This is a genomic window from Nonomuraea pusilla, from assembly GCF_900109355.1.
Classification (GTDB): domain Bacteria; phylum Actinomycetota; class Actinomycetes; order Streptosporangiales; family Streptosporangiaceae; genus Nonomuraea; species Nonomuraea pusilla.
Map to the genome: position 1 here is coordinate 1 of NZ_FOBF01000012.1, position 56,103 is coordinate 56,103.

The following is a 56,103-nucleotide window of genomic DNA, read 5'->3' on the forward strand; positions in this document are numbered from 1 at the left end:
GCGCCCGGCCCGCTGGTCGCCATGCACACCCCGACCTTGCCCGTGGCCTGCGCGTACCCCTCGGCGGCGTGGCCCGCGCCCTGCTCGTGCCGTACGAGCACGTGCCGGACCTCGGCCGAGTCGTGGAGAGGATCGTAGGCGGGCAGGACGGCGCCGCCAGGGATCCCGAACACGGTGTCGACTCCCACGTGCTCCAGCGCTCTCACGAGAGCCTGGGCGCCTGTCATCTTCTCGGTCATCGCTCGTTCCTGGTGATGGGACTCCAGGGGCAGCGCTCGACGCGGCCCCCTCCAGGGTCGCTCACCGGGCTTGTGATCGGGTTGGAATCGCTTGCGAAGGGCGGTCAGCGGCGGCCCTCGCGCTGGCCGAGCGCGACCAGGCCGGCGACCGCCGCGCCCGCGGCGAACGTCAGCGGGTCGAGCGCGTCGGCGAAGAACAGCGCCGACCAGCAGACGGTCAGGATCGGCTGGATCTGCTGCACCTGGCCCACCCGGGCGATGCCGCCCCGCGCGAGCCCCGCGTACCAGGCGAAGTAGCCGAGCAGCGTCGAGGCGACGGCCAGGTAGAGCATCCCGGTGACGCTGCGCGCGCTCCACGCGGGCTCCTGGACGAACACGGTCACGATCCCCGCCGGGATGCTCAGGGGCAGCAGGGCGACCAGCGTCCAGCACATGCTCTGCGGCGCGCCGAGCACCTTGGCCCGGTCGGCGCCGAGGACGTACGCCATGGCCGAGCAGCAGGTCGCCCCGAACATCGCCACGTCCCCGCCGCCGAGCGTCAGGCCGCCCGCCCCGCCGCGGGTCGTCAGGTAGGCGAGCAGCACGAGAAGGCCCGCCCCGCTGATCATCCAGAACCGCGCGGAGGGCCGTTCCCGGCCGAACGCCGCCGCGAACGCGGCGGTGAGCGCGGGCAGCAGGCCGAGGATGACCGCCGCCCTGGCCGGGTGGATCGTGGTGAGCGCGATCGAGGACAGCAGCGGGAACCCGACGGCCACGCACAGTCCCGCCGTGACGAGGTGCGGCCAGGACCCCCGGCCGGGCACCGGCGCCCGCATCCGCCACAGGATCGGGACCGCCAGCAGCCCCGGGATCAGGGCGCGCCAGACGGTCACCGCCAGCGGGTGGAAGCCCTCGACCGCCCAGGCGTTGGCGGGGAGCGCGAAGCTGAAGATCAGGACGCCCAGCGTGCCGAGCAGCCACCCGCCGGGAGCCGGTCCGCCGTTATCCGTGACCGCCTTGGCATCGATAACGCTATTCTCATTCGACATGCACGACGATAACAGCAGGGCGCTGCTAGCGTCTGCCCTGGGCGAGCTCATCAGCGCATCCCCGGTGGGCACCCGCCTGCCGTCCGTCCGGGAGCTGCAGCAGCGTTATCAGGTATCGCCGCTGACCGTTCAGCACGTCGTCCGTGACCTGGCCGCCAAGGGGCTCGTGACCGTACGTCCCGGCAGCGGCACGTTCGTCGCCGCCGCGCCGCCGCGCGGCCCAAGGCCCGCCGACCTGGCCTGGCAGCACGCCGCGCTGGGCGGGCGCACGCCTCAGGACATGACCCGCCACCTGGCGCTCCTGGAGGCCCCGCACCCCGACACGATCCGCATGTCCGGCGGCTACCTCGACGACAGCCTCATCCCGGAGAAGGCGCTCGTCGCGTCCATGACGCGGGCCATGCGCCGGACCGGCGTGTGGGGCCGCGCGCCCGTCGAGGGCACCGCCGCCGCCCGGCAGTGGTTCGCCCGGCAGAGCGGCGGGTTCGACCCGGCCGAGGTGCTGATCACGTCAGGAGGGCAGATCGCGCTGTCGATCGCCATCAGGGCGCTGACCAGGCCCGGCGACGCGATCGTCCTGGAGACGCCGACCTACCCCGGGTACACCGCGATCGCGCGCGGGCACGGCCTCGACATCCACCCCGTCCCCACCGACCGCGACGGCCTGCGCACCGACCTCCTGGAGGACGTCCTGCGCGCCCGCGTCGCCCGGCTCGTCGTCGTCCAGCCGCTGTACGCCAACCCCACCGGCGGCGTCCTCGCCCCCGACCGGCGCCGCGAACTGCTCGACCTGGCCCGCAGGCACGGCGTCTTCGTGCTGGAGGACGACTACGCGCGCGACCTGTCCATCGGCGGCGCCCAGCCGCCCACCCTCGCCTCCCAGGACCAGCACGGGCACGTCGTGTACGTCCGCTCGATCACCAAGCCGGTCGCGCCCGCCGTGCGCCTGGCCGCCCTCGCCGCCCGCGGCCCCGCCCTGGCCAGGCTGAGGGCCGCCAAGACCCTGGAGGACTTCTACGTCTCGGGCCCGCTCCAGGAGGCGGCCGTCGACTTCCTGTCCTCGCCCGCCTGGCAGCGGCACCGCCGCACCGTCTCCCGCGAGCTCGGCCTGCGCAGGGACGGCCTGCTCGCGGCGCTGCGCTCCCGCCTGCCCGGCGTGGAGGTGGCGCACGTGCCGGCGGGCGGCATGCACCTGTGGGCGCGGCTCCCCGAGGGGTACGACGACGCCGACGTCGCCGCCCGCGCGCTCGCGGCCGGCGTGATGGTGTCGGCGGGATCGACCTGGTTCACGGCCGAGCCGGAGGGCGCGTACCTGCGGCTCACGTACGGCGAGACGCCGGTGGCCCAGCTCGTCGAGGGCGCCCGCCGCCTCGCCTCCGTCCTCTGATGCGTCGTGACGAGATCCCCGTTCATCCTTCTGATGACGACCTTACGGAAATGATCGTGAATGCCGGGGTGAAACCCTAGGATCCCGGTTCGTGATGATCAGACTTCTGTCCGGCGTGGCGGCGGCGATGGTGGCGTTCTCCGGGACGGCCGCCGCGTACCCCGTCGAGGGCGCGCCCGAGCTCACCGACAACGACCTGTACAAGGCGGCCGAGCTCGCCGGCACGGCGTGCCCGGCCAAGAAGGGCACCAGCAGGGCCTCCACCGAGAAGTACCTGCGCGCGCTGGCCGCCTGCCTCGGCAAGGCGTGGCGGCAGGAGCCGGTCCAGGTCGAGATCCACTACGACCCCGGCACCAGGAAGAAGGTGCACAAGTCATGGCCCTTCCCCGTGCCAGGAGGGCTCTACGTCGCGCTCGCCGACGACTGGGTCAAGGCCAAGAGCGACGCGGCCGTCTTCTACGGCATGGCCGCCGCGTACGGCGAGTACATGCAGATCCAGGCCGGCATCACCAAGGCCGCCAGGTCGCTCGACCACCACGGCGACGACAAGGAGCTCGACGAGCAGGAGCGCCGCTACTCCTACCAGCGCGCCTGCCTGGCCGGGGCCGCCGCCAAGGCGCTCGGCCGCACGCCGAGAACCGGCGCGCCGTCGCTGAAGGGCAACGCGCTGCACTGGTTCACGCAGGGCTTCAAGGCAGGCGGCCCCGGCGGCTGCAACACCTGGAAGGCGCCCTCCTCGAAGGTGTCCTGACCCCGTCGCCCGTGCGGGCCCGCGCGGGCGACGGGACGTCAGCCCTGGGCCTGAAGCCGTTGAACGCAGTCGAGCAGGGCCGCGTGGACCTGCTCCCGGCGGTAGCCGCGGAGGACGACGTCGAACGTGGCGGCGCGGACGAAGTCCGGGGAGACCCGTTCCAGCTCGTCGGCGGTGCCGTTCAGGGTCTTCTCGACACGGTCGAACAGGTCGCGGACCGGGCGCCGGGCATAGCCGCGCATGACGACCTCGAACTCGTAGCGGTGCGGTGGTTCTTGGAGGAATCCATCCAGGGAGTCGTTCACAAGGGTGACGATGGCCTACCTCTCCCGGCTGGGCAACCCCCTCGCGATCGTCCTCCGCCGGGACCAGGGCGCCGGTGTCAGTAGCCGCGGGCCGGGTCGATGCGGCCGAGCAGCGGTTCGCCGCGCACGTAGCGGGCGACGTTCTCGCGTACCCGCTCGGCCAGGCCGCGGGTGAACAGCGCCTCCGGGTTGGCGTCGTGCGGCGTGATGAGGACGTTCGGCTCGTCCCACAGGCCGTGGCCGTCGGGCAGCGGTTCCGGGTCGGTGACGTCGAGCGCGGCGCCGCCGATCTCGCCCGCGCGCAGGGCGTCGAGCAGGGCGCCGGTGTCGACGAGCTCGCCGCGGGCCACGTTGACGAGCCAGGCGTGCCGCGGCATGGCCCGCAGCTGCTCGCGCCCGACCATCCGGTACGTCTCCGGCGTCGCGGGCGCGGCCAGGACGACGTGGTCGGCCCTCGGCCACACGCCGGCCAGCCCGTCGAAGCGCACGGTCTCCGACGCCCCCTCGACCGGCGTGCCGGAGCGGTTGACGGCGACGACGTCCGCGCCGAGCGCGCGCAGCGCGGGGATGAGGGCCCTGCCGATGCCGCCCGCCCCGACCACGGCCACCGTGGCGCCCCGCAGCCCGCCCCGCACCCCGCCCTGCCGGTCGCCCTGCCGCTCACCGCGCTGCTCGCCGTGCCGGTCGCGCTGCCAGGTGCGCCGCCTGGCGGCCCGGTGCAGGCCGTGCACGCCCGCCAGCAGCAGCGCCAGCGCGTGCTCGGCGACCTGCGGGCCGTAGGCGCCGGCCGCGGAGGTCCACAGGCGGGAGGAGTCGACGAGGCCCTCGCGCGTCCAGCGTTCGATCCCGGCCGACGGCAGCTGCACCCACCGCACGCTCGGCGTCAGGTACTCCCGCACGCCGTCGGGGCGGGAGTCGGTCCAGACGAGCGCCTCGGCCCCGTGCGGGTCGCCGACGACCTGGCCGCCGCCCGCGCGCACCGCCTCCTCGATCAGCGGCTTGCCCCCGGGGGCCACGCAGACGGTGAGCACGGGCCTGTCCCTTCGTCGCGGCGGTCGCGGGCGTCGTTCGTCCGGCGCCCGCCTGCCTTTCTCACCCTAGAACCCGGGGCTGTTCGACGGGGGAGGCCCACCCCGTGCGTCAGCCGGACGCCAGGCCGGGCAGGGCCGTGAGACCGGCGGTGGCGCCCGGGTAGGCGGTCACGCGCCGGGCCCGCCCGGTGGTGACGTCCACCGCGTAGCCGCTCATCCCGTCACGGTCCTCGACCAGCAGGGTCAGCTCCGTGCCGCTCCGCCACAGGCCGGTGCCGCCGATGGCGCCCTCCCGCGGCAGGCCGGTGACGGCGACCTCGCGCAGCTTCCTCCCTGTCCTGGTGTCGAGCAGGGTGATCCTCCGCTTCGCCAGTTCGGCGTGCTCGACCGCGGCGACCGTGCGGCCGTCGGGGGCGAGCTCGCTGAAGAAGATGAACGCGCCGCCGAAGCGCACCGTGCGGCCGGGCCGGCCGGTGACCGGCATCAGCCGCAGGTCGGTCCTGACGTACCTGACCAGCTCGGCGACGCCGTCCTTGACGGTGACGACCTCGTACCTGCCCGGCACCGGCACGGTCCTGCCGGTGCGGACGTCGATGAGCGTGCCCGGGTCCTTGGTCCCCTCGCGCGGGTCGAACACGAGGTGACGGCCGTCGTCGGACACCGCGAGCATCGACCCGATGCCGATCCGCCGCTCCTCGATCTTCACAGGGGAGACGGTCTCGGCGCCGGTGGCCAGGTCGCGCACGACATGCGCCCCGGCCTGGCGGCTGTAGTAGGCGAGCCTGCGCCCGTCCCGGCTGATCGCCAGGGGGATCCGCCGGTTCCCGGCCAGGGCGAGCGCCTGCGGCACCCGGTACCTCTTCCCGTCCTGGGTGACGACCTGCCACTCGACCGCGCTGCAGTCCAGGGTCTGTTCAGGGTTCTTCTCCACCGTGCACTGCGTCAGGTACGCGTACCTGAGCGGCCCGACCGCGCCCGCCGGCAGGTCAGGGAGGGGCCCCGTCGCCGACGCGGCCGGCCGCGCGCCGGGCGCAGGCGGCAGGACCAGGGTCACCGTCCCCGCGGCGGCCCCCACGACGAGCGCGACCCCGGCCGCGGCCAGCGCCGGCAGCCAGCGCCGGGGGCGCGGACGTCGGGTGACGATGCGGTCCGCCAGGTCCGACAGGTCCACCGGCGGGGCCTCGTCGGCGATGCCGTCGAGCGCCCTGCGCAATCTCGTGGTCATCGCAGCACCTCCTGCATCTCGGACTCCTCCATGAGCTCGGGGGCGAGGGCGCGCAGCCGCGCCAGCGCGTGATGGGTCTGGCTCTTCACGGTGCCGACCGAGCAGCCGAGCGCGGCGGCGGTCTGCGCCTCGGTGAGGTCCTCCCAGAAACGCAGCACGATCACCGCCCGCTGCTTGCGCGTGAGCCTGTCCAGCGCCCGGCGCAGCACGATCCGGTCGAGCGCCGCCTCGTCGTAGGAGACGGACCGCTCGGGCGGGTCAGCGCTGGGCAGCTCGTGGCGCGGCCGGCGCCGCCACGAGACGTACTGGTTGACCAGGGCCTTACGGGTGTAGGCCTCGGGGTTGCCGTCGCGGGCCAGCTTGGGCCAGTGCCGCGCGACGTTGACGAGGACGCTCTGCAGCAGGTCCTCGGCCAGGTGGGCGTCGCCCGTGAGCAAGTACGCGGTTCGCATCAGCGCCTGCTGGCGCGCGAGGACGAACTCGCGGAAACCATCGTGACCGGTCAATCTGATCTCCTCTCGCCCGTTGCCAACGCCGCCCGGCGGGCGGAAGGTTGCAGGCCGTCCGCGGCCGGCCCCGTCACGTCCGGGCCGCTGCCCGGGTCTACCCTGCTGGAACGCGCGTACGGAAGGGGTTCTGGGCGGGGTGGACGATCGGGAGTGGCTGGCGGAGCGCTTCGAGGAGCACCGGGGGCGGCTGCGGGCGGTGGCGTACCGGATGCTCGGGTCGGTGAGCGAGGCCGACGACGCCGTGCAGGAGGCGTGGCTGCGGCTCAGCCGGGCAGGCGCCGACGGCGTCGGCAACCTGGGCGCGTGGCTGACCACGGTGGTGGCCCGGGCGTGCCTGAACGTGCTGCGCTCGCGGGAGCACCGGCGCGAGGAGCCGTACGCGGCGCACGTTCCCGACCCCGTGGTCGGCCCAGAGTCGGGGCTCGACCCCGAGCACGAGGCGGTGCTGGCCGACGCGGTGGGTCTGGCGCTGCTGGTGGTGCTGGAGACGCTGTCGCCCGCGGAACGGCTCGCGTTCGTGCTGCACGACATGTTCGCGGTGCCGTTCGAGGAGATCGGGTCCATGATCGAGCGGTCGCCGGAGGCGGCGCGGCAGCTCGCGAGCAGGGCCCGCCGCCGGGTGCGCGGCCGGGCGCCGGTGCCCGACCCGGATCCGGCGCGGCAGCGCGACGTGGTGAACGCGTTCTTCGCGGCGGCGCGCGGCGGCGACTTCGAGGGGCTCGTCGCCGTGCTCGACCCCGAGGTGGTGCTACGGTCGGACGCCGGCGCCGGCTCCCGCCTCTCGACGGTGCTGAGCGGGGCGCGGACGGTGGCCGCGCAGGCCGTCACGTTCGGGCGGCTGTCGCCGTTCGCGCGTCCCGTGCTGGTCAACGGGGCCGCGGGGGTGGTCGTCGTGGCGAACGGGCGGCCGCTTTCGGTCATGGCCTTCACGGTGGCGGGCGGCAGGATCGCCGCCATCGACGTGCTCGCCGACCAGGACCGCCTTTCCGCGCTCGACCTGGGGGTCCTGGAGGCGGGACCGGAGTGGGGTAAGCACTACCTACGTACGTAGAAATAGGTATCCATATGGGGATTTATCACGTCCCACTTGCCAGGGCCCCGGAGGGACTGTGGAGTCGAACCACTGGAAGTGAGGACGGAAGGTAAAGCACATGTCTCAGACCCTCGCCGTTCCCGCCGGGTGAGATCGATGACCATCGGGCGGATCTGGGACCGGCTGGCGGCGCTGATGAGCGTCGGCTCGGCCGAGCCCGAGCAGGTGTCGTGGAAGCTGAGGGCCAGGCCCACCTCCGTGGCCAAGGCGCGGCGGCTCACCCGCGACCGGCTCGCCTTCTGGGGACACGACGGGGAGATCGCGATCGTCGAGCTCCTCGTCAGCGAGCTGGTCACCAACGCGCTGCGGCGCGAGTGCGGGCCGGTGCGCCTCAGCCTCTCGGTCGAGGACGGCCTGCTGCGCTGCGAGGTCGAGGACGCCGACCCGGAGCTCCCGTGCATGCGCGCCGTCTGGCCCGACGACGAGAGCGGGCGCGGCCTGCACCTGGTGGACATGCTCGCCTGCTGCTGGGGCAGCGTCCGCACGCTGAAGGGGAAGGTCGTCTGGTTCGAGTTCCCGGTCGTCGGCCAGTGCGCGGAGCAGCCGCTGGAGGCACAGCCCGCCCTGGCCGCCTGACCCCACGAGCTTGCGGGGCCGCCGCCGCGCCGCGGCCCCGCACCGAGGCCCCCGGGGGCGCCGGAGCCGACAGGTCACCCGTCTCGGGTCGGCTCCGGCGCAGCCCCCGGCCCCACCTCGACGGCCCGCCGCCTCAAGGGCGCGTGCCGCCGCCCACCTCGCCCGTGCCGCCGCTTCAGGCGGCGGCTTCCTCCATCGCGGACGCGAGCGCCCGCTCCAGGCCCAGCCCCGCCCCCGCGCGGAACGCCGCCGCGTACCCGCGCTCGCCCAGCGCCTCCCGCGCGGCCGCCACGCACCGCTCGTGCCCCTGGACGTGCGGCCACAGCCGGTCCGGCGAGGCCCCCATCGCCCGCCACAGCGGCTCCACCGCGCCGAGCCCCCGCGCGGCGCGCCCGTGATCGCCGCGCGCCCCAGCGATCCAGGCCAGGACCTCCAGGCACTGGGCGAGCCCCCACCGGTCGCCGATCGCGCCCCTGAACGCGGCCGACTCGCGCATCAGCGCCTCGGCCCTGCGCCAGTCGCCGCGGTTCCAGGCGGCCAGCCCCACCGCGAACAGCGCGTACGCCCGTGACACCTCGGCATGGTGCGCCTCGGCCAGCGCGAGGAACCGCTCGCCCTGCTCGGCGACCCGCTCGGGGTGGGCGGCGGCGCCGTACGCGGCGGTGTAGAAGAGGTTCAGCGCGAGCGCGTCGCGCTCGCCGCACGTCTCGTGCCGGGCGTGCGCCTCCTCCAGCAGCGCCAGCCCCCGCGCGGCGTCGCCAGCGGCGAACGCGGCCAGCCCGGCGGTCTGCACGGCGCACGCCAGCCCGGCGTCGTCCCCCAGCCGCCGCGCCAGGGAGGCGCACTCGCCGAGCGGCGGCTCCGCCGCGGCGAGGTCGCCCTGGTGGAGGGCGAGCAGCGCGCTCACCCACAGGCCCTCCACCCTGGAAAGGGACGGCTCGGGCGACAGGGACAGCGCGCGTCCCAGCCAGTGCCTGCCCTCGGTGAGCGACCCGGCGAGCAGCCAGTAACCCCACAGCCGGGCGGCCATCTCCAGCCCGGCGCGCGGCTGCCCCAGCAGGCCGAGGGACAGCTCGATCGCCACGCGGACGTTGGCCAGGTCGGCCTGGAGCCGCCGGTAGCGTTCGCGCTGGTCGGGGGCGAGCCGGTCGAGCCGGTTGGCCTCGACGAGGCGGCGGTGGTGGTCGAGGTAGCGGGGGCGCAGCGCCTCGGCGTCGTCGCGGGTGAGGCGTTCCAGCCCGTACGCGCGCACGCTCTCCATCATCCCGTACCGGGGGACGGCCTCCCGCGTCTCCGGCACGAGCACCGACTTGTCCACGAGCCCGGCGAGCAGGTCCACCACGTCCTCGCGGCCGATCTCTCCTCCGCCGCAGACCGCCTCGACGGCCTCCAGTTCGGCGCCGCCCGCGAACATCGACAGCCTGCTCCACAGCCGCTGCTCGGCGGGGGAGCACAGCTCGTAGCTCCAGTCCAGGGTGCCGCGCAGCGACCGCCGGCGCGGCGGCCCCGGAAGGGTGCTCTCCTCCAGCACCTCGACGTGCCGGTCCAGCTCGCTGACCAGCTGGTCGAGGGGGACCGTGCGCAGGCGCGCCGCGGCCAGCTCGATCGCCAGCGGTATCCCTTCGAGCCGGCGGGACAGCCTGGCCACCGCCGGGGCGTTCGCGGCGTCCACGGCGAACCCGGGCCGTGCCCGCGCGGCCCGCTGCTCGAAGAGCCGGACGGCGTCGTGGCGCGCGACGTCGCGTGCCGGGCCCTCGCGGGGCGGCACCGGCAGGGGCGGCACCCACAGCACCCGCTCGCCGGTCACGGTGAGCGCCTGGCGGCTGGTCACCAGGATCCGCAGGCGCGGGGCGCCCCGCAGCAGGCCGTGGACGAGGCGCGCGCACGGGTCCAGCAGGTGCTCGCAGTTGTCCAGCACCAGCAGCGTCCGGTGGCCGGCCAGGTAGTCGGCGAGCGTGTCGAGGGTGCTGGGGCCCGCCTCGCGCAGGCCGAGCGCCGCCGCGACCGCCGACTCCAGCAGGCCGCCGTCCTCCAGGCAGCCCAGGTCGACCGTCTCGACGCCGTCGGGGAACGTCCCGCGCAGGGCCTCGGCCGCCCACCTGGCCAGCCGGGACTTGCCGACCCCGCCGGTGCCGGTGAGGGTCAGCAGGCGGGTGCTCGACAGCGCCCGCCTGATGGCGGCCATCTCGTGCCTGCGGCCGACGATCGCGGGGGCCTCCAGGGTGGACGGCCCGCCCGGCCGTGGGCGGGACATGCGGCGCACCGCTCCTTCCGTCGTGCTGTCTCCGCCTTCCACGGTAGGAGCGCCACCTTCAGGTCCAGGGGGGCGTAACCCCATGCCGGGTCAAACCGGGGTCACGTCCTCGTCAGGACGGGCGGCGGGGGAGAGGGCCTGATCCCGGGCCAGACGCCGCGCCAGGTTCGGGAAGCCGTGCCGACGGGACGTCACCGTCACCAGGAAGGCCGCCGCGACGAGGACGAGGGCCCACCACGGCAACGATCCGCTGCCCGCCGTGCCGAGGAGGACGCCGCCCGCGGCGGCTCCGCCGGCGATGCCGATGTTCCAGCAGGTGACGATCAGGGACTGGGCGACGTCGCCCGCCGCTCCGGCCGCTTCGGCGGAGGCGGTCTGCAGGACGGTGGCGGCCCCGCCGAAACCCGCGCCCCAGATCGCGGCGCTGACGTACACGAGCGCGGGAACGTCCCCGAGCAGGCCCAGCAGCAGCGCGGCGGCGGCGAACAGGGAGCAGCCGGCGATCATGAGCCGGCGCAGGTGCCGGTCGACGAGGGCCCCGGTGGCGAGGATGCTCCCCAGGGAGGCGACGCCGAAGGTGAGCAGCACCACGTCGACGCGGTCGGCCAGGCCGACCGGGCCGAGGAAGGGCGCGATGTAGGTGTACAGGAGGTTGTGCGCGAGCACGAACGTCAGCGTCACCGTCAGCACCGGCGCCACGCCGGGGATCGCCGGCACCTTGCGGAGGGGGAGCCTGCTCTCCCGGACGGCGCCCGGGAAGGAGGGGACCGCGAGGATCACCCAGACGACGAGGGCCAGGCTCAGCAGGGTCATGATCCCGAACGTGGACCGCCAGCCGACGAGCCCGGCCAGGGACGTCCCGGCGGGCACGCCGATCGACAGCGCCACCGGCGTGCCCGCCATCGCGACCGCCGTGGCCCTGCCGCGCCGCTCGGCCGGCACCATGCGGCGCGCGTATCCGGCGACCAGGGCCCACAGCAGACCGGCCACGACCCCGGCGAGGAAGCGCGCGGTCATCGTGAGCGGGTAGCTGCTCGAGACGGCTGTGACCGTGTTGGCCAGTGCGAATCCGCTGATCGCGGTCAGCAGCAGCCGCCTGCGTGGCCACGTCGCCGTCGCCGCCGTCAGGGGAACCGCCGCCAGCAGCGAGCCGACGGCGTAGACCATCACGGACTGCCCGGCGGCGGACTCGCTCACACCGAGATCGGCGCTCATCGCCGGCAGGATGCCCGCGGGAAGCGCCTCGGTCATGATCGTGACGAACCCGGCGGTCGCGAGCGCGAGGAGGCCCGCCAGCGGGAGGCGATCATCGCGTGGTGACGGGCGCCTGAAGCGCGTGGCATGAGTCATGAGCCGTATCGTTGATGCTTCACATCAATGTGAAGGTCAACGCGCCGGCCCCTGGAGTCGAGAGTGAGGGTGGTCACATGCGCATCGGCGAACTCGCGAAGCTGACGGACACGCCGACCCGGTTGCTGCGGTACTACGAGGAGCAGGGCCTGATAGAGCCGCACCGGCGGGAGAACGGGTACCGCGACTACGACGACTACCTGGTCGACCGCGTCATCCAGATCCGCGGCCTGCTCGACGCCGGACTCCCCACCCGCATCATCAAGCAGATCCTGCCCTGCCTGGACAAGCCCCGCACCATCCACTTCGCCGACGCCACCCCGGAGATGCTGGCCACGCTGGAACGCGAGCGCGACCGCATGACCCGCCGCATCACCTGCCTCAGCCGCAATCGCGACGCCATCGACGACTACCTGAGAACCGTCAGGGCTCTGGCGTGACGAGCCGTCGGCCGCCTGGCCCTCGTGGCGGCGAGCAGGAGTGGCCGGGCCCCGTCTTGACCCTCACACTTGTGTGAAGGTTCTACCGTCCAGGCATGACGACGCACCACATCTGGCACACCACGCGTGGCGAGGGCATCCCCCTGGTCATGATCCACGGCTACACCATCGACCATCGGCTGCTCCTGCCGCTCGAACCCGTCTTCGACCGGCGCCCCGGGTGGCGGCGCCTCTACCTCGACCTCCCCGGGCACGGCAGGAGCCCTCGGCTGCCCGGCACGACGTCCGCGGCGGCCCTCGCGGAAGCCGTCGCCGACTGGGTGGCCGACACCGTGGGCGACGAGCCGTTCGCCGTGCTCGGCCAGTCGTTCGGCGGGCAGATCGCCCGTGCGGTCACCGCGCGGTTCGGCCGGCAGGTGCTCGGCTCCGCCCTGCTCGCCCCCGTCGTACGGTGGGGCGCCGAACGGACCCTGCCGGACGTGACCACCCTTGAGCGCGACGAGGCGCTCCTGGCAGGACTGCCCGCCGAGGACCGCGACCTGTTCGGTCTCGTCATGGCGCGCCTCACCCGGTCCGACCACGAACTGTTCACCCGTCACCTCCTCCCCGGCTGGCGGGCCCACGATCGCGGGGCCGCGGCCGAACTGGAGGCGGACTTCCTGCTCCCCGAGTGGCCGGAGAGGCACGCGCCCGCCCATCAGGGGGCGCACCTGCTGGTGACCGCTCGGCAGGACGCGCTCGTGGGGTGGGAGGACCAGATGGAGCTGCTCGGCCACTATCCGCACATGTCCGCTGCGATCCTCGACGGGGCCGGCCACAACCCGCAGGTCGAGGTCGCCGGGAGAGTCCACGACCTCGTCGCCCACTGGCTGGATGCCCTGCGTCAGGGGGCGTAGCCGTTCCATCCGGCCCGCCTGGGAACTCGGAGGGGAACCCGGAAACGGGCGGCGCATAAACTCGAAAGCGACGGTCCGATTCCGGGAACCGGTGACCTGCCCGGACGAGCCGTCCCGAGGCGGTGATGACAGAAGTGACACGCGCCTCCCGGCGCCGCCCCACGGGCAGGCTGCCGGCCGAGGTGACGAGTTTCGTGGGCCGACGGCACGAGGTGTCCGAGGTCAAGCGACTGCTGTCGAGTTCGCGCGCCGTGACGCTCGCCGGGATGGGCGGCGTGGGCAAGACCAGGCTCGCGCAGCGCGTCGGGCAGGAGGTGTGCCGGGCCTTCCGCGACGGCGTGTGGCTGGTCGAGCTGGCCGCCCTGGAGAACCCCGGCATGCTGCCGAGGGTGGTGCTGGAGGGCCTGGAGGTCCGCGACCGCACCGCCAGCCCGCCCATGCAGGTGCTCGTCGACCACCTGCGCGGGAAGCAGGCGCTGGTGATCCTCGACAACTGCGAGCACCTGGTCGAGGCGTGCGCGACCCTGGTGGGGACCCTCCTGCGCGCCGCCCCCGAGCTGCGCGTCCTCGCCACCAGCCGGCAGGCGCTCGGCATCGCGGGCGAGAGCACCATGCCGGTGTCGACGCTCCCGCTGCCCGAGCCGGGCGGGCCCAGGCCGTCCGTCGAGTCGCTCATGCAGTGGGACGCGGTGCGGCTGTTCACCGAACGCGCCCAGGCCGTGCTGCCGACGTTCACCGTCACCCCCGGCAACCAGGACCAGGTCACCGAGATCTGCCGCCTCCTCGACGGCCTCCCGCTCGGGATCGAGCTGGCCGCCGTCCGCCTGCGGGCGCTGTCCGTCCAGCAGCTGCTCGACCGGCTCGACGACCGGTTCCGCCTGCTCACCTCGGGCTCGCGCGCCACCCTGCCCCGTCACCAGACGCTGCGCGCCCTCATCGACTGGAGCTACGGGCTGTGCTCCGAGAAGGAGCGGCTGCTGTGGGACCGCGTGTCGGTGTTCGCCGGCGACCTCGACCTGGACGCCGCGGAGGCCGTCTGCTCCGGCGACGGACTGGCCCGCGAGGAGATCATGGACCTGGTGATCGGCCTGGTGGAGAAGTCCGTCCTGATCAGGGAGGAGCACCGGCCGGGCGTGCGGTACCGGCTGCTCGACACCGTCCGCCAGTACGGCCGCGAGCGGCTCGCCGAGTCGGGCCAGGAGGGCGCGCTGCGGAGGCGCCACCGCGACTACTACCGCGACCTGGCCGCCCGCGCCAGGCGGGAGCTGTTCGGCCCCGCCCAGGTGGACTGGTTCACCCGCCTCCACCTCGAACACGCCAACCTGCGCACCGCGCTCGAACACAGCGTGACGGAACAGGACGAGGCCAGGACCGGCCTCGCCATGGCCTCCGACCTGCTCTACCACTGGATCACCAGTTACTACCTGGGCGAAGGCAGGAACTGGCTGGAGCGGCTGCTCGCCGCCCACACCGAGAAGGACGACGTCCGCGGCCGCGGCCTGTGGGCCGCCGCCTGGCTGGCCGTCCTCGAGGCCGACACCGACTCCGCCGCCCGCCTGCTCGACGAGAGCCGCCGCATCGGCGACCTGCTCGGGGACGAGTCCGTCCGCGCGTACGTGGCCCTCTACTCCGGGATGATCGAGATGTGGCGCGGCGAGACGCGGGCCGCGGTCGGGCTGTACGAGGAGGCGCTGGCCGGGCACCGCGCCTGCGGCGACCCCGCCGGCACCGCGCTGGCGCTCATCCGGCTGTCGCTCGCCTGCTCCTTCCTCGGCGACTCGCCACGGGCCATCGCGCTGGGGGAGGAGTGCCTGGCCCTGTGCGACGCGCACGGGGAGGGCTGGCACCGGGCGTACACGACGATGGCGCTCGGCGTGGAGGTGTGGCGGCAGGGCGACGCCGACCGGGCCGCCGACCTGGAGAAGCAGAGCCTCGCCTTCAACCGCTCGCTGGACGACCCGCTCGGCGCCGGCGTCAACCTGGAGGTGCTGGCCTGGATCGCGGCCACGCAGGGGCACTTCCAGCGGGCCGCCCGGCTGCTCGGCGCCGTCGACACCCTCTGGCGCACCACGGGGGCCTCACTGTCCGGATACGGGCACCTGGCCGAGTACCACGACGCCTGCGAGCGGGCCACCGGCGACGCGCTCGGCGAGCAGGCGTACGCGGCGGCCTTCACGCGGGGCGCCCGCCTGCCCTACGACGACGCGCTCGGCTACGCGCTGCAGGAGGACACGAAGGAGGAGGGAGCCCAGGACAGGAAGCCCGGCCGAGCCGACCAGCAGCCGCTGACCAGGCGCGAGATGGAGATCGCCCAGCTCGTCGCCCAGGGCATGACCAACAAGGAGATCGCGGCGACGCTGGTGATCGCGCAGCGCACCGCCGAGGGGCACGTCGAGCACATCCTCACCAAGCTCGGCTTCAACTCGCGCGCCCAGGTCGCCGGCTGGATCGGCGCGCGCAACCGCGCCGCCGAGGAGCCCCCCGGCGACGCTCCGGCCTGACGACCGGCCGCCGGGGTCAGGTGGGCCGCTCGCCCGCGGCGATGGCCTTGACCTGGTCGGCCGTCATCCGCTTGCCGCCGACCGCCCAGTCGCCGCCCTTGACCTCCTCCAGGATGACCAGCGTCAGCGAGCGCATGTTCTCGCCCTCGACGGCCACCATCGCTTCGGTCAGCCTCTCCACCATCTCGGCCTTCTGCGCTTCGCTGAACACGCCCTCGATGAGCTTCACGGTGACGAGCGGCATGAGTCCGGCCCCCCTCTGACGTCGCGGTACGCCCCCCGGCACCCGCGCCGACCAGCCGACCTGCCCGCACCCGCGCCGGGCAAACCCGCCGCCGGCCGAGTCGCGGAGCTGACGGACGCGGTGGGGCGGGGCGGTGGCGGGCCGGTGCCTAGACTGGGAGGTGTCGAGCCTCCGGGCGGGCCCGTCCAGCACCACGCCGGGCCCGGCCGGAGCCGGGAGGCCGCCATGATCGAGAGCATCGCCCGGCACCTCCTCGGCCTGTCCGGCTGGGCGGCGCTCGCGGTGATCTTCGCCTTCCCGCTGCTGGAGTCCTCGGCGTTCATCGGCTTCGTCGTCCCCGGCGAGATCGCCGTGCTGCTCGGGGGAGTGCTGGCCGCCGAGCACCGCGTCCCCCTGGCCGGGGCGCTGGCCGCCGCCTGCGCCGGGGCGGCCATCGGCGACAGCATCGGCTACACGGTCGGCCGCCGCTACGGCCGCCGCCTGCTCACGGGGCCGCTCGCCCGGTTCGTCAAGCAGGAGCACCGGCGGCGGGCGGAGGAACTCCTGGCCCGCAGGGGCGGCTGGGCGGTGTTCCTCGGCCGCTTCACCGCGGCGCTGCGCGTGCTCGTCCCGACGTTCGCCGGGATGGCGCGCATGCCGTACCGCACGTTCGTCCTCTGCAACGTGGCGGGCGGCGTGGTTTGGGGCGGGCTGATGGTGCTGGCCGGGTACCTGGCGGGCGCGAGCTGGCAGCGGGTCGCCCACTGGGCGGGCAGGATCAGCCTGTCCCTGCTCGTGCTGGCCGGCGCGCTCCTCGCGGGCACGGCGGCGGTCAGGGCCCTGCGCAGGCGCGCGGCCGGAGGCGGTCCGGCGCGGCCGGGGCGCGGCCCGGTCCTCCTCCTGGTGTCCCGCTTCCCCAGGCAGGCCGCCTGGCTGGGACGCCGCCTCGACCCGGCCGCGCCGCGCGGGCTGGCCCTGACCGTCTCGGCGGTCGTCGCCGCCGTCGCGCTGTTCGCCTTCGGCGGGCTCGTCCAGGACGTCGTCGCCCGGGAGGAGACCGCGCGCTGGGACCCTGTCGTGCAGGCGTTCGCCGTGGCGCACCGCACCCCCTGGCTGACCGCCGTCATGACCACCGTGACCTGGGCCGGTTCCGCCCTGCTCCTCGTCCCCGCCCTGCTCCTCACGTCGTGGCTGCTCCTGCGCCCCAGGCGGGGCGTGGCGCTGCCCGCGTGGCGGGCGGCGGGCGCGCTGTGGGCCGCGCTGCTCGGCGCGGCGGTGCTCGCGCGGGCGGCGAAGCCGCTGGTGGCGCGGCCCGCCCCGCCGGCCGGGCAGGCGCTCGCGCACGCGAGCCGGTTCACCTTCCCGTCGGCGCACGCCACCCAGGCGCTCGCCACCTGGGGCATGGCGGCGCTGCTGCTCGCGAGCGGGCGCGGCCCGGCGGCCCGCGTCGCGCTCGGCGTCCTCGCGGCCCTGGTGGCGCTGGCGGTGGGGGCGTCGCGCGTCTATCTCGGCGTCCACTGGTTCACCGACGTGCTCGGCGGCTACGCCCTGGGCGCCGCCTGGCTCGCGGCGCTGGCCGCGTTCCTGCTGCTGCGCCGCCCGCGCTGACCCTCCGCTCCCGCGACGCCGCAAGGCCGCGGCGCCCGCGGCCGGGCTCAGCCGGTGAACGTCTGCACCAGGAAGAACACGCTGACCGCCGTCACCGTCGCCACGATCAGCCAGCCGAACACGGCCATGCGGCGCGTGATGCGCCACCGGCCCATCAGCCGCGCGTCCCTCGCGACGACCATGAGGAAGCCGAGCGACACGGGGGTGCTCAGGCCGCCCGCGAGGCTCGCCAGGAACAGCAGCGTGATGGGCCGCAAACCGGTCACGACGCAGATCACGCCCAGGAGGAGGCTCGCGGCGATCACCGCGTAGAAGCCGCGCGCCCGGCGGACCGGCTGCGACAGGCCGCGCCGCCAGTTGAACTCCGCGCCCATCACGTACGCCGTGACGGCCGCCAGGATCGGCAGGGCGATCAGGGTCGAGGCCAGCATGCCGACGGCGAACAGGTACGTCGCCGCCGGCCCCGCGACCGGTTCCAGCGCCTGCGCCGCCTCCCTGGAGCTCTGCACCTCGTGCCCCTTGACGCCCAGCGTCGCCGCGGTCGCGACGAGGATGAACCAGAACACCGCGACCGCGACGACGATGCCCAGCACCGACTGGAACGACTTCACCCGCGTCTGGCTCATGTCGGGCTGCTCCTCGGCCCGCTCGATCGACTGCCACATGTAGACGTAACCAGTCAGCGTGGTGCCCAGCAGGGCGAGCGTGGCCGTGAGATGTCTCGGCTGCAGCGAGAGCTCGGGCACGAGGGTGTGGTGCAGCACCTCGCCCCAGTCGGGCTCGGCCAGCACCGCGGCCGCGCCGAAGGCCAGCAGCACCAGCACCACGTACTTCAGCACGGACTGCACCTCGTCGAACCCGCCCGCGAGCAGCAGGGCGAGCACCGCGACGGCCAGGACGGGCGTCATCAGCCGCCAGTCCACCCCGGTCAGCAGCTCCAGAGCCGACCCGCCGGCGGCGACGTCCGCGGCGATGGTGAAGAGGTTGACCGGCACCACCGCCGCCAGCAGCACCACCTGGGCGATCCTGCCGTACCGGCAGACGACGTCGTGCTGGAGGTCGCGGCCGCTCGCCATCCCCACGCGGGAGGCGATCGCCTGAACCAGGCCCAGGATCGGGATGAGCAGCAGCACCAGCCACGACAGCGAGTAGGTCGTCGTGGAGCCGACGACCGCCAGCGTCCCGACCGTGGTCGGGTCGGCGTCGGACGCTCCCGCGATGATCGCAGGACCGGCGGTGGCCAGCAGCATGGCCGGCCCGCCTGACCTGGCCAGTTCCCGGCGCATACCCTTCCGACCTGCCACAGGGTATGGCCGTCAAACCCCGGACCCGCCCGGCGGACCGCCGCCAGCAGCGCGCCACGGGCGGGCGCGTGCACTACTGTCGCTGTTCGTCAGCCGAGGCGGGAGTGGCGGGAGGGGCCTGCGACACGATGGGCGGCAATCACGGGCACGGCGCGGCCGTGCCGGGCTCGCGGCGCGCGGTCATGGCGAGCGTGGCCGTGCTGGTTCCGCTGGCGGTCATCACGCTGGCGTGCCTGGTGTGGCTCTGGCCGTCGGGAGGCGCCGCGGGAGACCCCGCGGGCGGCGGTCCTGGTGCCGGAGCGCCGGCGCAGGTCGTCAGGGTGACCGGCACGATCACGTACGTCCAGCTCGGACGCTGCCAGAAGACGGCCGAGGGCGCCCCCAAGCCCGACCCCGCCACCTGCGGCAAGGCCACGGTCAAGGTCGCCGACGGCCCCGACGCGGGCAGGGAGGTCACGCTGCGCCTGCCCAGCGGGCCGGGGGCGCAGCGGTTCTCGGCGGGCGACGACGTGGTGCTGGTGCCGTCGGGCGGGGGCGGGGAGGCGTACCAGATCTCCGACCACGACCGGGGGTCGTCGCTGTGGCTGTTCGGGGCGGCGCTGGCGCTGGCCGTGATCGCGTTCGGTCGCTGGCGCGGCCTGTCGGCGCTGGCCGGGCTGGCCGTGACGTTCGCGCTGCTGCTGACGTTCGTCATCCCGGGCATCGTCGAGGGCAGGCCGCCCATGCTCGTCGCCATCGTCGGCGCCTCGGCGATCATGCTGACGGTGCTCTACCTCACGCACGGCTTCTCGCTCGCCACCTCGACGGCCGTGCTCGGCACGCTGGCCAGCCTCGCGCTCACCGGCCTGCTGGCGTACGCGGCCATCGGCCTGGCCAGGCTGAACGGCGTCACCGACGACACCGCGCTGACCGTGGGCATGAGCCTGTCGATCGACACGCAGGGGCTGCTGCTGGCCAGCATCATCATCGGCGCGCTCGGCGTGCTCGACGACGTGACGGTCACGCAGTCGGTCACGGTCGCGGAGCTGGCCGCCGCCAACCCGTCGTACGGCTTCGCCCGCCTCTACCGGGCCGCCGCCCGGGTGGGCCGGGCCCACATCGCGAGCGTCATCAACACGATCATCCTGGCGTACGCAGGGGCGTCGCTGCCGCTGCTCCTGCTGTTCAGCATCGGCGAGCAGCCGCTCGGCGAGGTGCTGACGACGCCGGTCATCGCCCAGGAGATCGTCAGGAGCGTGGTGGGCACGCTGGGGCTCATCGCCGCCGTGCCGATCACCACGGCGCTCGCGGCGCTGGTCGCCTCACGCCGCGACCCCGGCACCGCCCACCCCGGCGAGGAGCACGGGCACCCGCACGGACCCGGGCACGGGCACGCCGGTCAGCCGGACTCGGGGTTGCCGTCGACGCGCAGCTTGCGGCGGGCGCGCTCGTAGAACGTCGTGCCGAGGCGTACCACGTTGGCCGCGGCCGGCCAGGCGCTCACCGTGATCCGGTCGCCGGGGCACAGGTGCGCGACGACCCTGCCGTCGACCTCGACGGCCAGCCGCCCGCTCGACGACAGCACGTCGAGCGTCACCTCCTCGTCGGCGGGCAGCACGAGCGCCCGGTTGAACGCGGAGTGGGCGGCGGCGGGCACCACCAGCACGGCTTCGACGCGGGGCGAGACGATGGGGCCGCCCGCGGAGAAGCTGTAGGCGGTCGAGCCCGTGGACGTGGCGACGATGACGGCGTCGGCGGCGTACCGGACGAACGGGCTGCCGGCCGGGGTGACGCTGACCGCGGCCAGCCCCTCGCCGGGGATGCGCACCAGCGCGATGTCGTTGAACGCGGTGACCCGGGTGCCGGCGACGTCGCTCGTGATGGCCATGCGCGGCTCGGTCGTGTAGCGGTGGTCGTCGATGGCGGAGAGGGTGGCGGGCAGTTCGTCCACGTCGATCTCGGCGAGGAAGCCGAGCTTGCCGAGGTTCACCCCGAGGATGGGGGTGGGCCGTCCGGCGACCAGCCGCATGGTGCGCAGCATCGTGCCGTCGCCGCCGAGCCCCACCATCAGGTCGGCCTTCTCCGCCAGCGTGTCGGCGTCGACCGCCACGGCCGTGCAGTCGATGCGGTCGACCTCCTCGTGCAGCCCCAGCACCGTGACGCCGCGCCCGGCGGCCCAGCGCAGGATGACGTCGATCGCCTTCCTGGAGTCGCGGCGTGGGTGCAGCACCAGCCCGACCGTCCCGACCATGCCCATGCACCCCACCCTACGACCCGGCGAGAAGTCGCCGTCCTGACACGTAGGCGGGCCGCCTCTGGGTAGGCGTAGGGCATGGCGACGCTGGTGGGCACCTCGGGGTGGCAGTACAGGCACTGGCGCGGCGTGCTGTACCCGGAGGGCGTGCCGCAGCGCCTGTGGCTGGAGACGTACGCGAGGACGTTCCCGACGGTCGAGAGCAACAACGCCTTCTACCGCCTGCCGACGCCGGAGTCCTTCGAGCACTGGCGCGAGCGCACCCCGGACGGGTTCGTCATGGCGGTCAAGGCCAGCAGGTACCTCACTCACATCAAGCGGCTGGCCGACCCGGAGGAGCCGGTGGCGCGGCTCATGGGGGCGGCGTCGGCGCTGAAGGAGAAGCTCGGCCCGATCCTGCTGCAGCTGCCGCCCACCCTGCAGGCGGACCCCGCCCGGCTGGACCGCTGCCTGCGCTGCTTCCCCGCTGACACGCGGGTGGCCGTCGAGCCCCGGCACGCCTCCTGGTGGACGGACGAGGTGCGGGCCCTGCTGGAGGAGCACGGGGCCGCCCTGTGCTGGGCCGACCGGCTCGGCCGCCCGCAGTCGCCGCTCTGGCGCACCACCGGCTGGGGGTACGTGCGGCTGCACGAGGGGCAGGCGTTCCCGCCCCCGTCGTACGGGGAGGCGGCGCTGCGCAGCTGGGCGCGGCGGGTGCGCGAGGCCGGGTGGAGCGACGCCTACGTCTACTTCAACAACGATCCGGGGGGAGCGGCCGTGCGCAACGCCATCCGCTTTGCCACACTCTGCTAGTGCGTACGCGTCTCTACAGGAACGGGGTCCTGGAGAAGGAGGACTTCCCGATCGAGGAGGTCTCCGACCACCTGGCCGATCCCGACAGCACGGTCTGGTTCGACCTGTGCTCCCCCGACCCGCGACAGCTCGCGATGATCAGCGAGGAGCTGGGGCTGCACGAGCTGGCCGTCGAGGACGTCCTGTCCGACCACCAGCGTCCCAAGGTGGACATCTACGACAACCACCTGTTCATCACGGTCTACGGCGTGTACTGCGACGGCGACCGGCTCGAACCGGTCGAGGTGAACGTGTTCGTCACCTCCAACGCCCTCGTCACCGTGCGCGAGAACGACCACTTCCCGATCGAGGAGGTGGTCGCGCGCTGGGACGCCGCCTCCCGCCTGGCCGGGCAGGGCGTGCCGTTCCTGCTGCACGGCCTGCTCGACCACGTCGTGGACAGCCAGTTCGACCTGGTGCAGGACCTCGACGCGCAGGCCGAGGCGCTGGAGGAGGAGCTGTTCGACGACGAGCCCGCCGACGCCAGGGAGCTCCAGCGCCGGATGCACCGGCTGCGCAAGGACACCGCGCGGATCCGCAAGGTGGCCCTGCCGATGCGCGAGGTGATCGGCACGCTGGTCAGGCGCGACCAGCGGCTGGTGTCCGACCCGGTGATGATGCCGTACTTCATGGACATCTACGACCACGTCCTGCGCATCAGCGAGTGGGTGGAGTCGATCCGCGACATGCTGGCGAACATCAGGGAGACGCGCCTGGCCCAGCAGGGGTTCAGGCTCAACGAGATCATGAAGCGGGTCACGAGCTGGGCCGCCGTCATCGCCGTCCCCACGGCCATCACCGGCTTCTACGGGCAGAACGTCCCCTACCCGGGGGCGGGGCAGTGGTGGGGATTCCTGTTCTCCACCGTGCTCCTGGTGGGGGCGTCGGTCGCCCTGTACGCGGTCTTCAAGAAGAAGGACTGGCTCTGACCGCCCCCCGGCTCAGCGATGAAAGGTCCAAGATCCGGCAGGCTGATATAAAGAGGCGGTGGCCGAGATCTCGCTGGACGTCCACCAACTGCAGGCGTTCGCCGAGGTCGGATACCAGGTCGCGGGCGGCGGCGGCGCCCGGGGCGCCATGGCGGCGCTGCGCCGCGTGGTCCCGCTCGACGCGTACGAGTTCGTGGCGTACGACCCCGCCACCGGGCGGCACCGCAGCGTCGTCTCCGACGGCCACCCGCGCATCGACGGCGACGCCGCCGAGGAGTACGCCGCGCTCGACGCCTACCGCACGGCCCTGTCCACGCGCGCGCCGGTCCGCATGCCCGCCCCCGGCACCGAACGCTACTTCCGCCGCCACCTGGCCCCCTACGGCTGGCGGGCCGGGCTGACCGCGCCGCTGTTCCTGGCCGAGGGCCGCTACACGGGGCTGCTGCACCTCACCTCCAGGGAGCCGTTCCCCGGGCGCACCGGCGCGCTGGTGGCGGCGGTCGCGCCCATGCTGGCGCACGTCACCGACCTGACCAGGTGCGTGATCGACCCCGTCGGGCTCCCGCCGGACTTCCGCGCCGTCGCCTTCGACCGGCTGGGCGCGCGCCGGGAGGTGCCGGGGCGGGAGGTCTCCGCCGCCGTCCGCGACGACCCCGGCATGGCCGCCTTCGCCCGCGCCTTCATCGACTCGCGCGAGCTGAGCAGGCACGGGCTGTGGCTCGACCGGGCCGGGCGCTGGCACGAGGTGCGGGTGCTGCGGGCCGGCGTCGGCTACCAGGGGACCCTGCAGGGCGCCGTCGTCGCCGAGCGCCCCTGCGTCCTGCCGTACGAGCTGACCGGCAGGGAGGTGGACGTCCTCACCCGGGTGGCCGCGGGCGACTCCAACCCGCAGATCGCGGCGGCCCTCGTGCTCAGCGTCCGCACCGTGACGACCCACCTGGAGCACATCTTCGCCAAGCTCGGCTGTGACAGCCGCACCAGGCTCACGACGAAGGCCCTCGCCGAGGGCCTGTGCCGGCTGGACGTCTGAGCCCGTGGAAGGGGCCGGGACCGGAGGAGGGATCCGGTCCCGGCCGTCCGGGGGTGCTGTCAGAACTCGGTCTTGACGGTCGCGCCGGAGAAGGACTGCGCGGCGTGCAGGCTGATGTAGACGTAGCCCGCCGGCGGGTCGGTGACGGTCAGCGTCTCGCCGTTGCCGGCGTTGGCGGAGCGCTGCGTGTACGACGAGGTGGTGGCCCAGGAGGACGGGTTGAAGTACAGGTCCGCGTTCCCGGTGCCGCCGGAGGAGGTGATCGTCAGCTTCCGCACCCCCGACGGGAGGTACAGGTACAGGTAGGCGTAGTTCCCCGACGTCGCCGACAGGTTGCTCCGCTGGCAGTTCCTGCCGAGCTGGCGCGGGTCGGCGCCGGTGCACTCGGGCACGGACGACCCGCCGCCCGACACGGTCACCTGCTTGCTGGTGGTGCCGGTGGCGCCGCCGTCGTCGGTCACGGTGAGCTTGACCGTGTACGTCCCCGCTGCCGCGTACGTGTGCGACGGGTCGGCGGCGGTGGAGGAGCCGCCGTCGCCGAAGTCCCAGCTGCGCGCGGCGACGGTGCCGTCGGCGTCGGTGGAGGTGTCGGTGAAGGCGGCGGTCAGCCCGTTCGCGGTGAACGTGAACCCGGCCGAGGGCGCCTGGTTCGTCCCGCCGCCGCCCGAGCAGGACCCGGCGGCGCAGGCGGCCAGCCAGGTGGACCAGTCGGAGTCGTAGCGGCTGCCGATCGAGCTCGTCAGGAAGGTCCTGGCGGAGCTCCACGCGCCGGTGCGGTAGTGGCCGAGCACGGTGTCCACGTCGCCGCGGTGCCGCTCGTACATGTAGCGCACGGCCAGGTAGCCCCAGCGGTAGATGCGGGTGGTGTCGTGGCCGTAGGTCGTGTCCCACAGGGTGCTGAGCGCGTACGTCCGCCTGCCCGCCTCGGTGATGGCGGCGTCGTAGACGACCTTCCTGTAGGAGTAGGAGACGTACTCGGCGAAGCCCTCGATCCACCAGACGGTCGGGGTGGAGACGCCGGCGGCGAAGTCGCCGTACATGTCGAACCGGCCGTCGAGGTAGTGGGTGTACTCGTGGTTGAGGTTCCAGATCTGGAAGTCCGGCCGCACCCATTCGGCCTCGTAGGCGATGAACCTCGGCTGGTTGCCGGCGGCGGCCGGGTCGCCCTCCAGGTACATGCCGCCGTTGTTGGTGTCGATGCCGAACATCGGCCCGGCGTAGGTCTGGTAGTCGGTGCTGGAGTCGAACACGACCACTTCCAGTGTGGTGTTGTCGTCGTCCGCCACCGGCCGGCCGCCGTCCCTGGCCAGGTCGTGGAAGAACGCGTCCTGGTTCGCCAGGCTGGAGCAGGTGCTCGTGAGCTGCGCGGACGTCATGTCCTGCGCCCTGATGCGCAGGCTCGCGCCGCAGGTGTGGGTGATCGGCAGCACCTCGGCGGCCAGCCGGGTCTGCAGGTCGCAGGTGCCGTAGTAGGCGCAGTCGGCCTTGTCGTACGAGTCGGTCATCTCGGCCACGCCGACCCACAGCGCGGCGGTCGTGCCCTTGATGCTGCTGCGGTCCAGCAGGTCCTTGGCCATCGGCCGCACCGTGTCGCGCAGCGTGGCGTGCTGGAGGAAGCGGCCGAGCTCGCGGCCGGCGTTGGAGGTCAGGTAGGCGCGGCCGGTGCCGAGCAGGGACAGGTGACCGACGGCGAAGCGCTGCAGCGTCGTCAGCACGCTCGGGTCGGACTGGACGGCCGTGACGAAGGCGGGCACCTGGTGGCCGCGGAACAGCACGGTGTAGACGCCGTTGACGGCGTTCAGCATCCACCAGGACGCGTCGTAGCTGCTGTCGTAGCCGTCGAGCAGGCGCTTGACGACGTGCAGGTAGCGGTCGTTCTGCTCGGCGCTGTCGATGAGGATGACCGCCTCCGACAGCACCTCGCCGTTGGCGTCGCTGACGGTCCAGGCGCGCGAGGAGCCGAAGAAGGAGTCGAGGCCGGCCTGGATCGCGGTCCTCAGCGTCGTGCCGTAGGCCCCGACGTCCGCCGGGTGGTACCAGTGCACGTAGTACCCGGCCCGCAGGTAGAGCACGAGCTGCGCGGTGCCGGTGGTGTTGTCGCCCGGGTACGACGTGCCGTTGTCGCGCAGCGCGTACGCCACGGAGGCCATCTGCGACTCGCGGAAGGCGGCGGACGCGTCGGCGCCGGTCAGGCTGAACAGGGTGTTGACGCAGTCGGTGGTGGACGACTTGATCTGCTGCACCAGCGCGCCGCCGGTCCTGCTGGTGAAGTCGGAGACGGCGCAGGCCGCGGCGGTCCTGGCCGCCTTGCCCGTGGCTGACGGGCGCGGGTGCTTGGACGCCTGGGGCGGCTGGTCGTAGTCGCGGCGCAGCGCGTCCTTGGAGGCGGGCAGCGGGGCGCGGTCGCGCACGTCGAGCCGCCCCGCCCGTACGTGCTCGGGGTCGTCGGCGGCGGACGGGGTGAGCGCGGCGGCGGGCGGCGGCTCGGCCGTGGCGGCGGCCGTCACGGCGGCGGCGGTGGTGGCGGTGGTGGCGGCGGCGGGTGTCGCGGCGAGGGGCTGGAGGAGGAGGCCGAACGCGGCCAGGGGCACGAGCAATCGCCGGCGTGAGAGGACATGGGGCACGGGGGGACCTCCGGGGGGTGTCCTGTCCATCGCGGGATGCGAGGTTGCCCCGAAGTGTGGTGCGCCCGCCCCGGCCGCGGTCATAGCGCGTGACATAAGTGTTGGCTATGAGTTCACCGGAAGGTCGGGCCGCAGGAGGTGAAATGTCACATAATTCGGACATGGACCTTGAGCTCAGGCATCTCCGGATGATCTGCGCCATCGCCGAGACCGGCAGCGTGACCAGGGCCGCGGCCCGCCTCGGCCTGACCCAGCCCGCCATGACCACCCAGCTCAGGAAGGTCGAGAAGATCGTCGGCGGCGAGCTCTTCGTCCGCAGCCGGTCCGGGGCCGCCCCCACCCTCCTGGGACGCCAGGTCGTCGCCCGGGCGAGGATCGTCCTGTCGGAGATCGACGGTCTGTTCTGCGACCTGCGCGACGCCCACGCCCCCGCCACCCGGCTCCAGCTCGGCAGCGTCCACACCGCGTGCGTCGCCACCGTCGTGGACCGGGTCGGGGAGGAGCTTCCCGGCCGCGCCGTCTCCCTGCGGATCGAGCCGTCGGCCGTGCTGCTCGCCGACGCCCTGGCCCAGGGCGAGCTGGACGCCGCCCTCATGGGCATGATGGAGGGCTTCGACGTCCCGCTCCGCGCCCCCGTCGTCAGCAGGACGCTGATCCCGCACCACCCGATCTTCGTCGCGCTCTCGGCGGCGCACCCGCTGGCCGAGCTCGCCGAGATCCCGCTCGGCGCGCTGCGCGAGGAGTCCTGGATCAGCCCGCCCGGCGCCGACGACGGCTCGCTCGCGGCGCTGCGCGCCTCCTGCCGCGCCGCCGGTTTCGAGCCTGACGTCCGGTACGACGCGCCCAGCGGCGGCGGCCACCACCTCGTGGCCGCCGGGCACGGCGTACGCCTGGTGGACCCCACCTGGCCGCCGCAGCCCGGCACCGCCGTCCGCCCCCTCGCCGGGGAGCCGCAGGCCGCCAGGCTCGTCGTCGCCTGGCGGCGCGACCGCCTGAGCACCCAGGCCGCGGCGGCCGTCTACCGCGGGCTCGCCACCGCCTTCCTCGGCCACGTCGACGACAATCCCGCCTTCCGCCGCTGGTGGGACGCCCACCCGGAGACCCACCCCCTGCTGTAGCCGGAGCGGGGGCGCGTGAGGCGGCGACGGCCGGGGGAGACTGGCGGAATGGAGACGTACTCACTGGAGAGCCGGGCACGGGGGCTGCTGGAACGGGCCGCCGCCTCGTCGGGGCGGGCCGCGGAGACGCTCGTCGGCGGGAGCGGGCGGGTGCTGCGCCAGACGCTCCTGGCGCTCACCGCGGGCACCTCGCTCGCCGAGCACGACAACCCGGGCGAGGCGACCCTGCTGGTGGTCAAGGGCAGCGTACGGCTGCGCAGCGGCGAGGAGTCGTGGGAGGGATCCGCCGGAGACCTGCTGACGGTGCCCGGCGCCCGCCACAGCCTGGAGGCCCTGCAGGACGCCGCGGTGCTGCTCAGCGTCGCCAGGACGGGGAGCTGACCCGCGCGGCCGGGCGCGCCGGCGTCCTCGCGGACCCCGGCCGTCCGCCCCTCACGGCTTGCCCTCCTCCCGCAGCAGCTCGAACCAGACCGTCGTCGAGCCGTCGCTCCTGGCGAAGCCCCAGCGGTGGCTGAGCGCGTCCACCAGCGGCAGGCCGCGGCCGGTCGTCGCGCCCGCGCCCGTGCGGCACACGCACGGCGGGCCGTCCGACCCGGCGTCGGCGACGTACACGCGGACGAGCTCGTCGGAGCTGCGCACCGCCACGGTGAAGGAGCCGCCCGCGCCCGACCGGGAGTGCAGGACCGCGTTCGTGGCCAGCTCGCTGGTGAGCAGCAGGCAGTCGTCGTGGAGCGGGTCGTCCCTGCCGAGTGCCGCGGTCACGAGGGCCCTGGCCCTGGACACCTGCGACGGCAGGCCCGCCAGCACGATCTCGCGGCGTCCCTGCCCCGGGCCGGCCGCGCGGGCGGGCCTCTCCTGGGCGGGACGGGCTCCGTTGACGCGGTGGGACTCCAGCGGTGTCACGGCGATCTCCCCCAATGATGGCCCCGATGATGGCGACGTCATGAGACGCCCCAGACCGCCGCCGGAGATTATCGCGAAAAGGTAGGAATGCTCTTTCCCGTGGTCGCCTGCGTGACCGGTTCCGGCGACCGAGTACGCTGCGATCGACGAGTCGTCTAGGAGGGGTGCCTGCCCGTGGGGGAGCGCAGCGAACACAGCAGCCAGCCCGCCCGGCCGTCCGGGGAGGCCGCGTGAGCAGCCTGGAGGCCGTCTGGGTGCGGCCGTACGACGAGCCCGGGTCGGCGGTGGTCACCGGCGTCTTCGACATCCTGCACGTCGGCCACGTGCGCTACCTCGGCGCCGTGGCGGCGCGCGGGCTCCCGCTCGTGGTGGGCGTCGAGGACGACCCCCGCGTGCGGGCGTGGAAGGGGCCGACCCGGCCGTTCAACCCGGCCGCCGAACGCGCCGAGGTGCTGGCCGCCCTGCGGTTCGTCACCGGCGTGTTCATCGTGACGGGGCCGCCGCAGGCGCACGGGCCCGAGGACTACATCGACCTGCTGGCCCCGATGCGTCCCGGCGCGCTCGCCCACACGAGCGGCGACCCGCACGCGGGGTCCCGCGCGGCCGCCGCGGCCATCCTCGGGGCGGAGTGCTGGGAGATGCCGGCCATCCCCGACCGCTCCACCACCCGCATCGTCAAGGCGGCCGGCAGAGGCTGACCCCCACAGGTTCGCGGCCCGGCGGGCCATGATCGCGTACTGTGTCGTGACATGACAGGCGATGTGCTGGCTCGGCGGGTGACCGACCTGCTGGCGCCCCAGGTGCTGGTCATCGGGATGCCCCCGGCCGTCGGGCTGCTCGGCCAGGGCTGGGCGGGCGCCGCGTGGGGGCTGATGGCGTCCGCGCTGTGCGGGGGCGTGCCCGCCGCGGTGATCGCGCTCGGCGTCCGCTCGGGCAGGCTCGACTCCCACCACATCGTCGACCGCGCCCGCCGCACCGGCCCGCTGCTCGCCGCCGTGGCGGCGGTGCTGGCGGCGCTGGTGCTGCTCGTCGCGCTCGGCGCGCCCACGCTGCTGGTCGCCACCGTGACCGCGATGCTCGTGGCGCTGGCCGTGACGGTGCCCGTCACGCTGCGCTGGAAGATCTCGTTCCACGCCGCGGTGTGCGCGGGGACGGTCGTGGTGCTGGCGCACGTCCTGCCCGCGGTGCCCACCCTGCTCGCCGGGGCCGCCGTCGTGGCGCTGGTCTGCTGGTCGCGGGTACGCCTCGCGCACCACACCTGGCCGCAGGTCGGGGCGGGGGCCGTGACGGGGGCGCTCGTCACGTGGGGCACGCTCGCCGCGTTCGGCCTCGGCTAGGCCGCCCGTACGTCCCCTGGCCCGGAATAGGGGCGGACGGCGCGGGGTTGGCGCGAGCATGGATGCCACGAGCCGCGGCCGGGTGCGCGTCGAGCGCACGGCCAAGCGTGTCAGGACCTATCTGGGCGGGCGGCCGGTGGCCGACACCACGCGCGCCCTCCTGGTGTGGGAGGTCCCGTACTACCCCACCTACTACTTCCCGCTGGAGGACGTCGAGCCGTCGGCGCTCAAGCCCACAGGGGAGACCAGCCACTCGCCGAGCAGGGGCGACGCGGAGGTCCACACGGTCGTCTCGGGGGCGGCGCAGGCGCCGGGCGCCGCCCTCGTCCACCGGGAATCACCGCTGGAGCAGATCCGGGGGCACGTCCGCTTCGACTGGGACGCCATGGACGCCTGGTTCGAGGAGGACGAGGAGGTCTACGTCCACGCCCGCGACCCGTACACGCGCGTGGACGTCCTGCCCAGCTCCCGCCACGTCCGGGTGGAGGTCGACGGCGTGACGGTCGCGGACTCGCGGAGCCCGCGCATCCTGTTCGAGACGGGCCTGCCGCCCCGCTACTACCTGCCGAAGACCGACGTGCGGCTCGACCTGCTGGAGCACACCGACACCGTCACGCGCTGCCCGTACAAGGGCACGGCCGAGTACTGGTCGGTCAACGGCCGCCGCGACCTGGCCTGGTCGTACCGGACGCCGCTGCCGGAGAGCCGGGGGATCGCGGGGCTCGTCGCCTTCTACGACGAGAAGCTCGACGTCTACGTGGACGGCGTGCTGCAGGAGCGCCCCGTCACGAAGTTCTCCTGAGCGGTTCTCCTGAGCGGCGGTCACGCCGCCCACAGCGGGTCGCGGCCGAGGTGGCGGAGGAGGGCGGCCACCTCGTCGTCGCCCTCCTGCTCGGGCAGGGCGGCGGCGTACGCGCCCCACGCGCGCAGCGGCTCGACGACGGGGGAAGAACGGCCGGCAGGCGGCCGGCCGGATCTCCCCGGGACGTCCCGGATCAGGTGAGCAGGCGCGTCAGCACCCGGGTCCCGAACTCCAGGCCCTCCACCGGCACCCGCTCGTCCTTGCCGTGGAACATCCCGAAGTAGTCCAGGTCGGGCCTGAGCATGAGCGGCGCGAAGCCGTAGCCCTTGATGCCGATCCTGGCGAACGACTTCGCGTCGGTGCCGCCGCTCATCACGTACGGCACGGGCCTGGCCAGCGGGTCCTCGGCCAGCAGCGAGCCGGCCAGCTCGTCGAAGAACGCCGACGGGTACGGCGCCGACGGCGCCTCCTCCAGGTTGACGAACTCCCGGGTGATCTTCGGCCCGAGCAGCTCGTCGATCGTGTCCAGGAACTCCTCCTGCAGGCCCGGCAGGTAGCGCCCATCGACGTGCGCCTCGGCCGTCGAGGGCACGACGTTCACCTTGTAGCCCGCGTGGAGCATCGTCGGGTTCGCCGAGTTGCGGATCTGGCCCTTGAACAGGCTGCCCAGCGGGCCGAGCCGGGCGGCCTCCTCGTCGAGCCTGTCGAGGTCCACCGGCTGCCCGGTGATCTCCGACAGGCTCTGGATGAGCGCCGCGACCGACGGCGTCAGCCGCACCGGCCACTGGTGGGCGGCCACCCGCGACAGCGCGTGGGCCAGCGTGGCGACCGGGTTGTCCACGGCGGGACGCGACCCGTGCCCGGCCACGCCGTGCGCCGTCAGCTTCATCCACGCGGTGCCGCGCTCGCCCACCGCGATCGGGTAGACGCGGTGCCCGCCGGACGCCACGCTGAAGCCGCCCGACTCGCTGATGGCCTCGGTCACGCCGTCGAACAGCTCCCGGTGCTCGGTCACCGCGTGCCGCGAGCCGTAGTCGCCCGTCGCCTCCTCGTCGGCCAGGAACGCCACCACCAGGTCGCGCCGGGGCCGCACCCCCCGCGCGGCCAGGTCGAGCACGGTCGCGAGCGTCATCGCGCACGACCCCTTCATGTCGACCGCGCCCCGCCCGTACACGCAGTCGTCGTCGATCTCACCCGAGAACGGGTGCATCCGCCACTCCGCCGGGTCGGCCGGCACGACGTCCAGGTGGCCGTGGATGAGCAGGGCGTCGGGCGAGTCGCCGTCGATCCTGGCCACGACCGTGGTCCGCTTCGGCGCCGACTCGAACACCACCGGGTCCAGCCCGGCGTCGGCCAGCAGCGTGGCGACGTACTCGGCGGCCGGGCGCTCGCCCGAACCCGGGTTGGTGGTGTCGAACCTGATCAGATCCGAGCAGATCTCCGCGACGTTCTTCACGCTCTCCCCTTCAAGGTCAACGGCCGCACCTCGGGGAACTCCATGTCGAAGATCAGCCCGTAGAAGGCCAGCTCGGCTTCCAGCACCGCAACGATGGTCTCTTCCCTTCGCCAGCCGTGCTGCTCGCCAGGGAACGTGAGCAATGCCCACTCTTTGCCGTGCTTGTCCAGTTCGGCGACGAACCTCTCGGCTTGGCTGACGTCCACGATGGCGTCCTCCAGACCGTGCAACATCAGACATGGGCCCGACGCCTGGTGCGCGTGCAGCAGCGGCGACCGGTCGGTGTACCTCTGCCGCGTCTCGGGAAGCGGGCCCACCAGACCGTCCAGGTAGCGCGACTCGAAGTCGTGCGTCTCCGCCGCCCAGCTCTCCGGGTCGGTGATGGCGTAGTGGGCGACGCCGCCCGCGAAGACGTCGCTGTGCACCAGCGCCGCGACCGTGGTCCAGCCGCCCGCGCTGCCGCCCCTGATCGCCAGCTTGCCCGCGTCGGCGCGGCCCATCGCGACCAGGCCGCGCGCCACCCTGGCGCAGTCCTGGACGTCCACCACGCCCCACTGGTGGCGCAGCCGCTCCCGGTAGGCCCGGCCGTAGCCGGTGGAGCCGCCGTAGTTGACCACCGCGACGCCCAGCCCCCTGCTGGTGAAGTAGGCGATCTCCAGGTCGAGGACGATCGGCCTGCTGCTCGTCGGCCCGCCGTGCACGAAGATCACGTACGGGGCGGGCCCGCGCACGCCGCGCGGCGGGTACAGGTGCGCGTGGACGCCCTCGACCGTGACCGCCTCCGGCTGCGGCAGCAGGTCGCGGTCCGGCAGCGGCTTGGGCGCCGACACCACCTCGCACGCGCCGCCGCCGAGGTCGGCGAGCACCACCTCCAGCGGCGTGTACGGGGTCCCCCGCACCGCCGCCACCTTGCCGCCCGCCACCGAGACCGTCGAGGCCCAGTACGTCGCGTCGCCCCCGACGTCCCCGATCTCCCCGGTCTGCGGGTCGAGGACGCCCAGGCGGCGGTGGTCGGCGGTGCCGTACACGACGGCCAGGCGGTCGCCCGCCGGCGCGAGGTAGGTGTTGCCCGGCTTCCACGCGGGCCCGCCGAACTCCAGCTCCACCGGCGTCAGGTTGCGCGCCGGCGTGCCGTCGAGCGGCACCAGGTGGACGTTCCACCAGCCCGTCGGGTCGGTCACCGCGTACAGCGAGGACCCGTCGCGCCACTCGGCCTGCGCCACCGACTCCTCCGGCCCGCCCGCCACCACCCGGTACGGCCCGGCCGTGCCGTCGGGCAGCAGCGGGGCCACGCACAGCTCGGTGCCGTCCCACGGCATGTCGGGGTGGTTCCAGCCGATCCACGCGACGTGCCGCCCGTCGGGGGAGACCGCGGGGTTCATGAGGAAGTGGTGCGCCCCGGCCACCACCACGCGCGGCGGGCCGCCGTCCAGCGGCACCGCGACCAGGTCGCGCACGTCGTCCGTCTCGCGCACCGCCCACACCTCGCGCAGGCCGCGCGGCAGGCGGAGGTCGGCGTAACGCGACGGGCCCTCCGGCGTGAGCGGCACGGGCTCGGCGCCCGGCCCGTCGACGCGGTAGAGGCGCTGGTCGGCCCAGTTCGTGAAGACGAGCCCGCCCCCCGGCAGAGGACGCCACGACCGGCCGCCGTACTCGATCACCCGGTTCCTCGCGTTCCAGCCGGGCGGCAGCGCGTCGGCCCGCGAACCGTCCGGCAGGCGGCGCACCACGCAGCGCCTGCCGCCCTCGTGGGGCCGGGGCTCGTCCCACCAGACCTCGACGCCGGAAGGCGTCTCCACGGCCTCCACCCACTGGGGGCCGCCGTCGGTGCGGGCGACGTCGATCGGTCGAATGCTCATTTCTTTCACCAATTGCCATCAGGGGAGTCGGGCAGGGAGACGTCGGGCGGGTGGAGGACGTACACGATGCCCCCGCTGCCCCCACTGCCCCCGCTGCCCGGGCTCCGCAGCCACACGTTCTCGAACGCCGCGCGGGGGTAGACGCGGCGGACCCCCGCGTCGTCCGGCGCGGCCGGGTCGTTCACGACGACGTCGCCACCGGCCGTGACGCCGGTCACGACGAGGAGGTGCCCGTTCGTGGAGTAGCAGGACCCCGGCAACTCCGCCGCCTTGAACGACAGGGACGCCACCAGCGGGATCCCGGCCCGCGCGAACAGCTCAAGCTCGGCGGCCGACCGCAGCCGCGTCACGAACCCGGACAACCCGTAGCGGCCCGCGTAGGCGACGTTGAACGGCCAGTTGCCCGTGCCCTGGTAGCTGTGGTCGTACACGCCCGCCGCCGCGTGGTCCACGGCAGGCGCGGGGTCGTCGTCGCCCATCAGGGCCAGCTCGTCGGGGCCGGGGCCGCGGCCCCAGAAGCCCAGCACCATGGCCACCGACGCCGGGCTGCACCAGTTCGCGCCGCCGCCGTCGAGGTGCGGATGGTGCCCGGCGTGCGCGTGCTGCGAGTGCCTGGGCACGTCCAGTTCCACCGCGTGCCTGGGCACGTCCAGCTCAACCGCGCCGCCGCCCGACGGCCTGCCGGTCGTGACGGGACGCGGCGGAACCGCCGAGGCCAGCACCCCCAGCCCCGTCAGCAGCGCGCCCTCGCCGTGCGCCGTGACCCGCACCTGGTAGGCCACCACGGGCCGCCGCGCCACGAACGTGTCCACGGCCACGTCGCCGTCGCCGTCGCCCTGCCCCGGCACCGAGGTGCGCGGGTCGCCGTGCTCCGACCAGCGGCCCATCACGTACCACTTCGACCACGAGGGGCGCTCCGCCGTGCGGACCCGCAGCTCCACCTCGATCCAGCAGCCGGCCGGCGTGCGGGCCGTCCACGACGGCACGAGCTGCGTGGCCGCGAAGCCCACCGCCCGCTCCTCGCCGGTCCACGCCTCGCCGCCACGCAGCGCCTCGCCGGGCACGGCGAAGCGGGTGAAGGCGACGGGCGCCAGATCGACGGTGAGCACCGGACCCATTGTGGCCGGAGGCTCCCCACGGCGCATCGGTTGGTTTACGTACCAGGCACGACGGGCCCTCCCGATTGTGTCGGTGACGATCTCTATGGTTCCCGGCATGACTCACGCGGTACAGGCGTATTCCCACGCCGGGCCGTCCGCGCTCGCCGGCGGCCGCCTCGGCCTGTCCACGTCCGGCGGCACGGCGTCGTCCGGCCCGCAGACGCACCCCCTGCTCCTCAGCGGCCGGCTCGCCCAGCCGGCCCCGGCCGCCGTGGAGGTGGACGCGTGAGCGCCTGGGAGGCCGTCGAGGCCGCGATCGACGCCGGCGACCACCGGCTGGTGGCCGCCCGGGTGCTGGAACTCGACGACGAGGGCCGCCGCCAGGTGGCCGCCGCCCTGCCCGGCCACCTCCCGGTCGCGAGGAGCCGGGCCGAGGCACGCGCGGAGGAGCGCCGCCTGCGCAGGGAACGCAAGGCGGAACAGGCCTGGCAGGAGCACCGGCTCGCGGCCTCGAAGAAGGGTCGCGAGCTCGGCGACCACGACCGCTGGCAGTGGGAGTTCAAGCAGGGCTGGTACTGGGACCCCGTCCGAGGCGAGGACAACGGGTGGATCCACGCCATGCGGGTCGCCGGCGCCGGCGCCCTGGGCGGGCCCGCCGCCGTCGTCTCCTGGCTGAACCGCCGCGACTTCCGGCTCTGGCGGAGCCGCGTCGACCTCGTGCCCGTGCTGGAGCGCGTCCTGGCGGCCCGGCCCCACGAGTGGCAGTCCGACTTCGCCGTACGCGCCGCCCGGCGGCTGCGCGGCGCCCGCGGGCCGGCCCGCGCCGGCGACGCCGCCCCGCTGGCCCTCGCGATGCTGCGGCGCACCGGCGCCACCCCGCCCGAGCACGACCCCCTCGTCGTCGCCTGGGTGACCGAGCCGGGCGCCGCGGAGCGCCTGCACGACGACCCGCTCCTCGACCACCTGCTGCCCCGGCTGTTCGAGGCGGAAGGCGTCGGCAGGGCGCTGCGCGACGAGCGCGCCGACCGGCCCGACGAGGGGAACCTGCTCACCGCCCTGCGCCGCCTCGCCGGCAGCGGCAGGGTCTCCCGCGACCTGCTCCTCGACGGCTGCGTACGCCGCTTCCTGCGCGGCGGCGCAGCCCCCGACCTGCGCTTCTTCGTCCGCCTGCACGAGCTGCTCGAACCCGCGCCCGACGAGGTCGCGGGGCGCGCCCGCGACTACCTGCGGCTGCTGCCCGCCGCGCCAGGCCCCGTGGCCGAGACGGCGCTCAGGCGCCTGCGCGGCATCGGCCCGCTCGACCCCGCCGACTCGGTCGAGGCCGTGCAGTCGCTGCTGGTCCGCGCGGAACGCAAGCTCGTCACGGCGGGGCTCACCTGGCTCGACCGGCTCGCCAAGGAGACCCCCGGCGACCTGGACGAGCTGGCGCCCGCCCTGGCGTACGCGTTCGCCTGCGAGTCGGCCGACGTGCAGGGCAGGGCGGTGCGGCTCGCCGTCAAGCACGCCAGGCGGTTCACGCCCGCCGGGGCCAAGGCCGTCAGGGACACGATCGGCATGCTGCCGCAGGACCTCAGGGAGACGCTGGCCTCGGTGTACGGGGGCGCCGAGCCGGGCGATGCGCCGTGGGAGGCGGAGGCGTACGACGGGTTCGAGCCCGCGCCGCTGCCCGTGCCCGTCGCGACCCGGCCGCTGCCAGCGCCCGTCACGCGGGCGGAGCAGCTCAGCGACACCTCCTGGCACGGCGAGGCCGACCGGTGGGAACGGTGGCTCGCCGGGTTCGTCCGGCTGTGCGCCACCGACCCGGCCGGCCTGCGCGAGGCGCTGGCGCGACTCCTGCGCGAGCCCGCGCACCTGCACGGCCGCCGCACCTGGTCGCACCCCTCGCAGTGGGCGGAGGCGATGGCCAGGGAAGCGGTCGCGCCCGGCGCCGAGCCGCCCGCCGGGGAGGGCGGGCCCCGGGCCGTCCCCTCACTGCCCGAGGCGCCCGCCGCGTCGTGGGAGCGGCCCGTGCCCGTGCATCCGCGCATGCCGGGCGCCGACCGGATCTCGACGCCGCACCTGCTCCTCCTGAGCCGCTGGGCCGAGGCGTACGTCGCGCTGCGGGCGGGCGCCCTGCCCCCGTACCTGCTGGCGGAGCCCACCTCGGGCACCGGCCACCTCGACCCCGCCGTGCTCGTCGAGCGGCTGGCCGGCTACGAGCGGGCCGGCGCCGAGCCGATGCCCGCCGACCTGCAGCAGGCGCTGCTGCGGCTGCCCCGCGACGTCCCGGCCGAGGTCGCGGCCGCCGCGGCGGCGCTGCCGTCCGCGGCCGGGCAGGCCGCCGCCCGCTGGATGGCAGGAGGACGGCCCCGGCCGGTCTCCGGAGTCCGCTGGGCGGACGGCTCGGGCGACGCCCCCGACGGTGGCCGGCACGGGGGCGGCCCGCACGCTGATGCCGGGAACGGCGCCGTCCCCGCCATCAGCGCTGAACCCACCGGGCTCGGCCTCGTCGACGCCCTGTTCTCCGACCCCGGCCCGCGGCGCTGGGACGAGCACGGCTGCTGCGCGAGCATGTGGCCCGGCCTGCTGCCGTCCGACAGGGAGACCGTGGCGCTGCACCTCGTCCCGCACCTGGGCGACCAGTGGGGCTCCGGGAACGTCGCCCCCGACGACGCGCAGGCGCTGCTGCGGTGCGAAGGCCCCGCGGGCGACGGCGTGGCGCTCGTCCTCGCGTCCTTCCTCGGACGCCGCGCCTGGGACGGCGACCTCGCCCCCGGCACGAAGCTGCTGCTCGACCTGGCCGCGAGGGGCGGCCTGCCCGCCGAGCGGGTCGGCGCGCAGCTCGCGGCGCAGCTACGCAGGTCGTGGCAGAAGCTGGGGCCGGTGCTCGCATCCCTGGAGGGCGCCGCGCTCAACGGGGCCCACCGGGAGGTGTGGGAGGTGCTGACCGGGTTCCTGCCCGGATACCTGCCGGGGCCGGGGGAGCGGCCGCACTCCGGCCACACGCAGGCGCTCGCGTTCGCGCTGCGCGCGGCGCGCTGGGCGGGAGCCAGGGGCACGCTGCCGTGCGTGTCCGAGCCCGCCGCCCGCAAGGCGTCGAGCAACTACGTGCGGGAGGCCAGACGCCTCCACGCCTACCTGAGCTGAGCCCCGCACGCCGCCCTCTCGCCGTGGGGGCAGGGAGGGCGGCGGCCCGGACGGGTCAGAGGTAGAGGCCCGTGGAGTCGTCCGCGCCGCTGGGCGGGATCTCGCGTCCGGCGCGGAGGGCGTACAGCTCGGCCAGCGTCGCGCCGGACGGGCTCACGCCCTGCGTCGAGCCGAGCCACGCCACGGCCTCGTCGCGGGTCAGCGGGCCGATCTCGACCTGGGCCAGGCAGCGGCCCGGCCGCACCACCGCCGGGTGCAGCCGGGTGAGGTCCTCGTTCGTGGTGATCGCCACCAGCACGTCGCGGCCCTGGCCGAGCAGGCCGTCGGTGAGGTTGAGCAGGCGCGACAGGCCCTGCCCCGCCTGCGCCTTCGCGCCCGCGCTGATGAGCTCGTCGCAGTCCTCCAGGACGAGCAGCCGCCAGCGCTGCGTCTCGTCGTCGGTGTCGTAGCCGACGGCGACCTCCATGAGGTAGCCCGGGTCGTTGAACAGCCGCTCGGGGTCGAGCACGCAGTCGACCTGGCACCAGTCGTGCCACTGCTTGGCCAGGGCGCGCAGCAGCGTCGTCTTGCCGGTGCCCGGCGGGCCGTGCAGGAGGATCAGGCGTCCGCTCACCTCGGCGGGCTTGACCGCCATGAGCCGGTCGAGCGCCGGCCTGGCGCGGCCCGGGTAGTTGCGGCCGATCTCATCCCACGGCTGCGCCGTGATCGGCTTCTGCGACCGCGTGCCGCCGTGCGCGCCCCGCCACCAGAACCCCATGTCGATGTGGTCGGTGTCGGGCACCGGCTCCTCGGCGCCGTCGATGCTCTCCTTGAGCACCGACGTGGCCAGCTCCTCGCTCACCGCCGTGACGCTGACGGTGGCGGTGCGGTTGCGGTGCCGCACCACGCGCAGCGTCCACCCCTCGCCGCAGATGAGGCGCGACTCGGTGCCGTCCTCGACCTGCGCGATGCGCAGCAGCCGGCCCTCGGCGGGCCGGAGCGGCGCGTCGGGACGCACGCGTTCGAGGTTGGCCAGGCGGGAGCACGGCTGGACGCCGGTGGCGAACGGCGACAGCGCGAGCGCGTCGATGACGTCGATGGCGGAGTCGGCGTCGTCGACCCAGATGTTCATCGGGAGCTCGCCCGACGGGTCGCGGCTGGGGAACGGCACCTCCCTGATCACGGACATGACCTCAATGATCCGGCCCGGGGCGGCCGATGTCGAAGGGTTTTGCCGGAAAACCCAGACGAATCTCAGCCTTCCGGAGTCTCAGCCTTTCCCGAGTCTCAGCCTTTCCCGAGCGAACCGCTCTGCGTGACGGCGCCCGCGCCGGGCGGATCGTGCCGGGTGTAGGTGAGGACGCCGCCCTTGAGCGCGAGCACGAGCGTGCCGCGGGCGCAGACGTGCTTCCTTCCGTCGAGGAGGAAGGTGAGCGCGTCGGGACGGGCCTCGGCGAGCCTGATCGTGGTCGCGCAGCCTGACTGGCCGTCCTTCTCCTCCCAGACGGCGGTGGACGCACCCGCCTTGAGCGTGACGGTGTCGCGCGCGCCGTCGGAGTCGCGGGGGTCGGTGCTGGTGGTGCGGCCCGTCCAGGTGCCCGCGAACGCCGCCGGGATCCTGGGCGGGCCGCTCAGGGGCGGCGCCGTGGTGGGCGGGGGGCTCCCGGGGGCCGTCGCGCCGGTGGTGGGCGGGGCGGAGGCGGGCCCGGAGCCCGTGGGGCCGGGGCCGGACGGGCCGGGGGACGCCGTCGCCGCCGCCGCGGCGGCGGAGCCGGTGGACCCGCTGGCGGCGGTGGACGTGGTGGACGCGGACGACGTGGCGGAGGAGGCGGACCCGGAGGACGTGGAGGACGCGGTGGACCCGCTGGTCGCGGTGGACGACCCGGCGGCCTCGGCCGGGGTGCCGCCCGGCCCGGCCGCCGGGGCCCGGTTCACGAGCAGCAGCGCGCCCCCTGCCACGACGAGCGCGACGACGCCGGCCACGCCCGCGACGAGGGGGCCACGGCGCCGCACCCGCCCGCCGGATCCGGCACCCCGGGCCGGACCGGGCGCGCCCGTGCCGACGGGGGAGGAGGGAGGGACGGAGAGGCCGGTGCGTCCGGTGGCGCTGGCGGGGAAGGCGGGCGGCGCGGTCGATCCCGAGAGGCTCATAGGACCAGCGGCGCTTACGGGAAGGGCGGGCGGCGCGGCCGTTCCGGCCAGGCCGGTGGGTCCGGTGGTGCTGGCGGGGAGGGCGGGCGGCGCGGCCGTTCCGGCCAGGCCCGTAGGACCAGCGGTGCTGCCGGGGACGGCGGGCGGGGTCGATCCCGAGAGATCGGTGGGGGCGGTGGGGACCGAGGCCGGGTCGTCGGCGGCCTCGGTGGCGGCGGGAAGGGAGGGAGGCGCTGCGGGGGCGGTGGTGCCCGGGGGTAAGGAGGGCGGGGCAGCGCTTGGGGCGGTGGGACCTCCGGCGGAAGGCGGCGTCGGACCTCCGGCGGAAGGCGGTGTCGGGCCTCCGGGGGAAGGCGGCGTGGGGCCTCCGGGGGAAGGGGGCGTCGGGCCTCCGGGGGAAGGTGGCGTGGGGACGGCGCCCGTCGGCGACGGCGTAGTGGGCGAGGGCCCTGCGGGCGGTCCCGCAGGCGGGAGTGAGGGGGAGGCGGGACGGCGGTTCGGGGTGACCAGGGTGACCATGAGGTCGCGGGCCGCCGGGCGCCGGGACGCGTCCTTGGACAGGCAGGCGGCGACCGGCTCGCGCAGGCGGGGCGGCAGCGCCGACAGGTCAGGCTCGGCGTGCAGGACGCGGTGCAGGACGGCCGGCACGGTGTCGGCGCCGAACGGGCTGGCCCCGGTGGCGGCGTACAGGACGGTCGAGGCCCAGGCGAAGACGTCGGAGGCGGCCGAGGCGGGCGCGCCCGCGATCTGCTCGGGCGCCAGGTACGCCGGCGTGCCGACCAGCCCGGACGTGAGCGTGGCGGCGCCCTCGGCCCTGGCGATGCCGAAGTCCACGACGCGAGGGCCGTCGGGCCCGAGCAGCACGTTGGACGGCTTGAGGTCGCGGTGGACGACCCCGGCGGCGTGGATGGCGGCGAGCGCGGTGGCGGTGCCGACGGCCAGGCGTTCGAGGTCGCCGCCGCGCAGCGGGCCGCGTTCGCGTACCCGGTCGGCGAGGGAGGGGCCGTCGACGTACTCGCTCACGACGTACGGGCGCGGCCCGCCGGTGGAGACGTCGAGCACGCGGGCGGTGCAGAAGGACGCGATGCCCGCCAGCGCGTCGAGCTCGCGGGCGAGGCGGGCGCGGGTCGCGGGGTCGCCGGCGCCGAGCAGCTTCACCGCGACGGGCTCCCCGGACGCGCCCCGCCCCAGGTAGACGACGCCCTGACCGCCTTCGCCGAGCCGGCGCTCAAGGCGGTATCCGCCGAGGGCCACCGGGTCGTCGGGGGTCAGGGGGGTCACCATGGCGGATACGTTACCTTTCGCCCTGCGCGCAGCAAGATCGCCCGGTACCTTTGATCGCTGTCAAACTCTCCCTAAAGCGGAGGTATCGGGGTGTCAAAGGCGACGTTGCGGGAGCGTGCCCGTTACTGGTTCGACAACACCATGTCGAAGGGGACGGCGTCGCTGATCGGCTGGCTCGCGGTGGCCTCCGTCGGCCTCATCTTCCTGGTGACGGGGCTGGCGCTGTGGCTCGCCCCCAACGAGCCCGAGGGGGCGAGCGGCCTCTGGCAGGTGCTGTGGCTCTCCCTCATGCACGCGCTCACCCCCGGCAAGGTGGCCAGCGACAAGGGTTCGACGGCGTACATGGCCGTCATGTTCGTCGGGTCGCTCGGGGGCATCTTCATCGTCAGCATGCTCGTCGGACTGCTGTCGAACGGGTTGAAGGAGAAGGTGGACCGGCTGCGCAGGGGCCGTTCCCGGATCGTGGAGTCGGGGCACACGGTGGTGCTGGGCTGGTCCGACCAGGTGTTCACCATCGTGGGCGAGCTGGTGAAGGCGCACGCCAGCCGGCCGGGCTCGGTCATCGCCGTCCTGGCCGACCGCGACAAGCTCGCGATGGAGGAGGACATCCGCGACCACCTCGACGACCTCGGCAGGACGCGCCTGGTCTGCCGCACGGGACGCCCGACGGAGCCGCACGACCTCGACCTGATGAACCTCGACGCCGCCAGCTCGGTGGTCGTCCTGTCGCCTGAGGGCGAGGACCCCGACGCGCACGTCATCAAGATCCTGCTCGCGCTGGCCAAGCGGGCGGGCAACCACCCGCCGGTCGTGGCCGCGCTCGCCTCCAGCCGCAACCTCGCCGCCGCGCGCCTGGCCGGCGGCGAGGACGTCCACCTGGTGGACTCCGACGACACCGCCTCCCGGCTCATCGTGCAGTCGTCCCGGCAGTCCGGCATGTCGGTCGTGTGCATGGACCTGCTGAACTTCGACGACAGCGAGATCTACCTGCGCGCCGACGAGGAGCTCGCCGGCCGCACGTACGGCGAGGCGCTGCACGCCTACGAGACGGCGGCCGTCATCGGCCTGCGCAGGCCGTCGGGCGTGGTGCTGAACCCGCCGGGCGACACCGTGATCGCGGCCGACGACCAGGTCGTCGTCATCGCGCACGACGACTCCCACATCCGCCTGGCCGCCGGCCCGCCCCAGGTGGACGAGTCGGCCGTCGTCGCGGCCGCGCCGCACCGGCCCGAGGCGGAGCGGACGCTGCTGCTCAACTGGAACGGCAGGGCCGAGCAGATCATCCGCTACCTCGACGGCTACGTCGCTCCCGGCGCGGTGCTGGACGTCGCCACCGACCACCCGAAGGCGGCGGCCGACCTTGCGGGGCTGCGCCGGCTCACCGTGAACGTCAAGGACTGCGACACCACCGACAGGTTCGCCCTGGAGTCGCTGGGGGTGGGCCTCTACCAGCACGTCATCGTCCTGTCTGACGACAGGTACGAGCCGCACCACGCCGACACCCGCACCCTCATGACGCTGCTCCAGCTCCGCGACATGCAGCGCGTGCTCGGCGAGCACTACTCGATCGTCAGCGAGATGCACGACGAGAGCAACCGGGCGCTGGCCGAGGTCACCGAGGCCGACGACATCGTCATCAGCGACACCGTCATCGGCCTGCTGCTCGCCCAGCTCGCCTGCAACCGGCACCTCGCGGACGTGTTCGGGTACCTGTTCGACTCGCACGGCTCGGAGATCTACCCGCGCCCGGCCGGCTCGTACGTCAGGCCCGGCGAGGCCGTGACCTTCTCGACGATCGTGGAGGCGGCGCGGCGCAGGGGCGAGACGGCCATCGGCTACCGGCACGCGGCCCGGCGCAACGACCCCCCGCACTACGGCATCGTGCTCGGCCCGGCCAAGTCGGAGCGGGTCGTGCTGGGGGAGAAGGACGCCGTGATCGTCCTCGCCGAGGGCTGACGTACCGGGGGAGCCGAGGGCTGACGTACCGGGGGAGCCGAGGGCTGGCGTGGTGGGGCGGAACGGGACGAACTAGCGTGTGCGGCGTGAGGACCATCGACTGGGCCGACGGCGCCATCGAGATCATCGACCAGACCCGGCTCCCCGAGGCGTGCGTGACGCTCCGCCTGACCACCGTGGACGAGCTGATCGACGCGATCCGGCGGCTCGCCGTGCGCGGCGCGCCCGCGCTCGGCGTCGCCGGGGCGCTCGGCGTGGCGCTGGCGGGCGGCGACCGCGCGCTGATCGCCCGGCTGCGCGCCGCCAGGCCCACCGCCGTCAACCTCGCCTGGGGCGTCGACAGGGCCGCTGCCCACCTGGACGAGGGGCCGGAGGCGGTGCTGGCCGCCGCGCTGCGCGTGCGCGACGAGGACCTCGCCGCCTGCGCCGCCATGGGCGAGCGCGGCGCCGACCTGCTGGAGGGCGACCGGCTGCGGGTCATGACGGTGTGCAACACCGGCGGCCTGGCCGCCGTGGAGCGGGGCACCGCGCTCAGCGTGGTCCAGACGCTGCACGAGCGCGGACGGCTGGAGGAGGCGTACGCGCTGGAGACCCGCCCGCTGCTCCAGGGCGCCAGGCTCACCACCTGGGAGCTGGCCAGGATGGGCGCGCCGCACCGGCTCGTCGTCGACTCGGCGGGGCCGTACCTGGTGTCGAGGGGCGGCGTGGACGCGGTGCTCATCGGCGCCGACCGTGTCGCCGCCAACGGCGACACGGCCAACAAGATCGGCTCGTACGCGCTGGCGCTCGCCGCGGAGCGCGCCGGCGTGCCGTTCGTGGTCGTGGCCCCCGAGTCCACGATCGACGCGGCCACGCCGACGGGCGACCACATCGAGATCGAGGACCGCGGGCCGGAGGAGGTCCTGACGCTCCGAGGTGTACGGCTCGCTCCCGAGGGAACCCGGGCGTTGAACCCGGCGTTCGACGTGACCCCGCACGATCTCATCACCGCGATCGTGACGGAGAAGCGCGTGATCAGGCCCTAGGACGAAATATCGCGATCTCGGGACCCGATCGCATCGGTCGCGTTACGCTCTGTCGTCACACCCCCGACCTTGGAGATCCCCGTGCCCATCGACCTCGTGTTACGGCGTGACTGGCAGGCGCGCCCGCCGCGCGGCGCGTACACGCAGCTCGACTCCACGAAGGGGGTGAAGGTCCACTACACCGGCGGACGCGTCGATCCCGGCATCGTCGAGGACCACGCCGGCTGCGTGAACCTGGTCCGCGAGATCCAGCGCTACCACATGGACGGCAACGGCTGGATCGACATCGGCTACTCCTTCGTCGCCTGCCCGCACAGGAAGGTGTTCGAGGGCAGGGGCCTGCACCACCTGCCCGCCGCGAACGGCCCCGGGCTCAACTCGGGCCACTACGCGGTGCTCGGCCTGGTCGGCAACGCCGGGCTGGTCCAGCCGCCCGACGCGCTGCTGCACGCCGTCCTCGACGCCGTCGACCACGTCAGGAAGGACGGCAGGGCGGGCAAGGAGATCAAGGGCCACCGCGACGGCTACCAGACCGACTGCCCCGGCGAGCCGCTGTACGCGTGGGTGAGGCGCGGCGCGCCCCGCCCGGCCGGCGGCGGGAACGGCGGCAACGGCGGGAACGGCGGGAACAACGGTGGTGGCGACGGCGGTGAGGGCGGCGGCCCCACCACTCCGGCCGCGCCGCCCTTCCCCGGCCGTCTGCTCAGATACCCGCCCGTCATGCGCGGCGACGACGTCCGCACCTGGCAGGAGCAGATGCGCAGGCGCGGCTGGGAGCTCACCGTCGACGGCGCCTACGGTGAGCGCTCGCGCGACGTCGCCCGCCTCTTCCAGCGCCAGCAGGGCGTCGACGACGACGGCGTGGTCGGCCCCGTCACCTGGCGGCTCGCCTGGGAGGCGCCGCAGCGCTAGCCGGGGCGGGGTTCGCGCTTCACCTGGGAGGCGGCGCAGCGCCAGCCGGGGCGGGGTCCGCGCTTCGCCCGGCAGGCGGCGCAGTGCTCGCCGCGCGGGGCTCCCGAGTGGTCTCAGCTGCTGAGACGCCGCAGGGGCGGCCCTGGGGTACCCGCCGGTAGGCGGCACCGCCTACTATCCGAACCATGGAACTGGCAGCGGGCTTTCCCACCACCACGCGCGACGACTGGCGCGCCCTGGCCGCCGAGGTGCTGCGCAGGTCGGGTGTCGAGGCAGCCGGTCCTGAAGAGGCGCTGTCCAGCCTGACGTACGACGGCCTGACGCTCGCCCCGCTGTACGACGCGGGCGACCTGCCCGCCGCCGCCCCCGGCGTCCCCGGCGAGCCGCCGTACGTGCGCGGCGCCCGCGTCACCACCGGCTGGGACGTCCGCCAGCGGCACGCCGTCCCCGACCCGGAGGCCGTGCTCGCCGACCTGGAGAACGGCGTCACCTCGCTCTGGCTGGTCACGGGTGAGGGCGCGATCCCGCCCGCGGCGCTGCCCGGCGTGCTCAAGGACGTCTATCTCGACCTCGCGCCCGTCGCGCTGGAGCACCGCGACCGCGCCTGCGGCTCCGCGCACGCGCTGCTCGCCCTGGCCGAGGAGCGGGGCACGCCGCCGCGCGGCACCCTCGGCGTGTCGGCCCTGTGGGAGGGCGGCGACGGCGCCGCCGCCGTCGCGCTGGCGGCGCGCTGCGCCGCGGAGTTCCCCGGCCTGCGGGCCGTGACGGTCGACGCCACGCCGTACCACGACGCGGGCGGCAGCGACGCCGAGGAGCTCGGCTGCTCGATCGCGCGTGGCGTGGCCGAACTGCGGGCGCTCACCGGCGGCGGGCTGAGCGTGGAGCAGGCGCTCGGCCAGATCGAGTTCCGCTACGCCGCCACCGACGACCAGTTCGCCACCGTCGCCAAGCTCCGCGCCGCCCGCAGGCTGTGGGCCAGGGTCGCCGAGGTGTGCGGCGCGCCGGGGCACGGCGGCCAGCGCCAGCACGCCGTCACCAGTTCCGCCATGATGACCCGCCGCGATCCGTGGGTGAACATGCTGCGCACCACCGTCGCCTGCTTCGCCGCCGGGGTGGGCGGCGCCGACGCCGTCACCGTGCAGCCGTTCGACGCCTGCCTCGGGCTGCCCGGCGCGTTCTCCCGCCGCATCGCCCGCAACACCCAGTCGCTGCTGCTGGAGGAGTCGGGAGTGGGCCGGGTGATCGACCCGGCGGGCGGCTCCTGGTACGTCGAGCGGCGCACCGCCGACCTGGCCGAGCGCGCCTGGGCCTGGTTCCAGGAGATCGAGGCGGCGGGCGGCCTCCCCGCCGCCGCCCCGCTGGTGTCCGCGCGCGTCGCCGCCACCCGCGAGCGCCGCGCCCGCGACGTCGCGCACCGCCGCTTCCCGATCACCGGTGTCAGCGAGTTCCCGGACGTCGCCGAGAAGCCGGTGCCCGCCCAGCCCGCCCCCGCCGAGCCGTCCGTCTCCGCCGAGGGGCTGCCCAGGATCCGGTACGCCGAGGAGTTCGAGGCGCTGCGCGACCTCGCCGACGCCCGGACGGAGCGGCCGAAGGTGTTCCTGGCCACGATCGGCCCCGTCGCCGCCCACACCGCCCGCGCGTCGTTCGCGGCGAACCTGTTCCAGGCGGGCGGGCTGGCCGTCGAGACCGCCGGGCCCGGCGCCGACCCCGAGCAGATCGCCACGGCCTTCGCCGTCAGCGGCAGCACGGTCGCGTGCCTGTGCTCCAGCGACCGGCTGTACGCCGAGCACGCCGAGGCCGTCGCCGCGGCGCTGAGACGGGCGGGCGCGCACCGGGTGTGGCTGGCGGGGAAGGGGGAGTACGCGGGCGTCGACGCGTACCTGTACGCCGGGTGCGACGCCCTGGCCGTGCTCCGCACGACGTTCGAGGACCTGGAGGTGGCCCGATGATCCCCGACTTCTCCACCGTCCCGCTGCTGGGAGCGGGGGAGGCCGCGGCGGAGCGGCCCGCGCCCGTGCCGGCGGCCGAGGTGTGGGAGACGCCCGAGGGCATCGGCGTCAAGCCGCTCTACACCGCCGCCGACCTCGACGGGCTCGACTTCCTCGGCACGTACCCGGGCGCGGCGCCGTTCCTGCGCGGCCCGTACCCCACCATGTACGTCAACCAGCCGTGGACGGTCCGCCAGTACGCGGGCTTCTCCACGGCCGCCGACTCCAACGCCTTCTACCGCCGCAACCTCGCCGCCGGTCAGAAGGGCCTGTCGGTGGCCTTCGACCTGGCCACGCACCGCGGCTACGACTCCGACCACCCGCGCGTGGCGGGCGACGTCGGCATGGCGGGCGTCGCGATCGACTCGATCTACGACATGCGGCAGCTGTTCGACGGCATCCCGCTCGACCGGATGTCGGTGTCGATGACCATGAACGGGGCCGTGCTGCCCGTGCTCGCCCTCTACATCGTGGCGGCGGAGGAGCAGGGGGTGGCGCCCGAGCAGCTCGCGGGCACCATCCAGAACGACATCCTCAAGGAGTTCATGGTCCGGAACACCTACATCTATCCCCCCGGGCCATCCATGCGCATCATTTCGGATATTTTCGCGTATACGAGTGAAAAGATGCCGAAATTCAACTCCATCAGCATTTCCGGGTACCACATCCAGGAGGCCGGGGCCACCTGCGACCTGGAGCTCGCCTACACGCTGGCCGACGGCGTCGAGTACCTGCGGGCCGGCGTCGCCGCCGGGATGGACGTCGACAGGTTCGCGCCCAGGCTGTCGTTCTTCTGGTGCATCGGCATGAACTTCTTCATGGAGGTCGCCAAGCTCCGCGCCGCCCGGCTGCTGTGGGCCCGGCTGGTGTCCCGGTTCGGGGCGAGGAACCCGAAGTCGCTCAGCCTGCGGACGCACTCGCAGACCTCCGGCTGGTCGCTCACCGCCCAGGACGTCTTCAACAACGTCGCCCGCACCTGCGTCGAGGCGATGGCCGCCACCCAGGGCCACACCCAGTCGCTGCACACCAACGCCCTCGACGAGGCGCTCGCCCTGCCCACCGACTTCTCCGCCCGCATCGCCCGCAACACCCAGCTCCTCCTCCAGCAGGAGTCCGGCACCACCAAGGTGATCGACCCGTGGGGCGGCTCCTACTACGTCGAACGCCTCACCCACGACCTCGCCGAGCGCGCCTGGGCCCACATCGAGGAGGTCGAGGCCGCAGGAGGCATGGCCAGGGCCATCGAGGCCGGGCTGCCCAAGCTGCGCATCGAGGAGGCCGCCGCCCGCACCCAGGCCCGCATCGACTCCGGCCGCCAGCCCGTCATCGGCGTCAACAAGTACCGCCCCGCCTCCGACCAGCCCGTCGAGGTGCTCAAGGTCGACAACAGCGCCGTACGGGCCGAGCAGATCGACAAGCTGCGCAGGCTCAGGGCCGAACGCGACGAGGAGGCCGTGCGCCACGCGCTCGACGCGCTCACCAAGGCCGCCGACAACCCCACCCCCGGCCTGGAGCACAATCTGCTCAAGCTGTCGGTGGACGCCGCCCGCGCCAAGGCCACCGTCGGCGAGATCTCCGACGCGCTGGAGCGGGTGTTCGGCCGCCACGCCGAGCAGGTCCGTACGATCTCCGGCGTGTACCGCGACGAGAGCGGCCCGGCCGCGAACATCGAGCGGGTCCGCGAGCTGTGCGCCGAGTTCGAGCGCGCCGAAGGCCGCCGGCCCCGCATCCTCGTGGCCAAGATGGGCCAGGACGGCCACGACCGCGGCCAGAAGGTCATCGCCACCGCGTTCGCCGACCTCGGCTTCGACGTCGACGTCGGCCCGCTGTTCCAGACGCCGGAGGAGGTCGCCCGCCAGGCCGTGGAGGCGGACGTCCACATCGTCGGCGTCTCGTCGCTCGCCGCCGGGCACCTGACGCTGGTGCCCGAGCTGCGCCGCGCGCTGGCGGAGCTCGACGCGGACGACGTCATGATCGTGGTGGGCGGCGTCATCCCGCCGGACGACCACGACGCGCTCCGCGCGGCCGGCGCCGCGGCGATCTTCCCGCCCGGCACCGTCATCGCCGACGCCGCCCTCGACCTGCTCACCACCCTGGTGCGCGAGCACCACGCCTGAGGAGGCGGAGGCGATGCGCTCGCTGGCGGACTACGCCGACGGGGTGCGGGCCGGGTCCCGCACCTGGATCGCCCGCGCGATCACCCTGGTGGAGTCGACCAGGCCCGACCACATGGCCCTGGCCCAGCGGCTGCTCGTCGAGCTCACCCCGCTCACGGGCCGGGCCCGCAGGGTGGGCGTCTCCGGCGTGCCCGGCGTGGGCAAGTCCACCTTCATCGACGCCCTCGGCACCCTGCTCACCGGGCGCGGCCACCGGGTGGCGGTGCTCGCCGTCGACCCGTCCTCCACGCGGACGGGCGGCAGCATCCTCGGCGACAAGACGCGCATGGCACGCCTGTCGGTCGATCCCGCCGCTTTCATCCGCCCGTCGCCCACGTCGGGCACGCTCGGCGGCGTCGCCAAGGCGACCAGGGAGGCGATGGTCGTCGTGGAGGCGGCGGGGTTCGACGTGGTGCTCGTCGAGACCGTGGGCGTCGGCCAGTCGGAGACGGCCGTGGCGGACATGGTGGACACGTTCCTGCTGCTGGCCCTGGCCCGTACGGGTGACCAGCTCCAGGGCATCAAGAAGGGCGTGCTGGAGCTCGCGGACGTCATCGCGGTGAACAAGGCCGACGGCGAGCACGAGCTCGCGGCGCGCAAGGCGGCGCGGGAGCTGGCGGGCGCGCTGCGCATGCTGCGCTCGGACTCGGTGCCGCCGCCGGTGCTGACCTGCAGCGGCCTGACCGGGCGGGGGCTGGAGGAGCTGTGGGAGCAGGTCCTGGCCCACCAGGAGTCGCTCGACCTGCCCGCCAAGCGCCGCCGCCAGCAGGTGGGATGGACGTGGACGCTGGTGCGCGACCGCCTGCTCGCGGAGCTGAACCACGACCCGGCCGTCGCGGCCGTGCGCGAGGAGGTCGAGCGGGAGGTGCTCGCGGGCGAGCTGACGCCGTCGCTCGCGGCGGACCGCCTGCTCGCCGCCTTCAAACGCCCCTGAACGCGGCGGGCCTCGCGGGTCAGCCGCGTCCCGGCGGCTCGGGCAGCCCCAGGGCGCGGCGTCGGGCGTCGATGCCGTCGAGCAGGCGCTGCAGGCCGTACTCGAAGACCCTGTCCAGGTCGTAGTCGAACCCCTCGCGCATGACGTACTCGATGCCGGGGTGGCGGGCGGGCGAGACCACGCGGCGGACGTCGTCGCCGGTGTGGCGGGCCCAGTCGTCGGCCGACATCCCGGTGTCCTCCTCGGCGTGGGTCTCGGCGAGGCGGACCAGCGCCATGTTGCGTACGTGCCCGAACAGGTTGACGTGCGCGCACACCATGTCGTCGGCGCCGAAACCCATCGCCCGCAGCGTGCTGAAGGAGAACTCGGCGAACGGCAGCGCGTTGGGGAACATCTGCGGGCGCGTCAGCGAGAACAGCTCGGCCGCCCAGGGGTGGCGGCGGAAGACCGCCCAGAACTGGTGCGCGGCCGTCTCCAGGCGCCGCCGCCACCCGGCGGGCGGCGGGTCGGGCAGCCGCGCCTCGGCCATGACGGCGTCGGCCATCCTGAAGGTCAGCTCGCCCCTGCTCGCCACGTGGCGGTACAGCGCCATCGTCGAGACGCCCAGCGCCCCCGCCACCCGCCGCATGGTGACCAGCGCCAGCCCCTCGGCGTCGGCGATGCGCACCCCGGCCGCGACGATCCGCGCGGCCGAGAGCTCCCCGCGCCCCGTCGCCGCCGGTGGTGTCTCCTCGCGGGCCCGGACGACGGTGCCCCTGCCAGGGACCGTCTCGACGAGCCCCTGCTCGCGCAGCGCCCCGATGACCTTGGTGGCGGTCGCCATCGCCACGCCCCGCTCGCGCACGATCCGCCGCGTCGAGGGCGCCGCCTGGCCCGGCGCGAGCCGTCCCGCGCGGATGTCGCCGGCGATCTCGTCGGCGATGCGAAGGTAGGGCGGTCGCTCGCTCATGTCCCTCCAGTGCACTAGTGCGCTTCACCGGGCCTTCCCGCCGCCGAGCTGGGGCGACGCCCCGAGTGCACTACCCCCGACGGCCGTCCGCTGCCGGTCCGCGCGATGGCTGCGTACATTGTATGCGCGGCGCCCGGACGGGCCGGGCGGCGGCAGGAGAAGGGGTGGACCCATGTCCGATCGGCCGATCAGCGGCGGCGGCGCGCGTCTCGTCTCACGGACGGTGACCTCCGCCGACGGCACCGCCGTCGAGTACCTCAGCACGGGACGCGGGCCTGGGGTGATCGTCGTGCCGGGCGCGCTGGCCGAGGCCGCAGACCTGGGCGGGCTGGCCGCGCTGCTGGCCGACGCCGGCCACGAGGCGCACGTCGTGCAGCGGCGCGGCAGAGGCGCCAGCGGCCCCCAGGGCGCGTCGTACGGGATCGAGCGGGAGTGCGAGGACGTCGCGGCGGTGCGCGCCGCGACCGGCGCCCGGATGCTCTTCGGGCACAGCTACGGCGGTCTGGTCGCGCTGCGCGCCGCGTGCGGCGACCCCCGCTACGAGGCCGTCGCCGTGTACGAGCCCGGCGTCTCGGTCGAAGGGTCGATCCCGCTCGGCTGGATCGGCCGGGCGAGCAGGGAGGTGGCGGCCGGTGAGGCGTTCGAGGCGTTCGTCACCTTCGTCAGAGGGGTCAACCCGGAGCAGTCGGGACGGTTGCCCCGCTTCCTGCTGAAGGCCGTCCTGCGCCTGGCCATCCCGAAGAAGGACCTGCGGCGCAACCTCGCGCTCATGCCGCAGGCCGTCAGGGAGCACGCCGAAGTCCTGCGGATGGAGCCGCACCTGGCCGACTACCGCAGGATCGGCGCGCCCGTCCTGCTGCTGCGGGGCAAGGGCCAGGGCGGCGACCGGCAGGTGGCCGCCCTGGCCCGGCTCGAACGGGAGATCCCGCGCGCCCGGACCGTGGCCCTGCCGCGCCTCGACCACTTCGCGCCGGAGAAGAAGCCCGAGGAGGTCGCCGCCGCGCTCGTGCCGTTCCTCGCCACGCGCACCCCCGCGAACTCCTGACCTGCCGAGCAGCGGGACGGCGCGCGCCCTGCAGGTCAGGGGGAGGCGTAGAAGCCGTCGAGCGTCTCGGCGTGGCGCTCCTCCACCGCCTTGCGCCTGATCTTGAGGCTGGCCGTCAGCTCGCCGGTCTCGACGGTGAAGTCCTGCGCCAGGATGGCGAACTTCTTGACCGTGGCGTAGCTCGCCTGCTCGGCGTTGACCTGCCGGATCGCCTTGTCGACCTCCTCGCGCATGCGCGGATGGCCGCGCAGCTCCTCCGGGTCGGTCGGCAGCGACTCCGACTCGGCCCACGGCCTGACGACGTCCATGTCGAGCGTGACGAGCGCCGTCACGTAGTTGCGGCGGTCGCCGTGGACGAAGACGTGCGACAGGTACGGGCAGGCCGCCTTGATCCGGCCCTCCAGGTAGGTGGGCGCGACGTACTTGCCGCCCGAGGTCTTGATGAGCTCCTTCTTGCGGTCGGTGATGACGAGCCGGCCGGCGGAGTCGAGCTCGCCGATGTCGCCGGTGTGCAGCCAGCCGTCCTCCAGCGCCTCGGCGGTCTCCTCGGGCAGCCCGTGGTAGCCGCGCATGACGCCCCGCCCGCCGATGAGGATCTCGCCGTCGCCGGCGATGCGCACCTGGGTGCCGGGCAGCGGCAGCCCGACACTGCCGAACCGCACCGACTCGGGACGGTTCAGGAAGCTGCCGGCCGACGACTCCGTCAGCCCGTACCCTTCGAGGATCGTGAGCCCGGCGGCGTCGAAGAACTCCGCGACGTCCTTCGACAGCGGGGCGGCGCCCGAGATGAAGTAGCGGATGCGTCCGCCGAAGCGCTGCCGCAGCTTGGCGAAGACGAGCCGGTCGGCGAGGGCGTACTCGGCGCGGGTGGTGAGCGGCACGGGCGCGCCGAGCCGGCGGGCCCTGCTCACCCTGACGCCGGTGCGCCGCGCCCACTCGAAGATCCGCAGCTTGACGCCGCCCTCGCGCTGGACGGTGGCGACGACGGTGTTGTGGATCTTCTCGAAGATCCGCGGCGCGGCGGCCATGAACGTGGGGCTGAGCTCGCCGAGGTTGTCGGCGATGCGGTCGAGCCTGCCGTCGATCGCGGTGGGCACGCCGATGTCGATCATCACGACCTCCAGCAGCTTGCCGAACGAGTGCGACAGCGGCAGCCACAGGAAGTGCAGGTCGGCGGGGGAGATGATGTCCAGCTCGCGTACCGCGCCGGCGGCGTACAGCCAGTTGTCGTGGGTGAGCTCCACGCCCTTGGGGCGGCCGGTCGTGCCCGAGGTGTAGATGAGGGTGGCCAGGTCGCCGGGGCCGATGGCGTCGACCATCGCGTCGTAGCCGCCCCCGCCCTCGTCGCTCACCGACTCCAGCGGGACCACCCAGCCGTCGTCGCTCGCCTTGCCGTCGATGACGATCACCTTGGTCACGTCGGGCAGCTCGGCGCGCACCGAACGGAGCTTGGCCACCTGCTCGTCGTTCTCGGCGACGACGAGGGTGCTGCCGGAGTCGTTGATGACGAAGGCCGACTCGGCGGCCGTGTTGGACGGGTAGATGGTCGTGGTGGCCGCGCCGGTGGCCAGCACCGCCAGGTCGGTGAGAATCCATTCGAGCCGGGTGGAGCACAGGATCGACACGCGCCTCCCCGGACCGGCGCCCAGCGCCGCCATGCCCAGCGCGAGCCCGCGTACCCGTTCGCCCACCTCCCGCCAGGTCAGCGAGGTCCAGCCGCCCTCGGACGGCGTGCGATAGGCCTCGGCGTCGGGAGTGGCGGCGATGCGGTCGCGCAGCAGGGCGGGAATGCTGGACATGCCTGACCTCCTGGAGGGGTGTGGTGCCGACTCTAGGACGCCGGGCGGTGATCAGTCGATGCCCGCGCGGCGGCGAGTCCGACGAGGCCGGGCGTGCGCACCTCCCAGGCGCCGCAGGCACAGCGCAGGTACGACACCACGCCCTCCGAGGTGCGGTGCGAGGAGACGAGGGTCAGCGCGAAGGGGTCGTGCAGGTGTCTGGAGTGCATGACTCCAACCTGATGTAATGACCTTATGCATTTCAATGCTTACGGCGGCAACGGGGCGGCACTCGCGGCGGCCCTCGTCAACGCCACCGACTTCAGCCCGGGGGCGGTCGAGGCGATGCTGACGGAGCACCAGATGCTCCGCACCGCGGTCACCGCCGGGCAGGCGGAGGAACTGCGGGCGTGGGCGCGCCGGCTCGACCCCGTCTTCGGCGAGACCGACCAGGACGTGCAGATCAAGCTCGTCAACGACCTGCTCGACGTCACCGCGTCCAAGCCGTACGTCAGCGCCCACGACGGCCGCGAGCCGCACCTGCACTTCTTCTCCGTCGACGCCGACGTCGTCAGCAGGGCCAAGGACACCACGGCGGGCGGGCTGGCGATGGCCATGTCGTTCGCGGGCGGACGCCGCCTCGGGCGCTGCGACAGGGAGGGCTGCGCGACCGTGTACGTCGACACCTCGCGCAACGGCCGCCGCCGGTTCTGCTCGCTCGCCTGCGCCAACCGCGTGAACGTGGCCGCCCACCGCGCGAGAGGCACCACCCGCTGACCGCGCGCCGCGCGGGCGGCCGGCGCGCTTCCCGTTCCGTGGCGGCGCCGTTCCTGGAGACGCCGGGCATCACCAGGTGGCTGCGCGTGGACCGGGAGGTGGGACTGTCGGAGTCGTGATTGACGTGCGGGGATCAATCGGGCAATAGTGTGGCAGGTGTCTGTTCCCCGGTTGATCCCCTGCGTTCTCGCCCTGGCGACCCTCACCCTGGGCGCCTGCTCCGCTTCCGCCCCTCCGGTCACCGGTGGGGAGCCGTCGATGAGCGGGGTCGCGGGCGGCAAGGGCGGCGCGGTCGCCGACGGTGGCGGCGTCACCACCACCGCCCCCGGCACCGACGCGAGCCCGAGCCCGAGCACGAGCGCGCTGACGGCGGAGGCGTACAAGGGCGAGCTCGACGGCAGGTACAAGGCGATGCTCGACGCCATCGACTCGATGGCGTCGGCGCGCAGCGTGAAGTCGCTCAACCAGCGGGTGGGCCGCGCCGAGGAGGCGATCAGCGGCGCCGCCGACGCGCTGTCGGCGCTCACGCCGCCCGCCGAGGTGCAGGCGCAGCACGACGCCTACGTGGCGGGCCTGCGCGACTTCGCGACCGAGCTGGGTTCGGCGGCGGGGAAGGTCGGCAGCCGTGACCTGTGCACGTCCTCGGCGGTGCTCGCCGACATCGGCGACAAGCTGGCCGCGCTCGACCGGGCCGGCGAGGCGCTGCAGAAGGCCGGCGGCTACCGGGCGGACGTCGTGGACGTCAAGGCCGGCAAGAAGCAGACCAGGCGGCTGAGCAACGGCGTGTTCGCCCGCAAGGACGCCCTGAACGGGCGCAGCTCCCTGGAGATCGACAACGGCGGCGACCGCGACGCGGTGGTGACGCTGGTCAGGGGCGGCACGAAGGTGTTCAGCGTGTACGTGCGCAAGAAGGGGTCGTACAAGGTCAGGGGCGTGCGCGACGGCACGTACAAGATCTACTTCACGCACGGCGTGGACTGGGACGGCAGGAGCCGCCAGTTCACCCGCCGGTGCAGCTTCGAGAAGTTCCAGAAGACCGTGAAGTTCAAGACGACCTTCACCGCCACGCAGATCCTGTGGCACGACTGGAAGATCACGCTG

Annotated in this window: 49 protein-coding genes (1 of these 49 only partly in view); 28 read left to right on the forward strand and 21 right to left on the reverse strand. The window is 74.2% G+C overall.

The window, feature by feature from the left end:
* Positions 1-239: thiamine pyrophosphate-binding protein (locus tag BMX74_RS23975; protein ID WP_256257246.1), on the reverse strand; the 239-nt coding region annotated here is incomplete at its 3' end.
* A gap of 104 nt (positions 240-343) precedes the next feature.
* Positions 344-1,267: a DMT family transporter gene (locus BMX74_RS43250; protein WP_177227486.1), complete on the reverse strand. Its 924-nt coding sequence runs from the start codon at positions 1,265-1,267 to the stop codon at positions 344-346.
* Between BMX74_RS43250 and BMX74_RS23995 the strand changes: the two genes are divergently transcribed.
* Together BMX74_RS23995 and BMX74_RS24000 are read left to right on the forward strand one after the other, a co-directional pair.
* Positions 1,266-2,654 (forward strand): aminotransferase-like domain-containing protein, encoded by a 1,389-nt coding sequence (locus BMX74_RS23995; protein WP_055502896.1) that lies wholly within the window; start codon positions 1,266-1,268, stop codon positions 2,652-2,654. The two genes, BMX74_RS43250 and BMX74_RS23995, sit on opposite strands and share 2 nt — an antisense overlap.
* A gap of 91 nt (positions 2,655-2,745) precedes the next feature.
* Positions 2,746-3,405: a hypothetical protein gene (locus BMX74_RS24000; RefSeq protein ID WP_143078749.1), complete on the forward strand. Its 660-nt coding sequence runs from the start codon at positions 2,746-2,748 to the stop codon at positions 3,403-3,405.
* A gap of 38 nt (positions 3,406-3,443) precedes the next feature.
* Here BMX74_RS24000 and BMX74_RS24005 read toward each other — a convergent pair whose 3' ends face one another.
* The 4 genes from BMX74_RS24005 to BMX74_RS24020 form a co-directional block, all read right to left on the reverse strand.
* On the reverse strand, positions 3,444-3,710 hold the full coding sequence (locus tag BMX74_RS24005) for a DivIVA domain-containing protein (protein WP_091102944.1): 267 nt from the start codon (positions 3,708-3,710) through the stop codon (positions 3,444-3,446).
* 77 nt (positions 3,711-3,787) lie between these two features.
* Positions 3,788-4,741, reverse strand: a complete 954-nt coding sequence (locus tag BMX74_RS24010; RefSeq protein WP_091102946.1) for a D-isomer specific 2-hydroxyacid dehydrogenase family protein — start codon at positions 4,739-4,741, stop codon at positions 3,788-3,790.
* Positions 4,742-4,850: 109 nt separating this feature from the next.
* Positions 4,851-5,966, reverse strand: a complete 1,116-nt coding sequence (locus BMX74_RS24015) for a hypothetical protein (protein WP_143078750.1) — start codon at positions 5,964-5,966, stop codon at positions 4,851-4,853.
* Positions 5,963-6,472 (reverse strand): SigE family RNA polymerase sigma factor, encoded by a 510-nt coding sequence (locus BMX74_RS24020; protein WP_091102950.1) that lies wholly within the window; start codon positions 6,470-6,472, stop codon positions 5,963-5,965. Before BMX74_RS24020 ends, BMX74_RS24015 begins: the two co-directional genes overlap by 4 nt.
* Before the next feature lie 139 nt (positions 6,473-6,611).
* Here BMX74_RS24020 and BMX74_RS24025 point away from each other — a divergent pair, with 139 nt between their 5' ends.
* Positions 6,612-7,526: a sigma-70 family RNA polymerase sigma factor gene (locus BMX74_RS24025; protein WP_091102953.1), complete on the forward strand. Its 915-nt coding sequence runs from the start codon at positions 6,612-6,614 to the stop codon at positions 7,524-7,526.
* 138 nt (positions 7,527-7,664) lie between these two features.
* Entirely contained in the window at positions 7,665-8,144 is a 480-nt protein-coding gene (locus BMX74_RS24030) for an ATP-binding protein (RefSeq protein ID WP_055502890.1), read from the forward strand.
* A 175-nt stretch (positions 8,145-8,319) separates the two neighbouring features.
* Here the strand turns inward: BMX74_RS24030 and BMX74_RS24035 are convergent, their stop codons facing one another.
* Both BMX74_RS24035 and BMX74_RS24040 read right to left on the reverse strand, forming a co-directional pair.
* Positions 8,320-10,398: an ATP-binding protein gene (locus tag BMX74_RS24035; protein WP_091102955.1), complete on the reverse strand. Its 2,079-nt coding sequence runs from the start codon at positions 10,396-10,398 to the stop codon at positions 8,320-8,322.
* 90 nt (positions 10,399-10,488) lie between these two features.
* Complete coding sequence (locus BMX74_RS24040; RefSeq protein ID WP_091102956.1) at positions 10,489-11,748, reverse strand: MFS transporter; 1,260 nt, start codon at positions 11,746-11,748, stop codon at positions 10,489-10,491.
* 77 nt (positions 11,749-11,825) lie between these two features.
* On the opposite strand from BMX74_RS24040, the gene BMX74_RS24045 reads away from it, so the two are divergent.
* From BMX74_RS24045 to BMX74_RS24055, 3 genes are all read left to right on the forward strand, one after another.
* Positions 11,826-12,188 carry a MerR family transcriptional regulator gene (locus BMX74_RS24045; protein ID WP_055502888.1) on the forward strand — a complete coding sequence of 121 codons (363 nt, stop codon included), beginning with the start codon at positions 11,826-11,828 and terminating at the stop codon, positions 12,186-12,188.
* A 95-nt stretch (positions 12,189-12,283) separates the two neighbouring features.
* Entirely contained in the window at positions 12,284-13,084 is an 801-nt protein-coding gene (locus BMX74_RS24050; RefSeq protein ID WP_091102959.1) for an alpha/beta fold hydrolase, read from the forward strand.
* 125 nt (positions 13,085-13,209) lie between these two features.
* The gene (locus BMX74_RS24055) at positions 13,210-15,585 is read left to right on the forward strand and encodes an ATP-binding protein (RefSeq protein WP_091102962.1); all 2,376 of its coding nucleotides are present in this window, start codon (positions 13,210-13,212) and stop codon (positions 15,583-15,585) included.
* 16 nt (positions 15,586-15,601) lie between these two features.
* On the opposite strand, the gene BMX74_RS24060 is transcribed toward BMX74_RS24055, so the two are convergent.
* Positions 15,602-15,829 (reverse strand): tautomerase family protein, encoded by a 228-nt coding sequence (locus BMX74_RS24060; RefSeq protein ID WP_055502885.1) that lies wholly within the window; start codon positions 15,827-15,829, stop codon positions 15,602-15,604.
* A gap of 225 nt (positions 15,830-16,054) precedes the next feature.
* Here BMX74_RS24060 and BMX74_RS24065 point away from each other — a divergent pair, with 225 nt between their 5' ends.
* Positions 16,055-17,416 (forward strand): VTT domain-containing protein, encoded by a 1,362-nt coding sequence (locus tag BMX74_RS24065; protein ID WP_091102964.1) that lies wholly within the window; start codon positions 16,055-16,057, stop codon positions 17,414-17,416.
* 47 nt (positions 17,417-17,463) lie between these two features.
* On the opposite strand, the gene BMX74_RS24070 is transcribed toward BMX74_RS24065, so the two are convergent.
* Positions 17,464-18,702: an NRAMP family divalent metal transporter gene (locus tag BMX74_RS24070; RefSeq protein WP_091102966.1), complete on the reverse strand. Its 1,239-nt coding sequence runs from the start codon at positions 18,700-18,702 to the stop codon at positions 17,464-17,466.
* Positions 18,703-18,848: 146 nt separating this feature from the next.
* On the opposite strand from BMX74_RS24070, the gene BMX74_RS24075 reads away from it, so the two are divergent.
* A complete protein-coding gene (locus tag BMX74_RS24075) occupies positions 18,849-20,153 on the forward strand; it encodes a YibE/F family protein (RefSeq protein ID WP_091102968.1) in 1,305 nt (434 codons plus the stop codon).
* Here the strand turns inward: BMX74_RS24075 and BMX74_RS24080 are convergent.
* Positions 20,099-20,956, reverse strand: a complete 858-nt coding sequence (locus BMX74_RS24080) for an NAD(+)/NADH kinase (RefSeq protein WP_082534837.1) — start codon at positions 20,954-20,956, stop codon at positions 20,099-20,101. The genes BMX74_RS24075 and BMX74_RS24080 overlap by 55 nt on opposite strands.
* 75 nt (positions 20,957-21,031) lie before the next feature.
* On the opposite strand from BMX74_RS24080, the gene BMX74_RS24085 reads away from it, so the two are divergent.
* Genes BMX74_RS24085 through BMX74_RS24095 form a run of 3 tightly spaced genes read left to right on the forward strand, consistent with a single transcriptional unit; the run spans position 21,032 to position 23,743 of the window.
* The gene (locus BMX74_RS24085; protein WP_091102971.1) at positions 21,032-21,745 is read left to right on the forward strand and encodes a DUF72 domain-containing protein; all 714 of its coding nucleotides are present in this window, start codon (positions 21,032-21,034) and stop codon (positions 21,743-21,745) included.
* On the forward strand, positions 21,745-22,713 hold the full coding sequence (locus BMX74_RS24090; RefSeq protein WP_055502881.1) for a magnesium transporter CorA family protein: 969 nt from the start codon (positions 21,745-21,747) through the stop codon (positions 22,711-22,713). The genes BMX74_RS24085 and BMX74_RS24090 overlap by 1 nt, the downstream gene beginning before the upstream one ends.
* Positions 22,714-22,771: 58 nt before the next feature.
* The gene (locus BMX74_RS24095; protein WP_055502880.1) at positions 22,772-23,743 is read left to right on the forward strand and encodes a helix-turn-helix transcriptional regulator; all 972 of its coding nucleotides are present in this window, start codon (positions 22,772-22,774) and stop codon (positions 23,741-23,743) included.
* A gap of 59 nt (positions 23,744-23,802) precedes the next feature.
* Here BMX74_RS24095 and BMX74_RS24100 read toward each other — a convergent pair whose 3' ends face one another.
* Positions 23,803-26,367 carry a collagenase gene (locus tag BMX74_RS24100; protein WP_256257247.1) on the reverse strand — a complete coding sequence of 855 codons (2,565 nt, stop codon included), beginning with the start codon at positions 26,365-26,367 and terminating at the stop codon, positions 23,803-23,805.
* Between the two features lie 161 nt (positions 26,368-26,528).
* Between BMX74_RS24100 and BMX74_RS24105 the strand changes: the two genes are divergently transcribed.
* Positions 26,529-27,485, forward strand: a complete 957-nt coding sequence (locus BMX74_RS24105) for a LysR family transcriptional regulator (protein ID WP_055502878.1) — start codon at positions 26,529-26,531, stop codon at positions 27,483-27,485.
* A 48-nt stretch (positions 27,486-27,533) separates the two neighbouring features.
* Entirely contained in the window at positions 27,534-27,866 is a 333-nt protein-coding gene (locus BMX74_RS24110; RefSeq protein WP_055502877.1) for a cupin domain-containing protein, read from the forward strand.
* Between the two features lie 51 nt (positions 27,867-27,917).
* On the opposite strand, the gene BMX74_RS24115 is transcribed toward BMX74_RS24110, so the two are convergent.
* On the reverse strand, positions 27,918-28,388 hold the full coding sequence (locus tag BMX74_RS24115; RefSeq protein WP_236714674.1) for an ATP-binding protein: 471 nt from the start codon (positions 28,386-28,388) through the stop codon (positions 27,918-27,920).
* A gap of 230 nt (positions 28,389-28,618) precedes the next feature.
* Here BMX74_RS24115 and BMX74_RS24120 point away from each other — a divergent pair, with 230 nt between their 5' ends.
* The 3 genes from BMX74_RS24120 to BMX74_RS24130 are packed head-to-tail and all read left to right on the forward strand — an operon-like array spanning position 28,619 to position 30,527.
* Entirely contained in the window at positions 28,619-29,086 is a 468-nt protein-coding gene (locus BMX74_RS24120) for an adenylyltransferase/cytidyltransferase family protein (protein WP_055502876.1), read from the forward strand.
* A 51-nt stretch (positions 29,087-29,137) separates the two neighbouring features.
* Positions 29,138-29,725 (forward strand): phosphatase PAP2 family protein, encoded by a 588-nt coding sequence (locus BMX74_RS24125; RefSeq protein ID WP_091102975.1) that lies wholly within the window; start codon positions 29,138-29,140, stop codon positions 29,723-29,725.
* Positions 29,726-29,783: 58 nt separating this feature from the next.
* Positions 29,784-30,527 (forward strand): DUF427 domain-containing protein, encoded by a 744-nt coding sequence (locus BMX74_RS24130; RefSeq protein ID WP_091102977.1) that lies wholly within the window; start codon positions 29,784-29,786, stop codon positions 30,525-30,527.
* Positions 30,528-30,720: 193 nt separating this feature from the next.
* Here BMX74_RS24130 and BMX74_RS24140 read toward each other — a convergent pair whose 3' ends face one another.
* The 3 genes from BMX74_RS24140 to BMX74_RS24150 are packed head-to-tail and all read right to left on the reverse strand — an operon-like array spanning position 30,721 to position 34,951.
* Positions 30,721-31,983 carry a M20/M25/M40 family metallo-hydrolase gene (locus tag BMX74_RS24140; protein WP_055502873.1) on the reverse strand — a complete coding sequence of 421 codons (1,263 nt, stop codon included), beginning with the start codon at positions 31,981-31,983 and terminating at the stop codon, positions 30,721-30,723.
* A complete protein-coding gene (locus BMX74_RS24145; RefSeq protein WP_091102979.1) occupies positions 31,980-33,842 on the reverse strand; it encodes a dipeptidyl-peptidase 5 in 1,863 nt (620 codons plus the stop codon). The genes BMX74_RS24140 and BMX74_RS24145 overlap by 4 nt, the downstream gene beginning before the upstream one ends.
* 5 nt (positions 33,843-33,847) lie before the next feature.
* Positions 33,848-34,951, reverse strand: a complete 1,104-nt coding sequence (locus BMX74_RS24150; protein WP_420538140.1) for a C39 family peptidase — start codon at positions 34,949-34,951, stop codon at positions 33,848-33,850.
* A 106-nt stretch (positions 34,952-35,057) separates the two neighbouring features.
* Here BMX74_RS24150 and BMX74_RS24155 point away from each other — a divergent pair, with 106 nt between their 5' ends.
* Together BMX74_RS24155 and BMX74_RS24160 are read left to right on the forward strand one after the other, a co-directional pair.
* A complete protein-coding gene (locus BMX74_RS24155) occupies positions 35,058-35,231 on the forward strand; it encodes a hypothetical protein (protein ID WP_176573330.1) in 174 nt (57 codons plus the stop codon).
* Positions 35,228-38,068, forward strand: coding sequence for a DUF7824 domain-containing protein (locus BMX74_RS24160; RefSeq protein ID WP_091102986.1), 2,841 nt, complete (start codon positions 35,228-35,230; stop codon positions 38,066-38,068). The genes BMX74_RS24155 and BMX74_RS24160 overlap by 4 nt, the downstream gene beginning before the upstream one ends.
* Positions 38,069-38,123: 55 nt before the next feature.
* On the opposite strand, the gene BMX74_RS24165 is transcribed toward BMX74_RS24160, so the two are convergent.
* Both BMX74_RS24165 and BMX74_RS46330 read right to left on the reverse strand, forming a co-directional pair.
* A complete protein-coding gene (locus BMX74_RS24165) occupies positions 38,124-39,236 on the reverse strand; it encodes a DUF5925 domain-containing protein (RefSeq protein WP_055502868.1) in 1,113 nt (370 codons plus the stop codon).
* A 98-nt stretch (positions 39,237-39,334) separates the two neighbouring features.
* Positions 39,335-41,482, reverse strand: a complete 2,148-nt coding sequence (locus BMX74_RS46330) for a serine/threonine-protein kinase (RefSeq protein ID WP_091102988.1) — start codon at positions 41,480-41,482, stop codon at positions 39,335-39,337.
* Positions 41,483-41,572: 90 nt separating this feature from the next.
* On the opposite strand from BMX74_RS46330, the gene BMX74_RS24175 reads away from it, so the two are divergent.
* From BMX74_RS24175 to meaB, 6 genes are all read left to right on the forward strand, one after another.
* Positions 41,573-43,438, forward strand: a complete 1,866-nt coding sequence (locus BMX74_RS24175) for a CASTOR/POLLUX-related putative ion channel (RefSeq protein ID WP_055502866.1) — start codon at positions 41,573-41,575, stop codon at positions 43,436-43,438.
* A gap of 86 nt (positions 43,439-43,524) precedes the next feature.
* On the forward strand, positions 43,525-44,463 hold the full coding sequence (mtnA, locus tag BMX74_RS24180) for an S-methyl-5-thioribose-1-phosphate isomerase (protein WP_055504003.1): 939 nt from the start codon (positions 43,525-43,527) through the stop codon (positions 44,461-44,463).
* 81 nt (positions 44,464-44,544) lie between these two features.
* Positions 44,545-45,375: a peptidoglycan recognition protein family protein gene (locus tag BMX74_RS24185; protein WP_055502865.1), complete on the forward strand. Its 831-nt coding sequence runs from the start codon at positions 44,545-44,547 to the stop codon at positions 45,373-45,375.
* 185 nt (positions 45,376-45,560) lie between these two features.
* Positions 45,561-47,324 (forward strand): methylmalonyl-CoA mutase family protein, encoded by a 1,764-nt coding sequence (locus BMX74_RS24190; RefSeq protein WP_091102990.1) that lies wholly within the window; start codon positions 45,561-45,563, stop codon positions 47,322-47,324.
* Positions 47,321-49,480, forward strand: coding sequence for a methylmalonyl-CoA mutase (scpA, locus tag BMX74_RS24195; RefSeq protein ID WP_091102992.1), 2,160 nt, complete (start codon positions 47,321-47,323; stop codon positions 49,478-49,480). The genes BMX74_RS24190 and scpA overlap by 4 nt, the downstream gene beginning before the upstream one ends.
* A gap of 13 nt (positions 49,481-49,493) precedes the next feature.
* Complete coding sequence (gene meaB, locus BMX74_RS24200; RefSeq protein WP_055502862.1) at positions 49,494-50,453, forward strand: methylmalonyl Co-A mutase-associated GTPase MeaB; 960 nt, start codon at positions 49,494-49,496, stop codon at positions 50,451-50,453.
* A 19-nt stretch (positions 50,454-50,472) separates the two neighbouring features.
* On the opposite strand, the gene BMX74_RS24205 is transcribed toward meaB, so the two are convergent.
* Positions 50,473-51,402, reverse strand: coding sequence for a TetR/AcrR family transcriptional regulator C-terminal domain-containing protein (locus BMX74_RS24205; protein WP_091102995.1), 930 nt, complete (start codon positions 51,400-51,402; stop codon positions 50,473-50,475).
* A gap of 172 nt (positions 51,403-51,574) precedes the next feature.
* Between BMX74_RS24205 and BMX74_RS24210 the strand changes: the two genes are divergently transcribed.
* Positions 51,575-52,447: an alpha/beta fold hydrolase gene (locus BMX74_RS24210; RefSeq protein ID WP_091102998.1), complete on the forward strand. Its 873-nt coding sequence runs from the start codon at positions 51,575-51,577 to the stop codon at positions 52,445-52,447.
* 35 nt (positions 52,448-52,482) lie between these two features.
* Here BMX74_RS24210 and BMX74_RS24215 read toward each other — a convergent pair whose 3' ends face one another.
* Entirely contained in the window at positions 52,483-54,246 is a 1,764-nt protein-coding gene (locus BMX74_RS24215; RefSeq protein ID WP_055502859.1) for an AMP-dependent synthetase/ligase, read from the reverse strand.
* A 32-nt stretch (positions 54,247-54,278) separates the two neighbouring features.
* A complete protein-coding gene (locus tag BMX74_RS44305) occupies positions 54,279-54,455 on the reverse strand; it encodes a hypothetical protein (RefSeq protein ID WP_177227488.1) in 177 nt (58 codons plus the stop codon).
* A 25-nt stretch (positions 54,456-54,480) separates the two neighbouring features.
* Here BMX74_RS44305 and BMX74_RS24220 point away from each other — a divergent pair, with 25 nt between their 5' ends.
* Together BMX74_RS24220 and BMX74_RS24225 are read left to right on the forward strand one after the other, a co-directional pair.
* Complete coding sequence (locus BMX74_RS24220; RefSeq protein WP_055502858.1) at positions 54,481-55,002, forward strand: CGNR zinc finger domain-containing protein; 522 nt, start codon at positions 54,481-54,483, stop codon at positions 55,000-55,002.
* Between the two features lie 258 nt (positions 55,003-55,260).
* Positions 55,261-56,103, forward strand: partial view of a hypothetical protein gene (locus BMX74_RS24225; protein WP_091103001.1) — the 5' portion only. 63 nt of this gene lie beyond the right edge of the window; only the first 843 of its 906 coding nucleotides appear in the window; the start codon lies at positions 55,261-55,263; its stop codon lies beyond the right edge, outside the window.

What these genes read in the sequence shown, in the direction of transcription:
- BMX74_RS23995 (WP_055502896.1), top strand. Translation starts at nt 1,266, where the DNA reads ATGCACGACGATAACAGCAGGGCGCTGCTAGCGTCTGCCCTGGGCGAG.
- BMX74_RS43250 (WP_177227486.1), bottom strand. Translation starts at nt 1,267, where the DNA reads ATGTCGAATGAGAATAGCGTTATCGATGCCAAGGCGGTCACGGATAAC.
- BMX74_RS24015 (WP_143078750.1), bottom strand. Translation starts at nt 5,966, where the DNA reads ATGACCACGAGATTGCGCAGGGCGCTCGACGGCATCGCCGACGAGGCC.
- BMX74_RS24030 (WP_055502890.1), top strand. Translation starts at nt 7,665, where the DNA reads ATGACCATCGGGCGGATCTGGGACCGGCTGGCGGCGCTGATGAGCGTC.
- BMX74_RS24035 (WP_091102955.1), bottom strand. Translation starts at nt 10,398, where the DNA reads ATGTCCCGCCCACGGCCGGGCGGGCCGTCCACCCTGGAGGCCCCCGCG.
- BMX74_RS24040 (WP_091102956.1), bottom strand. Translation starts at nt 11,748, where the DNA reads ATGACTCATGCCACGCGCTTCAGGCGCCCGTCACCACGCGATGATCGC.
- BMX74_RS24045 (WP_055502888.1), top strand. Translation starts at nt 11,826, where the DNA reads ATGCGCATCGGCGAACTCGCGAAGCTGACGGACACGCCGACCCGGTTG.
- BMX74_RS24050 (WP_091102959.1), top strand. Translation starts at nt 12,284, where the DNA reads ATGACGACGCACCACATCTGGCACACCACGCGTGGCGAGGGCATCCCC.
- BMX74_RS24055 (WP_091102962.1), top strand. Translation starts at nt 13,210, where the DNA reads ATGACAGAAGTGACACGCGCCTCCCGGCGCCGCCCCACGGGCAGGCTG.
- BMX74_RS24060 (WP_055502885.1), bottom strand. Translation starts at nt 15,829, where the DNA reads ATGCCGCTCGTCACCGTGAAGCTCATCGAGGGCGTGTTCAGCGAAGCG.
- BMX74_RS24065 (WP_091102964.1), top strand. Translation starts at nt 16,055, where the DNA reads ATGATCGAGAGCATCGCCCGGCACCTCCTCGGCCTGTCCGGCTGGGCG.
- BMX74_RS24070 (WP_091102966.1), bottom strand. Translation starts at nt 18,702, where the DNA reads ATGCGCCGGGAACTGGCCAGGTCAGGCGGGCCGGCCATGCTGCTGGCC.
- BMX74_RS24075 (WP_091102968.1), top strand. Translation starts at nt 18,849, where the DNA reads ATGGGCGGCAATCACGGGCACGGCGCGGCCGTGCCGGGCTCGCGGCGC.
- BMX74_RS24080 (WP_082534837.1), bottom strand. Translation starts at nt 20,956, where the DNA reads ATGGGCATGGTCGGGACGGTCGGGCTGGTGCTGCACCCACGCCGCGAC.
- BMX74_RS24085 (WP_091102971.1), top strand. Translation starts at nt 21,032, where the DNA reads ATGGCGACGCTGGTGGGCACCTCGGGGTGGCAGTACAGGCACTGGCGC.
- BMX74_RS24105 (WP_055502878.1), top strand. Translation starts at nt 26,529, where the DNA reads ATGGACCTTGAGCTCAGGCATCTCCGGATGATCTGCGCCATCGCCGAG.
- BMX74_RS24110 (WP_055502877.1), top strand. Translation starts at nt 27,534, where the DNA reads ATGGAGACGTACTCACTGGAGAGCCGGGCACGGGGGCTGCTGGAACGG.
- BMX74_RS24125 (WP_091102975.1), top strand. Translation starts at nt 29,138, where the DNA reads ATGACAGGCGATGTGCTGGCTCGGCGGGTGACCGACCTGCTGGCGCCC.
- BMX74_RS24130 (WP_091102977.1), top strand. Translation starts at nt 29,784, where the DNA reads ATGGATGCCACGAGCCGCGGCCGGGTGCGCGTCGAGCGCACGGCCAAG.
- BMX74_RS24145 (WP_091102979.1), bottom strand. Translation starts at nt 33,842, where the DNA reads ATGAGCATTCGACCGATCGACGTCGCCCGCACCGACGGCGGCCCCCAG.
- BMX74_RS24155 (WP_176573330.1), top strand. Translation starts at nt 35,058, where the DNA reads ATGACTCACGCGGTACAGGCGTATTCCCACGCCGGGCCGTCCGCGCTC.
- BMX74_RS24165 (WP_055502868.1), bottom strand. Translation starts at nt 39,236, where the DNA reads ATGTCCGTGATCAGGGAGGTGCCGTTCCCCAGCCGCGACCCGTCGGGC.
- BMX74_RS46330 (WP_091102988.1), bottom strand. Translation starts at nt 41,482, where the DNA reads ATGGTGACCCCCCTGACCCCCGACGACCCGGTGGCCCTCGGCGGATAC.
- BMX74_RS24190 (WP_091102990.1), top strand. Translation starts at nt 45,561, where the DNA reads ATGGAACTGGCAGCGGGCTTTCCCACCACCACGCGCGACGACTGGCGC.
- scpA (WP_091102992.1), top strand. Translation starts at nt 47,321, where the DNA reads ATGATCCCCGACTTCTCCACCGTCCCGCTGCTGGGAGCGGGGGAGGCC.
- meaB (WP_055502862.1), top strand. Translation starts at nt 49,494, where the DNA reads ATGCGCTCGCTGGCGGACTACGCCGACGGGGTGCGGGCCGGGTCCCGC.
- BMX74_RS24205 (WP_091102995.1), bottom strand. Translation starts at nt 51,402, where the DNA reads ATGAGCGAGCGACCGCCCTACCTTCGCATCGCCGACGAGATCGCCGGC.
- BMX74_RS24210 (WP_091102998.1), top strand. Translation starts at nt 51,575, where the DNA reads ATGTCCGATCGGCCGATCAGCGGCGGCGGCGCGCGTCTCGTCTCACGG.
- BMX74_RS24215 (WP_055502859.1), bottom strand. Translation starts at nt 54,246, where the DNA reads ATGTCCAGCATTCCCGCCCTGCTGCGCGACCGCATCGCCGCCACTCCC.
- BMX74_RS44305 (WP_177227488.1), bottom strand. Translation starts at nt 54,455, where the DNA reads ATGCACTCCAGACACCTGCACGACCCCTTCGCGCTGACCCTCGTCTCC.
- BMX74_RS24220 (WP_055502858.1), top strand. Translation starts at nt 54,481, where the DNA reads ATGCATTTCAATGCTTACGGCGGCAACGGGGCGGCACTCGCGGCGGCC.